This is a genomic window from Mesorhizobium loti (assembly GCF_003148495.1).
Lineage (GTDB): Bacteria > Pseudomonadota > Alphaproteobacteria > Rhizobiales > Rhizobiaceae > Mesorhizobium > Mesorhizobium loti.
Map to the genome: position 1 here is coordinate 227,577 of NZ_QGGH01000001.1, position 51,561 is coordinate 279,137.

The following is a 51,561-nucleotide window of genomic DNA, read 5'->3' on the forward strand; positions in this document are numbered from 1 at the left end:
GCGCGCGCGGTATCGCTCGCCAGTTCGACGGCTCCGTGTTGAGGCGATTGCCGTCCAGAGATTTGAGAACCGAGCCTTCTGGCAGCGAACCGTTCAACTCTTCCCAACGGAGGATGTGCACCAGCCGCCAGCGCGATTGCAGTGGCATGCCGTCATGAATCTTGCGCTCGAGGTATCCATCCTTGTTGAAGCGCTCGGTCCCGATCGGCTTGTATTTGGCGGCCGCCGCGCCGGTCATGCTTCCCTTTTTGAACTGCGTCTCAACTGCTCTGCCACGCGCGGGGTGAGGTTTCCCCTTGTTGAACGGGACCGATCCCTTTTCGAAGCCGCCAGTGCGCCCGGTGTTCCATTTCCTGCGTGAGCAAAGAGCCTTGATGTCTTCAAGTCTGATGTCGGCGCGTCCGAACTGAGCGACAAAAGCGGCGTGCAGCGCGCGACGGCTCATCGCCTGCCGCCACTCGATGAACGAAAGCTCCTCGTCGCTATATCGGATCTGCCGGCCTTTCATTTGCCCTCGATCTCCTTCGGCGCGGAGAGCATCGGGAGATCCTTGCGGAAGCGGTCGCCGTGGTTCGCCACCAGCGTTGCCGCCTGGATACCGAGGCGGGCGTTATCGACGATCATGTCGGCGACTTTGACCATGGCATCGGTGCGTTGGACCTCCGCTTCCAGCTGCTCCTTGGAGAGACCTTCTGCGGACAATCGCTCGATCTGCGCGAAGAGATGGTCGTTGAGGTCGGTGATGCGGTTCTTCATGTTTGAAATCTCCTGTCGGCTGTGGGATTTCGCCATTCCGTCGCACTCTCGACGTCGCGCATCGCTGCGAGATCGAGCGCGCCGGCCATGTCGTCAGCGGTGCGGCGGAGGAGTTCGGCGGCCCAGTCCGAGGTGCTGTCGATGAGCTCCTCGAGCTGGCGGCTGGCGGTGGAGAGTGAGCCCGTCATTTGCCGCCACCCATGCCGGCGGCGTTGAGGCGATAGATTTCGACGGCCGCGGCGAGCTGCTTGCCTAGATCCTTGATCGCCTTAGCGGCGGGATCGCCGGTTAGCACCAGGCCGGCGTTGACTATCACATCATTGAGTGTGAAGGCCTGCTCAATTGTGGACTGGCCCGCTTTGACGGCGACGATCGAGAAGCCGCGTTCTTCGACGCGGACCTCGCGCATGGTATCGGGCTGCGCGTAGACCTGGTTGGCAACGATGGTTGGTGACGTCGGCGCCGCAACCGGGGCGGGCTCGCCGGTCTGCACAAGCTGGACGCCGGCGTCGGACAGGATGCGCATGAGATGGTCGGCGCGGCGGCGAACCTCTTCGGCGGCGGCATCGTCGACGCCGGCTAGATCGGACCACAATGGCCGAATCAATCCGTAGCGCTCACGGCGCATGCACTCGGCCAGGATGTCTCTGATGGCGCGCGTCATGGCCGCCCCCGTGGAACCGACCGCCAGTGCTCGACCACGGTCTCATCCCGGTCCTGGCGGCCTTGCTTCGACCATGGGTGACGGCTGGTCCAGCCGCAGGGGCAGACCGCGAGGGCTTCACCAGTTTTCGGGTCGGTCTGCATCGAGACGACATGCGCCGCGAAGAGCGGCTCGCACCGCTCACAGAACGGGATACCGCGTTCGTCGTTGAAGCGGCGGCCGTCGCATACGACGCAATCGGGGAGGCTCATCGCGGCACCCTCACGCGGTGCCGGAACACCGGCTCGAAGCCCTTCGGTTCGAACTGATAGCCGCGACCCCAGACGGTGCGGACGACATCGAGGCCATCATTCATCTCGAGCAGCTTGTGGCGGAGCTTGCAGACGAAGACGTCGATGATCTTCTGCTCCGGCTCGTCCTCACCGCCGTAAATGTGATCCATCAGGTCGGCTTTGGAAAACACCTTGCCGGGGTCGAGTGCCAGCGTGGTGAGCAGCTTCGCCTCCGCCGGTGCCAGCCGGCTCTTCCTGTCGCCGGCTTCGACAAGGCCGGTGTCGGCGTCATAGATGCAGCCCGGCATCTTGATGAAGAGGTGGTCGTTGTAGGTGCCGCGCCGCACCAGCGCCTTCAGGCGCGCGATGAACTCGTCGCTATGGATCGGCGCGGGCTGGACATCATCGGCGCCGCAGCGGAGGATCGTTGAGGCGGCGAGGGAGGTGCACTCATCGGCGTCGAGCAGGACGAACAGGATGTTTTTCACGTCGGCGCGACGGAAGTCGCGGCAGGCCATTGCGGCGAAGCCGCTGTTCGCCGCCCTGATGACGCCGACCGCCTCGGGGTCACGGAAGAGCGCGCTGCACAAATCCTGCGGGAGTGGCTCGCCAGCGCTCTCGAAGCCGGCGTCCTCGGCCGCGGCGCGCAGCGCGCTCTCGATCTCGCGGGATGGGGCGGAGACGACGACACGCATCAGGCCGCCCTCGCATTGAGCAACGCCCGCGCCTTCGCGCGGCATGCTTCATCCATCTCGAAGCCGAAGGCGTAGACCGTCGTGAAGTTCAATCCGTGCGGCCGAAGCTTCTTGCGGATCCGCTTGATGTGGGACCGAATCGATTCTCCGATGTCGCTGATCGTATCAAGCTGGTCGAAGGTGTAGATCGCGGCCTGGATTTGGCCGTAGGTACCGACGCCGCAGTGGACGAGCAGGGCGAAGATCAGCGACTCCGCTTCGGTGAGATCGAAAGCCAACCGGGCGGTCTGGGCGATATCCAGACCACTGAGCTTGGCGATCGTCGCTTTCAGCTGGCGGTTTTCCTCCTCCAGGATCTCGATGCGATCGCGGAGGCCGTGGTTCCCGAAGACCTCGTGCCTGCTCATGCGAATTCCTCCGGCCGGCGCAGGACAACAACGGTCTTGGCGGCGATACGACGGACGAACCGGCCGGCGATCAGCTGGTTCAGGCAGACGTTGTAGGTGTTGTGATCAAGCCCGAGATCGGCCAGCACCTCGACGCGACGTAGCGCAACGGGCTGGCCTACTGGCCCGAGGCCTGTGAAGTAAGAGAGGAGTTCGATGGCGCGCGCGGCGGTGCTCATCAGAATCCCCGGTCTGGTACGTAGAGGCAGAACGAATGCGGCGACGACATATCGCCGGCCGGCTTGCACTCGTGGTAGAATTCATCCTTGGATCGGTGGATCCGGTGATCGCCGTAAGGGATCAGTTCGCCGGTCGAAAGCTTGTAGCCGGCCGGTGTCTCCTTCACGTCATTGGCCGGCGCCTGTTGGCAATCCATTCCGGAGCAGCATGCCGCATCGTATTGCCAGCCCGTTGGCGCGTCATGTGCGCGGGCACCACCGCACATCACGAAGATGATGAACGCGACCGAGGCAACCAGCACCGCGATCGCCATGGCCAGGCTGAGCGAATGGTTGCCGCGCATCCGGCCGTTGGCTGGGCGCGCGCTCATGCTGGCACCCGATCGACCGGCGCATGCTGCTGGCGGAAGACGTCGAGCCGCTTCGGATCGAGTGGTAGGAAGGAGCGGGCGTCGAAGACCGGCTCAAATGGCCCGGTCGGGCTCGGCAGTTCCGAGTTGTGGATCTCGTCGAAGAGGAGGAATAAGTACGACTGCAGGAACACCCTCGACCGGATTCGGTAGACTTGCCCTTTGCGGGGTAGCGTCACCCCGTCCGGGTTTTGCCCAGGCATGTTGTACTGCCAATTCCCATCGACGCAGGCGACGAGTTGCCCGAGGTGGTAGTCCATCTCAGAACCTTTCCGGTACGGGTGCGGGTTGATATCGGCGGCTGAGTTCTTCGGCCTCGCGCTTGCGGCGCTCTGAGGCCACCCACAAATCGTCAACAGGTTGAGCGATTGCCGGCGCTGCGTAGAGGCAGGTGGCGTACCAGCCGGCCACGGCATCGGACCTGTCGAAGGAGAGGTCTTCGGCGTCGTGCGGTATCCAGCCGAGCGCGAGACACTTTTGAAGGATCTGTGGTTTCGCGATCTCGCCCTTGAGGTTCCCGCGTCCGATGAACTTGGATCGGATTGTCGAGATCGGCATTTCAACCGGCCGATAGATGCGGTGGTGGCCGGCCATCGCGAATAGACAGGCGATCACGCCGTACTTCAGATGGCTGGTAGCGGCGTTCGTCTGGCGCTTGAGATGCGAATCCGGAACGGGCTGCTCGACGGCGAAGACATCGACGGGATGCTGCGCGATGAACTCCTGAAGCCAGCGCTGGGCACCGCAATAGATCATCTGGTGCGACGCCACCTTCGCTTTTTTGGCGAAGAAGTCGCTTCCCGATATCGGGATGCTACCAACAGGGCCGTAGCACCAACCGAAGCGGGAGCCGCCGTCGACGAAGAGGACGCGGGGCGGGCTCATGCGCGGGCCTCGGCCCTTGGGCGCTGAGCCGGCGACACAATGGGGGAGGAAGCCTTCTCCAGCGACCAGCCGCGCGACAGCCGCTGGTGCACTATCTTGTAGGTGAGGCCTTTGCGCTCACAATATTCAGCTAGCGAGACGCGCTCGCCGTCGAGATCAACCTCGACCGTCGTGCGCCGATTCCTGGCCTGCTCTACATCTAAAGCCCAATGGCAGTTACCGGGTTCATAGTTGCCGTCTTTGTCCTTGCGCTCGATCGAGTGCTCCGGTGTCGGCTTCGGCCCCATGTCTTCTACGAAGCATTGGAAGCCAGGCTTGCCGTCGGCGCCATTCAGCCAGCGGTCGCAGACTGTGATGCCGCGCCCTCCATACCGATTGTAGCGCTGAGCATTTGGATTGAAGCAGCGCTGCTGGATACCGCTCCACGTCCCGGCTAGCGGATGTGTCCCGCCGGTGTTCAGCCCGTGAGTGGTGTTGCCGCGACCCTTCCGTTGGTTGCATCCGCATGAAATAGCGATGCCCTTGCGGAGCCCTTCGCCGCTGACCTGGCATTCTGCCCCGCATGCGCAGATACAATTCCAACGAAGATGCTTGTTGACCATGCTCGCCGGGCCAAGCACGCGAAGCTGGCCGAACTGCTGACCTGATAAGTCGATGCGCTTCATCTGATCTGAACCACAAGGTGAGCCGGCCGCAATGGCGGCCACAGGTCTTTACGATTGGAAATTCAGTGCTGCGCCTTGGCTGCAGCGTCCCATTCTTCTTGGCTGACGGAGCCCTTAACGGCGTCGACAACAGCGGTTGTCGTCTCGTCCTGGTCATCGTCGCTCTCTTCGCGGCTGACGGCCGCCGCACCCAGCCCAAAACTGGCAAAGTTGCTTCCCAGCGCCGTGCGAATGTCCGTAGCAAAGTCGCGATCATCCGATTCCAGACCGTCGACCTTGCCGTCGGCGCGCTCGATCATGGCTTCGGCTTTGCGCTTCAGCTTCTGGGCATCGACGATCGCCCGGATGACGCCCTTGTTGACGCCATGCTTTTTGGCGTCGCCGAGGATCTCTTTCTGGTCGGCGTCGGTCGCCTTCTGGATCGCCCGCTTCTTCACCTTGAACTCGGCGTCGAGAACGCGGAGCTTCTCCTCGCGCTCCTGTTCGAGGCGGTCGAACTCCTCGACGAAGGAACCCGCCTCGGATGGGGATGCGCGGTTCGGGCGCTCATGCACTTTCGTCATGCCGGTTTCCTTCTGGCTGGGGTCAGGCGTCCCTGGGGACGCTCAAACGATGGATGGGTGGTGCGGAGGCGAGGCGGGCGTGATACCGGCAGTAGGGTCCGGTCTCGGCGGCATCGTTCCCACAGAACCCGAAGTCCTCGGCCTGGGGGTCGCCGTTCGGCCATTTGCAGGTTTGTTCCGTCAGCTCGGTGAGCGCGAGCTTGCGCGATACCGGCACGATCGACAGATCGATAGCTGAGCGACGCGGCTCACCGGTGAGGAGGTGGGCGGGGAGACCGGGCGACTTCGCGCGCTGTTCCGCGCGAGCCTTGAAATCCGATGCCGGCGGATTGTTGGCGCCGCGCCATGAACTGGTCTGCTGGACGAGCTTGGAGGCGCGGACCGGCTTGGCCTTTGCTACCTTTGGTGCGGGGTCCGCGTCGGCCTTGCGCCGACCGGTCATACCCTTGCGTGGCTGGCCGTTGCCGAGAGAGAGCTTTTTACGATGGACGCGGCCTATTACCGCCGACCGGCTGGCATTCAGGAATTTCTTGGCGATCGCCGAGGCGGTGAGACCTTCCTCGCAATAGCCGACGAGCAGGCGGTCGAGTTCAACCCGTGGGATCGTCGTCCAGTCTGGAAGGATCGTCACCGGGCGACTCCGCCATCGGCTTTGATTCCGGCGCGATCCAGTGCGCCAGCGAGTCGCCCCAATTCGCGACGTTCTTCGCCATCCAGAGCCGCGTCCTCAGCGGCAATAAGCGCTGCCAGACGGTTAGCCGTGGCGGCGAGTTCGAGCCTTGCACGTCGTGCCTCCTCCAGCGCCTCGATCTCGAGCAGCGCCTTCATCTCGTACCATTCGACGCGGCGAGCGTCATCGTTGTAGATCGCCCGGACACGACGAGGTGTCACCTTGCGGGCAAATGTCGTCGGGACGCGCTTGCACAGCTCCGAGTAGATCTTGCCGTACTGCAGCCGAGCCGGGGTCTTCGGGAGCAGCAGCTCGCCGACGGCGCGGATGACATCGCGTGGTGCCCGGTCGTCGGGAGAAAAGGCGATGGCTACTCTAGACATTCCGCCACCGCCCACCGTCGGCCCGCTGTGGGCCTTGGTAAGATTTTCCAAGCTCGCGCTCGAAGTTTCCAAGTCCGCGTTTCGCATGGCTGCTATCTCCATTTCCAGCGACGGAACACGGAGATGCGAGCAATGCCCGGGCGGAGACAAAAAAGCGGTGGCCCATGCCAAACAGGACAGACAGGGCCACCAAGCCGGCGTGGGTTGGGGTGCGCCGGCAATCGCGCGACAGGGCGACACGCGAAATCAAATCAAGGGCGGCTCCGGCGAAAGCGCGGAGCCGCAAGCTTATCGGGGTAGGAAAATGGACCTGGAGACGGTCATCAAAGAGCTGCAGAAGCGGGTCGCCCATCTCGAGACGGAGATCGAGACCGAGCAGCTGCTCAAAGCTCTGCGGCCCGGCCTGCTGGCGCGACTGGCGGAGGTCTTTGGGCTGCGCTGACATCACCGGGTGACCTGCCGCTTAACCAGGCTGTCAAACGGCACGGCGCCTTCGGAAAGCTTGCTGATCTTCGTCGCTGTATCGAGCGACGCTCCAGTCTCGCCGGCTTCCAACATGGAGATGAATGAGGTGTTGACGCATAGCAGCCCGGCAAGCTCCTGCTGTTTCATACCTGCGCGCTTGCGCCATGCGGCTAAGGGCGAATCGGTATCCAGGACTGCGAACCGCCTACCTCGATGGGCAGGCACTACATGCTGCGAGACGAACGACAGGAGTTCTTCGGTTGCGACGAACCATTCTCCGCGCGCTCTGGTCGATTGGAACTTCTGGTGAATGTCCAGTTCATCCGCCTTGGTGCCCGGCCAGTAGCCAAGCAGGTCGCACGGGAAGGGCGTGTCGGCCGCGATCTTGTTCAGGCGTCGTTCCGGATTTTCGGAATAGCCGAGCTTGACGTGACCTGCGCATTCGATGGCGTAGATGTGTCCGGTCATTCGGTGGTGACCTCCACCACGGGGCGCGAGATACCTTCAGGCCATTCCGCGCCGACAGGCCAGTTCGTCGAGAACCACCAGACCGCGGCGTTGTAGCGTTCGGTGGTGAGATCGCCTCCGGCGCGGAGCGCGTCGATCTTCTTGCCATCGTTGAAGACCCGGCTGCTCACAGTTTTATCCTCGACGCCAGTTGCGGCGCGGTAGGCATCGACGATGGAGAGCAGGTGCTTAATTTCGAACATGCAATATGGATCGGTTAAAAAACCGGCATTGTCAATGGTTATCTTACCGAATGCAAAAGCGAGGCTGCTCGGTCAAAATACCGGCATGCTAAAAGACATACTCGCAAGGATAGATCGGAGGTTGCAGGAACTCGGCTTGAACGAGTCCCAGGCTGCGAAGATGGCTGGGCTCGGCGTCGACGGTATCCGCAATACCCGCCGCAGAATCGGGAGTGGCAAGGAGGATGCCGGGGTGTCCAGCACCACACTGGCAAAGCTGGCGCCGGTGCTGCAGACCACAGCGGGTTGGCTTATCGACGGTTCTGGCCCCGAGCAGATGCCGAACGAAAAGCTCAGGATGGTGCTGATCGAGGCATCTGCGTTCCCGACCGAGATCCAGGAGCGCATAGTGGATTTCGCAAACTTCCAGATGAGTAATCAGCAGCGGCGAGAAACCGCTGCGTAGTGCAGTTCGTGGCTGATCTGGACAGCCCACTCTCCACCGTGAAGAGCATGCATTGAAGCAGCAAGAGCTGCGGCATCTCGCTTTACCGCCGCGTGCGGATCGATAGGAGCTGGCTCTGCTGAAATCGGCACGACTGCAGCCGCAACAAACATTCCTGAAAGCACTGCACGTCTGCTCGGCTCGAAAGCCTTCTCTGCCGTTGCCACTTTCTCTCCCTAGCCCCTTTCTTGTTCTTGTTTGTTGCCAGCACCCCACAATGCTTTGTGTAGTGTCCCGTTTTAGGACGAATGTACGAATAGAACCATTTGGCTGCTCTTAACAGGAAATATCCAACTGTAATAATCCGCCTGTGAATAGCGGGGACAAGTAGTACCAGTTTTGCCCTTTTCTGGGTCAATTCTGGAACCATTTCGGCGCAAGGTGCCATCGGCCATAAAGTGGGCATGTCCGATCCCGAGCCGCCCAGCTTCCACATCCGCTTCTTCCCTGGCTTGAAAGAGAAGCTCGAGGGCGTGCGCGGCTCGCGGAGCCTGAACAGGGAGATCAACGAGAGACTGCAGCGATCGTTCGAGGCCGACGTGCTGGCGAAGCTGGCCGAAACGATTCGGCCGATCTTGGGCCAGATGAGCGAGGCAGAACGATCCGATCTCACGGAGGCGATCACCTCGGTCGTGCGAGACCTCGCGAAAACCCCACGCAAGCGCCAACCGCGGAAGTAATTCCAGCTCTACCTTTTCGACCTTCCGAGATTGAAAACAGCCGTATTGACAAGCGCCGAGCGGGCGGTCTACCCGCCCGCGCTCTCACGCGCTCGGTTGGAGATTATATCTAAACCTTAGACGTAGAACTCTACGATTCACCGTTTCCGTGTCCCGCAGCGATTCAGTGTGATTGCTGGTGCAATCACTGTGTCGGCGCTCTACGATTCAAGGTTATCAATTCCGCGCGAGGCTGCGTTCCGAGCGATGACGGATTAAAAGAAATCCGGTCAAATTACCGAAATAGGCTTGACGGTCGGTTATTTTACCGCATAGGTTTCGGCAAAGGGAGACATCCTGATGCCAGCGCCCAAGCACACACCGGCCCCATGGAATTCGTTCAACAGCCTCGGCGAGCTTGGCGTGCGCACCTTCGGCGCCGGCAACACCATCGTCGCTTCAAAGCCTACCGGTTTCGCCAGTGACCCCGATAGCTTCCGCGTCCCTGACGTCGCCGAAGCGAAGGCCAACTTCCGGCTGATCGACGCCGCGCCGGAGATGCTGGCGGCCCTGCATGTAGCGTCCGACGCGCTCGCCGGCACCTTGAAGGCTCGCGGCTATGTGCCCGGTTCGAGCATCGATGGCTGGGCTCCCGAGGTTCAGGTCGAACTGCGTTCGCTGGTGGCCGTCCGCGCAGCCATCTCCAAGGCCTGGGGCTGACCGATGGCAACCGTCTTCCTCGATAGCCCAACGAACAGCACGCTGTTCACCACCTGTTGCGAAGTCGCAATTTGTGACGATCAGCAGGTCTGTCCGCGTTGCCGGCAGGCCGTGGTGCCTGGGACGCGAACGGCCAGATGGGAGGCCGCATACGGCCCTGTCCGGCGCGGGCATGGTGGTTACGGCAACTGGTATCCAAACCACGGGGAGGGGCGCGGCCATTACGAGCGCACCCACGCTGGCAAGGTGGCCGTGAAATGAACACGCCATCCCTCGTCCCCACTCTCGACGACCTCCGCAGTGAACTCTCCCGCGCCGAACGCGACCTCGTCTGCGCCGACATGATCGACGACTTCAAGCGGCGGCAGGCCGAGATGGGAACCGCGCAGCGGCGCGTCGACGACCTCAAGGCCCAGATCGCTCGTTTGGAGGAATCGTTCTGATGACTGACATCAAGGACACCCCGGAGAACATGCTTCGCGCCTGGGCTGACGCCGGTGTGATCTCGTCGGCGAGGTTCGTCGAGGAAATGGAGCGGCGCAACGGCCGCACCACGATGACGGCCCCACCGCTCGACTACGCGCTCGATGACGAGCTCGCGATCTCATTCCTTCACCACGACGATTTCCCGGGCCTTGATCTGTCGGACTTCGATGACGACACGATCGGCCCGTTGCTGCTGCCACCACCGGTGAAGTGGATTGCCCTGATCGCGGCGACGCTGATCATCGTTGCGGTCTGGATGGTGCTGCCATGAGCACGCCACGTCTCACCGCCGAGCAGCTGCAGGCGCTCGCCGTCGACTCGTTCGACGTCATGAACTGGGCCCGACGCATGGGCCTGAAGCGCGAGGCCCAGATCGCCGAACTGGTGAAGACCTTCGAGGTCCAGCTCGGCTACCGCGAGGCGGTGAAGCCTGCGGAGGCCGCAGAATGATCGCCATCCTCGGCCTCGGCGCCGTCACCGCCGCGTTCCTCGCTCTGGCCGTCACGCTCGGTCATTGGCGTCCGGCGCCCGTGCGCTCCGGGTTCGAGGTCCGTTACGAGCACCGGCCCAGGAGGTCAAGATGATGCCCGGCCCGCAAGCCTGCCGCGAATGTGGCTGCACCCAGGACCGCGCCTGCGTCACCGACGGCGTCGCCTGCCATTGGGTCCAGCCCGACCTCTGTTCCGCATGCGCCGATCAGCCGACGGCGGACGAGGTCAAGAAGGCCGCCCTGTTCTTCGACATCCTGCAGGACGCCCGCAACGCCGGCAAAGGCTGGTGGGCAAGCAGCCAGTATCGCCAGATCGAGTTGTCGATCGAGCAGGACAGGAAGATCGTAGTTCTCAGAACCGCGCTGCTGGCCGCCTCCAACGCCCTGCGCTCCTACCAGTACGGCAACGGCGCCACAGATCTGGCAAAGTCTATCGCCGATTCCTGCGACGCAGCTCTCAAGGCGGCGATGGCGCCGTGACCATCCAAATCATCAGACCCGCCGACAGGACAGCCTGGCTTGCCGCCCGGCAGCAGGATGTCACCGCCTCCGTCGCGGCCGCCGTCCTCGGCGCACACCCCTACACAACCCCATACTCGCTCTGGGCGGAAAAGACCGGCCGCCTTCCCCCCGACGACGAAGAAACCGAGGCGATGGAACGCGGCAACCTGATGGAGCCCGTTGTTGTCGTCATGATCCGGAAGCGGTTCCCAGAGTGGGAGGTCACCTATGAGAACGACCGCGCCTATTTCCGCGATCCCGCCCGTCGCATCGGCGCCACCCCCGATGCCTTTGTCGACAGGCCCGATCGCGCCGGGACCGGCAACTGCCAGATCAAGTCCGCCTCGGAAGACGCCTTCAAGGAATTCTGGCTCGACGCCGATACCGGTGAGGTCGTGCCGCCTACCTGGATTGCAATTCAAGCAATTTGCGAAGCCCAGCTGACCGGCTGCGCATGGGCATGCGTCGCCCTCGTCGTGATCACCTGGCGTGGCACCTTCCAGCTGCACATCATCGATATCCCGATCCATCTCCGGCTTTGGAACCGCCTCATTACCAAGGTCGACGAGTTCTGGACGATGGTGGCAAGCGGCGAGGAGCCTTCCCCGGACTGGCAGCGCGATGGTGAAGTCGTGATGGACGTCTACCGCGACAGCATGCCGGAGAAGCGCGATCTCACCGCGAGCACCGAGCTTGACGCGCTGGTCCATCAATTTGACCGCGCCCGAGTTGAAGCCGCCGGCGCGAAGGCCGTTGTCGACCAACTGCGTCCCCACATCATTCACGCCCTCGGCAACGCCGAGATCGGCCTGACCGCCAACTGGGAGGTTTCCGCGCGGACCACATTCCGGTCGGGATCGCAATCGCGCGTGCTGCGCGTCAAACCACGGAGAGATCTCGATGCAAGTTTCTGACGCCCCACCAATCGTTGGCCCCGGCCACAATCTGGCGACAACAGCCGACATCCTTCGCGACCGCTTCAAGCCGGTGCTTGATGAGGTCGAGGATCTCGCGAAGCGCGCCACTGCCGCCAAGAATGCGCTGACCGACGGGACGATCGCCAACGACAACGAGCGTGATGGCCTCATCGCCTTGGGCATCGAGGCGCGGAAGCTTGCGAAGCGGCTCGGCGAAACCAAGCTGGCGACGACGAAGCCGTTGCGCGATGAAGTCACCGAAACAAACCGGTTCTTCGATACCGTCACGATGCGGCCGGAGACCATCCAGAGCGCCTTCGAGACGATCGTCGGCAAGTACAACGACAAGAAGCGCGAGGAGGCGAGGATCGCGGCCGCCGAGGTCGCACGCCTCGCCCAGGAAGAGGCGAAACGCAAGCTCGAGGAGGCCGCCGCATCAAGCCATAGCGTGCTCGGCGACGTCCTCATGCAGGAAGCTGCCGACGCGGAGAACCGCGCCGCCGTCCTCGTCAACGAGGCGATCACGGCAGGCAGCGGTCCGACGCGCACCTCTGCCGGAACGGTATCGGCAACGGCCAAATGGAAGCACCGCATCACCGACGCCTCGAAGATCCCGCTCGAAAAGCTGCGGCCTTACATGTCGCTCGACGACCTCGACAAGTTCCTCCGGGCGTTCGTGGCGAAGAACAAGAACACCGTGGCGTTGCCCGGCGTCGAAATCTTCGAAGACACCAAGACCTCATTCCGCGGCTGACCGCCGGCGGCAAACAGGAGACCGACACGATGAACACCCAATCGAAAGCCGTCGAGACCGTCGACCGCAGCACCGGCGAACTCACCCCGCTGCCACCAGGCATGGGGGGCAACCAGAGCCTCGCCGTCCAACTCGCGATGGCGGAGCTCAACCAGGACGTCATCACGGCGAGGGCGTTCCCGCGCTCCGTCGCCAACGTCATGCGCAACATCACCGAGCTCGTCATGCTCGACGAGCAGACCGCCAAGGAATGCGTCTACGCGGTGCCGCGTGACGGCAAGACGATCCGTGGACCCTCAATCCGCCTCGCCGAGATCATCGCGTCACAATGGGGGAACTGCCACTGCGCCTCCCGCGTCGTCCACGTCGACAAGATCGAGAAGTATGTCGAATCCGAAGGCATCTTCCATGATCTCGAAACCGGGCTGAAGCGGACGGCGAGAACACGCAAGAACATCTCGAAGCGCGATGGCGGTCTATACTCCCAGGACATGATCATGACGGCGGGCAACGCGGCGGCCTCGATCGGCATGCGCGAAGCCATCCTGAAAGGTGTTCCGAAAGCGGTCTGGCGGCAGGCGTTCGAGCATGCCGAAAAAGTCATCCGTGGCGACGTTACCACGCTGCTGGAGCGCCGCGAGGAAGCGATGAAGGCGCTCGCCGGCATCGGTGTCGCCCCGGAGCGTGTCTTCGCCGCGGTCGGCGTCGCCGGCCTCGAAGAGATCGGCCTCGATGAACTCGCCGATCTCTACGCGATGTACCAGGGTGTCAAAAGCAAGGAGACCGACGTCGATGAGGTCTTCCCGGCCGTGAAGAAGAACGGTGACCAACCCGCCGGTCTGAGGGGCAAGCTTGACCAGCTCGCCGGCGATGCCACCGACAAGAAACCCACCGCCGACAAAGCGGCCCTGAAATCGGATGCCGCTCCCCCGGCGGGCTCCGAGCAATCCGGCGGCAAGGCCACCCCCAAGGCCGCCGCCGGAACCCAGCCGTCGTCCGGCACCTCCCAAGCCCAATCCCAGCCGGACGACGGCGATCCCATCGCGAAGGCGACCCGCATGGGTCGCGCCGCCTACCGCCGCAACATGTCGAAGAAGGCGATCCCGGTCGACTTCAAGGCGGAAGGCAGGGAGGCCGAAAGGCAGGCCTGGCTCGACGGCTTCGTCGCCGAGGAAGACGCCGAGGCGCCGGAGTCCGGCTCGGTCGAGGAGGATTAATCCATGTGGTTGCTTCGCAAAACCAAACGGCAGGACGATCTCACCGAGGCCGACCTGAAGCCCGACACGCTGACCGGCTCGCTTCTCGACCGCAGCGCGAACTCGGTCACCAACATGCTAGATCGCTTCAGGGCCGACGAGGTCGCGTTGGAACGCGAGATCGCCGAGCTGACCGAACGGTTGCGGCAGACCCGCGTTGCGCTTACCGCGTTCGAATCTGCCGGCGCCATCATTGAGGGAGGCAAGGATGTCGCCGCATCACCGCCGGCCAAGATCGGGCGGTTGGTGCCGCGCGCTGCCCCAGCCGTTGAGAAGCCCATCGTCCACGTCCATACGGACATCCGGGCATGAGCGTCGAGATCCACGCCGCGGATGTCGCTAAATTCGCGAACGGCCGCAAGGTCGTCACGGTGACGCGACCCGGCACCCGGAAGGTGCCGAGCAAGGTCGGCGATCCCGTCGATCAGCGGTTCAATGTCGGCGACGTCATGCTCGTCGATGCCGCCGGCAAGGCCATAGTAGGGCCGCTCAACTTTGCTGGCGCCACCGATATCGCCCGGGCCGTCATTGAGGGTGATCCCCATGCGGTGACTGACAGCCACTCGCTGCGCGCGCTGGCGACCGCCGTGATCGGGTTTGCGGCGCAAGTTGTGGCGCCGGAGCCCATATCAACCACAGAGAAGACAGTTTGATGGGAAAGTTTCGTAAAGGCGATGTCGTCACCATCGAAGGCACAATCGACAGCGGCTTCGAGCATGAAGGCAAGATCAAGGTTCGCATCGGGTCATTCAGCGATGCCTTCGCGAGCGTGTCTGACATCAAGATGGTCCGTCCGATCATCGAAGTCGGCGACCGTGTGGCCTACCCCGCCGATGGGTACAATGCCGGCGAAGTGGGCGAAGTGCTGGCGATCATCGACGGCTATTGCTGGGTGAAGCTCGCAACCGAATATGGCAGCGGCCGCGTCAGTTGGCCCGTCGCCTGCGTCAATCGCGTCGATCCGCCCGATCCAGCATCCGTCGAACCTCCGGCACCTGCCGTCGCCGACGAAATGGAAATCCCAGCGGCGCCCGAGCCGGTGACTGTGGATGACACCGACCCGCTCCCATTCTGAAACCCCGAGGAACCGACCAATGACCATCGCAGACCGCGTGAAGAAGATCATCGCCAATCATCTCTGTGTCGAAGCCGACAAGGTGATTGATCAGGCAAGCTGGGATGACCTCGGCGCCGATAGCCTCGACACAGTCGAACTGATGCTCGCATGGGAAGAGGAGTTCGATATTCAGATCCGCGATGAGGACGCCGAGAAGTTTCTGACCGTCGGCGACGCCATTACCTACGTCGAGAAGGCGATCGGGTGATGACCGGCGAAGCGCTTCAGATCATCGGCGAGATCGGCCACGTCAGGTTGGAGCCGGGCGATGTTCTGATCGTCACATGCCCGCATGCGATCACCCGCGAGGCGCATGCCCGAATTCAGCAGACCGTTGCGAGCATCTTCGCCGGCCACAAAGTCATCGTGGTCGACAGCGGCGTGAGGATCGAGGTCGCCCGCGAGGCGCCGCCGCAGAAGACGACCGAAGAAACCGACTACGACATGGACAGGTATAGCGCGCGATGACCGCTCCGCTCACCCTCATCCGCGTCGTCGACACGGAGACTACGGGTCTCACCGATCCGAAGGAGCTCGTCGAGATCGGCTGGACCGACGTCCGATTCTTTCCCACCGGCTGGGCGATCGAGAGCGGACCGCATTCCCGCCTCGTCAACCCGGGGATACCGATCACGCCCGGCGCGCGTGCGGCGCACCACATCACCGACGAAGAAGCCGCCAGCGGTATGCCTCCGGATCACGCTCGCGCGCTGATCTCTCCCGGTCCGGACTACATCTGCTGTCACAACCTGTCCTATGACGCGCCGCTATTGAAGACCGGGAAGCCGGGCATCTGCACGTTCAAATGCGCGAAGGAAACCTATCCGAACCTCGAAAGCCACAAGAACGGCGCGATCTGGTACGCGCTCGGGCTTGGCGGCGGCGCCAAGCAGATGGAGCCCGTGCACCGCGCCGGCCCCGACAGTTGGACGACAGCGCACATCCTTCTCGATCTTCTCCGGGTGCTGGCCGTAGAGACGATGGTCGAGATCTCGGCGAACCCGCTCCGGCTGCTGAAGATGTCCTTCGGCAAGCATGCCGGTCTGTCGTTCGGCGAACTGCCGACCGACTACTTGGATTGGGTCCTGCATAAATCGGACATGCGGAATGACCCCGACAAAGCCGACGTCGTCCACACCGCGCGTCTCGAATGGGTGAAGCGGACCTCCGATCCCCAACCGCAGCCGCAAGCCCGGCCGCAGGTCGAAGTCGTCGATCCGGATGCGTGGCGCAAAGACATAGGGAAGGCGTTCTGATGGAAACCGAGACTGAAACCGTCCAACCGATCGATGACAGCTTCGAATGGGCGATCGTCGAAATCTTCGGTCACCGCAAGCACGCTGGCCGGATGCGCGAGGAGGAGCGTTTCGGCGCCAAGATGTGCCGGATCGATGTTCCGACGCTCGTCTCCGACCCGATCGAGGAAGGCAAACCGACGTCATGGTCGGTCACCGGATGGGTTAGCCATTGTTACGGCGGCCCGGCGATCTTCTCGATCACGTTGACGGACGTGGAAACCGTCATGCGCATCAACCGGCCCTACCAGTCGGCCTCGCGTTATATCGCGCCGCCCGACCGATACGATGGTGATGCCGCCGAGGATGTCTCCGTACTGGATGACACAGACGACGGCGAGCCGAGGTGGTGACGATGGCCTACCACCGCGCAACCAAGGCAAGCGAGGTTCTCGCCATGCTCGGCGACCACGAGGTCACAACGGCGCCCAAGCTGGCCGCTCACCTGAAGGTCAGCGAACGGACCATCCATCGCTACATCAAGGATCTCCGCGCTGGTGGCGCACCGATCCGAGGAGAGGCCGGTACGGGCTTCCAGCTTCGCCGCAAGCCGGAAGGCGACACCCATGGCTGACGCACCGATCTGGTCGCCACAGCAAGATGGTGCGCTGAAGGCTGTCGCCGCCTGGTACGGCAGCGGCTTGGCGCGGCGACAGGTCTTCCGCGTCTTCGGCTACGCCGGCACCGGCAAGACGACGCTGGCCCGCCACTTCGCCGATGCCCTGAAAGGCGGCGTCATGTACATGGCCTACACCGGCAAGGCGGCGATGGTGATGCGCAAGAACGGCTGCCGCAACGCCATGACGATCCACGCCTCGATCTACGACGTCGATTTCAATCACCAGACCGGCGTCAAGAAATTCGTGGTCAAGGATGTCGACGAGCTCGCCGATGTCGCCCTTTTCGTAGTCGACGAGTGTTCGATGGTCGACGAGGAGATCGGCAAGGATCTCTTGTCGTTTGGAGTTCCTGTGCTTGTTCTCGGCGATCCGGCGCAGCTTCCGCCAGTAAAGGGCGGCGGCTTCTTCACCAATGCGGATCCCGACATCATGCTGACCGAGATCCATCGGCAGGCCGCCGAGAATCCTATCGTCGCGATGGCGACGACCATCCGAGAGGGCGGTCGGCTCGAATACGGCAGCTATGGCGTCAGCGAGGTGATCCGACGCTCCGCGCTCAACCAGGACCACGTCATGAACGCCGGCCAGGTCCTCGTCGGCTTGAACAAGACGAGGTCGACCTACAACACGAGGATGCGCGAGATCCTCGGCCGCGCCAGCAAGATGCCGGAGCCCGGCGATCAGCTGGTCTGCCTGAAGAACGACCGCAACAAGGGCATCTTCAACGGCGGCCTCTGGCGCGTCGTCGAGTTGCTGAAGCGCCGCAAGGGCCACCTCAACGACCACTGCATCAGGATGCATGTCAGCTCGCTCGATTTCGATTCGACGGAGCCGGTCGAGATCAAGGTGCGCAAGGAATTCTTCGAGGGCGCCGGTAACGAGATTCCCTGGAAAGAACTGAACGGCACTCAGCAGTTCGACTACGGCTACGCGCTGACCGTGCACAAGGCCCAGGGCTCCCAGTGGGAGACCGTCTGCCTCTTCGATGAAAGCGCCAATTTTCAATCCGACCGCGCCCGCTGGCTTTACACCGGCCTGACCCGTGCGGCCGAGAAGATCACGGTGGTGATGTGATGGATGCCCAAGCCTTCCCGCTGACCTGGCCCGACACGATGCCGAGGACGCCAAACAAGGTGGCATCGAAGTTCAAGACCGAACTGTCCGCAGCGCTGAAGAACGTGCGTTCCTCGCTCGGGCTGTTCTCCGGCGACAGCGGAAAGAAGGTCGACAACCTTGTGATTTCATCGAACGTCACGCTTGGCGTCGAACGTCCAGCCGATCCCGGCGTCGCCGTCTGGTTCGTCTGGGATGGTATGCAGGTCTGCATCGCCGTCGACCGCTACGCCAAGGTCGAGGACAACCTGCAGGCGATCCACCACATCGTCGAGGCTCGCCGTACCGAGATGCGTCACGGCGGGCTGCACATCGTGCGCGCCACGTTCCGGGGCTTCACCGCGTTGCCGGCGCCGAAGCGGCGATCGTGGCGCGAGATATTCAAGGTCGACGGCACCTTGCCGACCACAGCGGCAGGCCTCGAAAGCCGATATCGCTCCCTCGCGAAGGAGCGTCACCCCGACAGCCCGGGCGGGTCGCACGACGCGATGACCGAACTCAACCAAGCAAAATCAGAAGCTCTCAAGGAGATAGGTGCGTAATGGCCGGTTCACTAAACAAAGTCCTTCTCATCGGCCACCTTGGCGCCGACCCAGAGATCCGCCGGCTCAACTCCGGTGAGCCCGTCGTCAACATCCGGATCGCCACCTCAGAGTCCTGGCGGGACAAGAATTCCGGCGAACGCAAAGAGAAAACTGAATGGCATAACGTGGTGATATTCAACGACAACATCGCCAAGGTCGCCGAGCAATATCTCAAGAAGGGCATGAAGGTCTACGTCGAGGGCCAGCTGCAAACCCGCAAGTGGCAGGATCAATCCGGGACGGATCGCTACACCACCGAAATCGTCCTGCAGAAGTTTCGCGGTGAGCTCCAGATGCTGGAGACCAAGAACGGCGGCGACGATCCCAGTGACGATCGCGGCGGCCGTCAGGAAAGCCGATCGAGCGGTGGCAATCGTGGGAGCGACTTCGGCGGCGGCGGACAGGGTGCCGGTCGCCGTTCCAACAGCGAATTAGACGACGACATACCTTTCGCTCCGGAATGGCGATGATGGTCGAGTTATTCGACTATCAACGAAAGGCACTTCAGGAGGTCAACGCCTCGCTGGATGAGCACAGGCGCGTCGTGCTCCAGATGCCGACTGGCTCCGGGAAAACCGTAACTGCGGCCGAGTTTGTGCGGCGCGAGGCCCAGAAGCACGTCGTTTGGTTTATTTGCCATCGACGCGAGATCATCCGACAGGCTTCGCGCGCGTTCTCAGAACTCGGTATCCGTCACGGCATCATCGCCCCTGATGCTGAGAAGATGAGGCTTGGCTTTGCGTTTGATCCCACGGCCAGGGTCAAGATCGCTTCAATCCAGACGCTTGCCAACCGCGTCGATGAGTTCGACCCGCCTGCGGTCGTCGTTTGGGACGAATGCCACCATATCGCAGCCGATAGTTGGGCGCGCCTTTTGGCGCGGTTCCCGGAGGCCAAGCACGTAGGGCTGACCGCTACACCCGAACGCTTGGACGGCAAGGGTTTGGTGACTTGGTTCCCGGAAATGGTACTTGGCCCCTCGATCCGGCAGCTGATCGATAAGGGGCGCTTAGCACCTTACCGCATGTTCGCGCCGACGGAACCGGATATGAGATCGGCGCGGATCAAGCTTGGCGACTACCTTCAGGCCGACACTGAACGGATCATGAGCGCGCCCGTGATTATCGGCGATGCTGTCGAGCACTACAAGCGCGCGATCCCGGCAAGCCGCGCACTCGTCTTTGCCACGTCAGTAGCGGCCAGTCTGGCGGTTGTAGAACAATTCGGAGCAGAAGGCATTGCGGCGCAGCATGTCGACGGCACCACGCCCGATGAAGTTCGCGACGAGGCGATCTCGAATCTCGTCGCCGGAAAGATCAAAATCCTATCGAGCTATGGTGTCTTCACCGAAGGCGTCGACGTGCCAGAGGTTGACGCCGTCATCCTGCTGCGCCCTACCAAATCACTCCAACTTTATCTTCAGATGATCGGTCGCGGGCTGCGATACGTGCCAGGCAAGGTTCTAACGATCATGGACCATGCCGGGCTCTACCACGAGCACGGCTTGCCTGACGCTGATTGGCAATGGTCGCTTGAAGGAGGTGCGCGCAACAGGCGCGTGGAGGCGTTCCGCGCCGGAGCTGAGCGGCTACGAAAATGCCCTAACTGCAAGCATGTTCACGTCCCCGCCGCGACATGCGCACAGTGCGGATTCGATTATCCGACCGGGCGATACGCTGAGCAATTTGACGGCATATTGATCGAGGTCGGCGCTATTCCACCGGGTTGCGAAACATTTTCCGCCTTTGCGAGGCATGCAGGCATCTCTCGAACTGGCTTGCGGAGATTGATTGCGAAAGGTCTGCCCGTTGTCGACGGCAGGTATGTCGCAACCGCCGATGGTGAGGGTTGGCTTGCGTCGAATTATAGCGCTCGCAAATACCAAGCCGTTCCGGAGCCGATTATCGGTCATATCAGCCTTGCGGAGTTCGGACGGCGGTTTTCGATTTCCGGCACGGCTGTCAGGGGGTTGGCAAAGAGAGGCTTACCCCTCGACCGGGACGGGATGGTGATCATCGACGATGCCGCTCGTTGGCTGAAAGAGAACTGGAATTCGATCAAACGCGCTCCTGTCGATGCGGATAGAGCCGAAGTGCTCAATAAGACAGATTTTGCCAGACTCGCAGGGATTTCGAAGACTCTCCTCTACCGCAGCATCTCGGCCGGCATGCCGACTACTTCCAACGGCTGGATACGGGTCCAAGACGGCCTCGATTGGCTGAAGGTGGAGAACAGAAAGTACCTTCCTCCCCGTGTGCGGAATCCCGCCGAGTTTGAAACGAGAACAAATTTTGCCAAACGCATTGGCGTGTCCCAGCCCATGCCTGCGTATTGGGCGAAGAGAGGCCTGCCTTGCGCGCCAAACGGATGGGTCCACATCCAGCGCGGCCTCGAATGGGTCCGCGACAACACCGAATTGGTTGTTCCTGTTGAAGCTTGGCCTCCGATACATCAAGAGGCTGCTGAATGAAGCCTCAGATCATCGCCGCCGCTATCACCATGATCGCGCTCGCCGCATGCGCGACGGCGCCCGACATGTCGCGGCGCGAGGCCAGCAACATCACCAATCTCGCCATCGTCATGGGGCCCCACCCATGAGCAAGCGCAAGACCGACTTCCGATCGCTGAAGGCCCGCCGCGACATCGCCATGGCCCGTCCGGAGCTTCGCGGTACCGAAGCGACAGTCGTCATCGTCGATGACTTCGCCATCCAGGAAGCCATCAAGGCGGGTCGCTATAGGAAGCTGCCGCCAAAGAAGCGATGGCGCTACCAATGAGCGCCGCCGCCGTCATCGCCCGCCTCCGCGCCGGCCAGAAACTGCACATGCAGATTGTCGACGGCCGCCGGCAGTGGTGGTTCGACGAGCCGTTCCAGGATGTCCCCGACGCCGTGGTGCAGGCGATCCGAGCGAGCGGTGAGGCCAAGATAGGCGAACTCGGCGACAGCCTTTTCGGGCTGCCGGAGAATTCTCAAACCTGGGAGCGCTCATCGTGACCCCGCAAATCGTGCACCGCTACGCCTGGCCGATCCGTGATGCGATTGAGCACCTCCTCGGCGAAGCCGCCGGCGATTGCGAGGCCTGGCGCATCCGGATCGAGGGCGAGGAGCTCGTCATCGACGTTGTTGCGCCGGCCGCGCGCGAGGTTGTGGCGGCTCCCTCGATCGAGACCCCAGCGGAACCGCAGCCGGAAGAGCCCGCGAAGCCGGAACGCAAAGGCGGCAAACTCGCCCAGACCGCCGGCATCATCTGTGCCGAACGTGGCTTCTGGAAGTTCCTGGCGGAGAAGTATGACGCGAGAATCGAGACTGCCGACGCCGCCGCGGAATGGCTTCGCGCGCAATGTGGTGTCGCCAGCCGCGCCGATCTCGATCATGAGCCCCTGAAGGCGGAAACCTTCCGGGACGTCGAGAAGGCCTATCGTTTCTGGCTTGACGGATACTGAGATGTCTCGCCGCGCGATCCCGCCGCCACCATTGAGGCTCGATGATCTCCCGATGTTCGCCAGCGACATCGAGATCGCGGAGGCCATCGTGGGGCGGGACAACGCGGAAAAATGGATGCGGGAACGGTTGCCGGCCCTTGCCAACAAGCCCGGTTTCCCGGCTATTGATGAATTTCACGGCGGACGGCCGGTCAAACACGTCATCCGGTTCTACGAGAAATGGCTCGGAACGGATGCGTCGAACGCGACGGCACCGCCCGGCAAAGCGGATCCTGGGCAATGGAAGACGAAGAGCAGATCAAAGCACCCGGCCTGAAATGGGCGAAGCGCGCCAAGGGGCGGGTTCCAACCTGGGTAGCCGACGAGGACGACGTCAAGAGAGGCTATGTCCCGAAAACGGTGAACCTTCAGTTCCTCGCCGACCAGCCAGAAATGCTAAGGGCGAAGTGCGATTCCCTTCAAGCCGAGATGGTGCTTTGGCGAACCGGGTATCGAGCCGATCCCTTGAAATTCGATGGCACCGTCAAATCGCTGCTTTCCATCTATGAGACACATCCTCGAAGCCCATACCACAAGCTGAGGCCGGGCTCGCTGGTGCCCTACAATCACTATCTGAGGAGCCTCAAGGGCCACATCGGTACGGTCCGAGTCGACGATATCAGTGGCGTCGACCTCATGGACTGGCATGACGTCTGGTCGGAAAACGGGCGCTATCTCGCCGCCGCCGCAATGGCACGGGCAGTGCTATTCGCGGCGACGAGCTTCGCCATAATGCTGCGGCTGCCCGGCTGCGCGGAACTGAAGGTCGTCCTTATGGAGGCCGGCAAGACGATGCCGCAACCGAAGCCCCGGAAACAAGCCGCCACGGCGGCACAGATCACCGCCGCCCGAGCGGCAGCGCACGTCGCCGGCCGGCCGTCATCGGCGCTTGTCTATGCTCTGTGTTTCGAGACCACGCTACGTCTGTGGGATGTCATCGGACAGTGGTGGCCGATGGATATGGGAGGCATCTCCGAGGTTCTGGATGCCGGTCGCGAGTTGAAATGGTTTGGCCTCCGCTGGGAAGACATCGATGCCGATCTCGTGCTTCGGTATGTCCCGTCGAAAACTGCGGATAGCTCCGGGGCCGAGATCTCCTATTCGCTGAAGAAGGCGCCGATGGTGATGGAGGAGCTGAAGCACTGGCCGGTCGATATCAGAACGGGGCCGATGATCGTCGCTGAGGAGACCTCGCTTCCGTACCGGGCCAAGATCTTTGGGCAGCGGTGGACCGTCGATCGGAAAGCCGCCGGGCTGCCGGCAAAGCTCTGGGCGCGCGATCTGCGGGCCTCCGGCATCACCGAAGGGCGTGCCTCCGACGCCTCTCTGGCGGATGCGCAGAAGGTCGCCGGCCACTCAAACATCGGCACAACCGAGAAATATGACCGTGCCGTGCTGGAGGCCGCTGACCGTTTTGCCGACGCCAGAATGCGGCGCCGTGAACAGCAAAAGGGCAGGGAATGACGAAGCCAAGACGACCGCACCATGTGTACATTTTGCAAGACGCTGAGTTCTGCAAGATAGGGCACGCGGAAGACCCAATGGGGCGCCTGAAGCAAATGATGGTTGGAAGCCCTCGCGATCTGCGCCTCGCGCACGTCTTTCGATTTGAGAATCGGGAGACGGCAATCGCGGTCGAAGGTGAAGCTCACCGGCATCTGTCCAGATATCGCATTCGCGGAGAGTGGTTCCTCCTGTCACCGGCCGCTGCATCTGATGGCGTCAGGGTAGCTAGTGCAGGCGCAGGGCATTTCAGATTTGAAAGCCGTGGGAGACTGGATCTGGCGCATGGAAGTATGGCCGCAGCATCCGGATCGCCCGCCATCGACTATGACCTGCGAATTGCACGCCTCCGATTTGCCGAAGAACATAGCGGTAACGCTGGCGGTAACGGGCGGTAACGGATCGACTTTTGCAAGCCGAATTAAGCTGCAACTTCAAACGCTTAAAAACATCAGTGCTCCGGGCAATTTTAACCCGCCCTTAAATCGCCGCATCTACTCTTCAACCCGAACGCCATAGGCATCGGGGATATCAAGCACAGCGCATGGCGAACCGCAGAGACAGTCGCATCGAACCCAGTTTCGAGGGACCGCCGCAGGCGCGATCCTCAGCGGGGCTTTCGGCGAACGAGGAGGATCGCGTCGTGCCGAGCAATCGCAAAGCCTCCGCCAAACGCAAGCCGGCCAAAGGGAAATCGTCGCGGGTCAAGCGCGACAGGAGCCGGCGCGGCCTGTTCGGGGTCCTCGGCCGGCTGTTCTACTGGTGCTTCGTGCTCGCCATCTGGGGCGGCATCGCGGTGGCCGGCATCGTCGTCTACTACGGCGCCAAGATGCCAGCGGCGACGACCTGGTCGATCCCCGACCGCGCGCCCAACATTAAGATCGTCTCGGCCGATGGCCAATTGCTCGCCAATCGCGGCATGAGCGGAGGCGAGGCGGTCGGGCTGCATGAAATGTCGCCCTATATCCCAGAGGCCGTCATCGCCATCGAGGACCGCCGCTTCTATTCGCATTTCGGCATCGACCCGATCGGCCTGTCGCGCGCCATGGTAACCAATGTGCTTGGCGGACATTTCTCGCAGGGCGGCTCGACGCTGACCCAGCAATTGGCCAAGAACCTGTTCCTGACGCCCGACCGCACACTGGAGCGCAAGGTGCAGGAAGTGCTGCTGGCACTTTGGCTGGAGCACAAGCACACCAAGGACCAGATCCTCGAAATGTATCTGAACCGGGTCTATTTCGGTTCCGGTGCCTATGGCGTCGAAGCGGCCTCGCGGCGTTATTTCGGCAAGAGCGCGCGCGACGTCACCTTGTCGGAAGCCGCATTGCTTGCCGGCCTGTTGAAGGCGCCGTCGCGGCTGTCGCCGGCACGCGATCCGAAGGCTGCCGAGGAACGCTCGCAGTTGGTGCTTGCCGCCATGCGCGACGAGGGCAAGATCAGCGCCAAGGAACTGACCTCGGCGATGAGCGCGCCGGCAACGCGTGCGCCGTCCTACTGGACCGGCTCGGAAAACTACGTTGCCGACACCATCATGGAGGAACTGCCCGACCTGATCGGCGACGTGCGCGGCGATATCGTCATCGACAGCACCGTCGACCTGAATCTGCAGAAGCTCGCCGAACAATCGATCCGCAGGCTGATCGACGACAGCGGCAAGAAGCTCAACGTCACCCAGGGCGCCCTGGTGTCGATCGACGATTCCGGCGCAGTGCGCGCCATGGTCGGCGGCTACGACTATTCGACCAGCCAGTTCGACCGCGCCTCGGAAGCACGCCGCCAGCCGGGCTCGGCGTTCAAGCCGTTCGTCTATATGGCCGCGCTTGAGGCCGGCCGCACACCCGACAGCGTGCGCAACGACGCGCCGATCAAGATCGGCAACTGGACGCCCGACAATTATGGCGGCAAGTATTTCGGCAAGGTGACGCTGGCCACCGCATTGGCCAAATCGCTGAATTCGGTCGCGGCCCAGCTGACCATGGAGGTAGGGCCGAACGCGGTTGTCGAGGCGGCGCACCGCATGGGCATCCAGTCCGACCTGCAGTCCAACACGTCGATCGCGCTCGGCACCTCGGAAGTGACGCCGCTGGAACTGACATCGGCCTATGTCCCCTTCGCCAATGGCGGCTACAAGCCGGATATCCATTTCATCCGCCGCGTGACGACCACGGAAGGCAAGGTGCTCTACGACAGCGGCGGCGGCAGCGCGCCGCGTGTCGTCAAGCCCGAGATCGTCGGCATGATGAACTCGATGATGACGGGTACGGTCGAGATCGGTACCGCCCGGAAAGCGGCTTTCGCCTGGCCATCGGCCGGCAAAACCGGCACCAGCCAGAATTCGCGCGATGCCTGGTTCGTCGGCTACACCGCCAACCTCACCACCGGTGTGTGGTTCGGCAATGATGACGGCAGCCCGATGAAGAAGGTCACCGGCGGCGCGCTGCCGGCGCAGGCCTGGCACGAATTCATGGTCGCAGCCCACGAGGGCGTGCCCGTGCGGCCGCTGCCCGGCACCTGGAAATCGACGCCGGCCGACACCATCGTGCCCGACGAGATACCCTCGGCAAACAACGCGCCGCCGGCGCCGGTTCCATCCGTGTCCGTCGGCCAGCAGGCGCCGCAGGCGCGGCCGGCCGCGCCGGTCGCCCAAGCGCCAGCACCGGTCCGCGCGGCCCGTCCTGCCCAGACCGTCGATGCCGATGGTCTTTCCATGCCAGAGGATGACGGGGCCACCGCGTCGATCAAGCACCCGGTGCCGCCAGGCAACGTCGGCGGCCCGCGCAAGAAGCGGCAAACCTCGATCCTCGATCTCCTTGGCGGCTAAAGCGCGTCGCGCGCTTTAGCTCTTTGTTTATATGCATGTCGTTGCCTCAAAACCGAGGCCACTTTTGAGCGACATGCATTAGCGGCGACTCGCCTCTCGCCACCTCGGCGGCGTTCGGCTACATCTGCCGGCCGGAGACCCTGAAATGGCTGAACTCGACACCAGAAAGACCATCGTGCTGACCGGCGCCAGCCGCGGCATCGGCCACGCCACGGTCAAGCGTTTTTCGCGCGAGGGCTGGCGCGTCATCACCTGCTCGCGCCAGGCCTTTGCCGAGGACTGTCCCTGGCCGGCAGGTCCTGAGGACCACATCAAGGTCGATCTCGCCGATCAGGAGGATGTCGGCATCGCGGTGTCGGAAATCCGCCGCCGGCTGGAAGCGCATGGCGGCCAGCTGCATGCGCTGGTCAACAATGCCGGCATCTCGCCGAAGCTGAAGGACGGCAACAGCCGCATGGACTCGATCGACACGCCGATGCATGTCTGGCGCGACGTGTTCCAGGTCAATTTCTTCGCGCCGATCATGCTGGCGCGCGGGCTGTTCAAGGAACTGGCGGCGGCCAAGGGCTCGATCGTCAACGTCACCTCGATCGCCGGCACCCGTGTGCATCCCTTTGCCGGCACCGCCTATGCGACATCGAAGGCGGCACTCGGCTCGCTGACGCGCGAGATGGCGCATGATTTCGGTCCGCATGGCATTCGCGTCAACGCGATTGCGCCCGGCGAGATCGACACCGCGATCCTGTCGCCGGGCACGGACAAGATCGTCGAGACGATCCCGTTGAGAAGGCTTGGCACCACGGCGGAAGTCGCCGACATCATCTTCTTCCTGTGCTCGCAACAGGCGTCCTATGTGACGGGTTCTGAAATCCACATCAATGGCGGCCAGCACGTGTGAGCGGCCGGCTTCAGGCCGCGGACTGCTCATTCGGCCATGGTGAGAACAGCCTTGCCGCTGAAGCTGCGCTGCCGCAGCGCGTCCAGGGCTTGGGCGATGTCGGTCCACGGCACGGTCAGGGCCACGCGCGTTTCGAGCCGGCCGGCGGCGACCAGAGCGAGCAGCGAGGCGATGTCCTCGCCAATGCCTGGACCAGACGTGTAGTAGGCAAAAGTCTGAAGTCTTGCCCCTTCATGATCCGGAACGAACTGGCGGAATCCGATGGGCGTGAGTTCGCCACTGCTTGAACCGAACATGACGATGGTCCCGCCAGGTGCGACGCGCTCGATCGCGTGTGCGAGGCTTTCGCCGCCCACCGACTCCATGATCAGCGAAAACGGTCCCTCGGCCAGTTCGATCGCTTCGACAACCTGCTCGGCTCCAAGGCCGCGGAGGTCCTCGCCGTGCCGGGAGGCGGCGACCGCGGTCACCGAGGCGCCTTGCTCGCGGGCGATCTGGATCTGGAAACGACCGACCGCACCGCTTGCGCCGGTGATCAGGACCTGCTGGCCGGTCAGGTCGCCGCCATGGCGCAAAGTCCTCAGCGCCGTCGTGCCGGCGACCGGAAGCGTGGCTGCGGAAACGAAGCTGACGTCATCAGGCAGGACCGCGAGACGGTCGGTTGGAACGGCGACCCGTTCAGCCCACCCGGCCTGGTCGACCAGAGCCGCAACCCTTGTGCCCATGGCTGGCCCGGAACCATCGGCTGCTGCCTGTTCGACAAATCCGACGATGTCCTGGCCCGGTATCCAGCCGCTCTGACGGATGGCGAGCAGCCGCAGTTCGCCGCGGTTCAACGAGGTCGCGCGGACCGAGACAAGCGCTTCGTTCGAGGCCGGCTGAGGTTCGTCGAGCTCCGCGAGCTTCAGCCCGGTCGCGCTATCGGAAGAGATGACTAGGGCAAGCATGGTTCACACCTCACTGTTGCGCGTTGGACGCACGGCAGTGGAACCTATCGATTTTTGCCTTTGAATAATTTAGAGATCAAAGAATCTGATCGCTAAAAACAGTCAATCATGAGACAACCCCTCCGCTACCCTTGGTTCAATTTCGATGTGGATGACCTTTCCGCGCCGGCGATTGCCGTGCGCGTCGACGTCCCCGAGACCAGAGCGGAGGTACCCTCCCATTGGCACCGCAAAGGCCAACTCGTCTTCGCACTCGGAGGTGGCGTCACATGTCGCGTCCCCAGCGGCCTGTGGATGGTGCCGCCTCATTGCGGGGTGTGGATTCCAAGCGGCATGGAGCACAGCAATGTCGCAACCGCCAATGCCCGTATTTTCTTCGTCTATATCGAGCCGGGAGCTGCCGATCTGCCGGACAGATGCTGCACGCTCTCGATCTCGCCGCTGCTGCGCGAACTGATCATTGAGCTATCCGATGGTGTGCAGGACGATCAGGCGAGGGATGAGCTTCTGACCAGAACCCTGCTCACCGAGCTGCCGCGCATGCCTGTCCAGCAACTGCATCTGCCGATCTCATCCGAGCCGCGCTTGCGGCGGATCGCCGAAGCGTTGGCGCAAGATCCTGCCGACCGCAGCACATTGGCAGAATGGGCCAATCGCGTTGCGCTCAGTGAGAGCAGTCTCGCCCGTCTCGTGGTGAAGGAGACTGGCTTAAGCTTCGGGCGCTGGCGTCAGCAATTGCACCTGATCGTCGCAATACGAGAGCTGGCCTCCGGCGCCAGCGTGCAGCAGGTTTCGGGCGATCTCGGTTATGAATCTGTCACGGCCTTCATCACGATGTTCAAGAAGGCGCTGGGGAAGCCTCCCGCAAAATACCTCAGCAGTGTCGTGCTCCATGGCGGCTCTGCATTCGTCGCGTGATCAACCCGCCTGCGAGCAGACGATCGACACGGCAACCTGTCGCCAATCACGGTCGGCTCAGGCCGCGGACGGTTCGGCAGCCCACGGCTTGTGGCCAAGCACCTCTTCGACAATGCCGCGGGCGATCTCGCGCTCGCCCATGATCACCGTGTTGGCGCCGAGGCCCTTGAGGTGCTCGACCTCGGCGTCGGAATGGGCGCGGCCGATGACGTTGATGCCGGGGTTGGCTGCACGTGCCCTGAGCACGATCTGGCCGGCCTCGAAGGCATTGGGAATGGCCAGGATCAGCCGCTTCGCCCCTTCGGGATTGGCGGCGGCGAACACTTCGGCGTTGGCCGCGTTGCCGGAGACCGTCTCGATGCCATCGGCCTTCAGCCTCGCCAGTGTCTTGTCGGCATCCTCGACGACGAGGAAGGGCAGGGCGGCTTCTTTCAACGATGCCCCGACGAGACTGCCGACGCGACCATAACCGATCAGGATGGCGTGGTCGGTGAGGGTTGTCCTGGGCGGCGGCCCGTCTTCCGCTTTCGTCGTGGCTGCAACAGAGGCCACCTGGCCCGGTTCCGTCGCCGGGCCAACCGGCTTTGCCTCGACAGGCGGTGCCGTCCTGGCGGCGCGCCGCTCCAGCCATGGCTTCATCCAGTCGATGGCCAGGAACATCAGCGGGTTCAGCACGATCGACAGGATGGCGCCGGCCAGAATGAGGTCGCGACCTTGTTCGGGCAACAGTTTCAGCCCGACGCCGAGCTCGGCCAGGATGAAGGAGAATTCGCCGATCTGGGCAAGACTTGCCGAGATCATCAGTGCGGTGGCCAGGGGATAGCCGAAGGCAACTACGATGACGAACGCCGCCAACGATTTGCCGATGACGATGATGGCCAGCGTCGCCAGGATCGGCCAGCCATTGCTGATCAGGCTGAACGGGTCGAACAGCATGCCGACCGAGACGAAGAACAGCACGGAAAAGGCATCGCGCAGCGGCAACGATTCTTCCGCCGCGCGGTGGCTGAGTTCGGACTCACTCATGATCATGCCGGCGAAGAAGGCACCCAGCGCCAGCGAGACACCGAACAGTTTGGCTGCGCCAAAGGCGACGCCGAGCGCTATGGCGAGCACCGCCAGCCGGAACAATTCGCGCGAGCCGGTGTGGGCGACATAGTGCAGGATCCAGGGAATGACCCGGCGGCCGACCACCAGCATGACGACGACGAAAGCGGCGACCTTGGCCAGCGTGATGCCGACGACGCCCCAGATGCCGTAGCTGGCCGGCAGCGACAGCAGGCTGCTTGCATGGGCGTCCGCCTGCTCCTGGCCGCCGAGCACACCGGCCAGCGCCGGCAGCAGCACCAGCGCCAGCACCATGGCCAGGTCCTCGACGATCAGCCAGCCGACGGCGATGCGGCCGCGCTCGGTCTCGATCATCCGCCGCTCCTGCAGCGCGCGCAGCAGCACCACGGTCGAGGCGACCGACAGCGCCAGGCCGAAAACCAGCCCCGCGCCCATCGACCAGCCGAGCATCCACGACAGCCCGGCGCCGAGCGCGGTGGCAAAGCCGATCTGGACGATGGCGCCGGGCACGGCGATGGCGCGCACCGACAGCAGATCCTTCAACGAGAAGTGCAGGCCGACGCCGAACATCAGCAGGATGACGCCGATTTCGGCCAGTTCGTTGGCAAGGCCGGCATCGGCGACGAAGCCGGGCGTGTTCGGCCCGACCAGCACGCCGGCTACGAGATAACCGACCAGCGGCGGGATACGGAAGCGGTTGGCGAGAGCGCCGAAGACGAAAGCCAGCCCCAGACCGGCGACGATGGTGGCGATAAGGGGCGTGTCATGCGGCATTGTCTATGGAGCGCCTTTCGAAACCAGCGATGTCGGATGGGCGCCGCCCGGAGCCGCCGCCTGGTTGCAATATGGTGGATGGGGTGTCGGCGATGCAACCCGCAAAGCCATGAAATCGACGGTGCGGCCGCAAAAACTTGGTCGGCCGGCGGAGAAGCCGCCGGTCGAATTTGAAGTCGCGCGATGATATTCGGTTTCGATCCGGCGCGTTCGATCGACACCAATCAGGCTGCCTGCAGCAGGGCCTCAATCTCGAATACGGCGTGGTTGGTCAATGTCTTGGGAATCTCGGCGATCACTTTGTCCCCGACTTCCTTGTGCAGCTTCTTGCGCATTGTCCCAAGCAGCATCGGCGGTGCGACAAGCACGATCTCGTTGAACTCGCCGCCATGTGCGAGCTTGTAGAGCCGGGCGGCGATCTCATCGGCGAAACGCTCCTTGCCGATGCGGTGCCAGTCCGTATCTTCGACCGCGCTGCGGTGTACGGAGGGACCATCATTGTATCGGCCCGGGCTGTCACTGCCTTGCTCGCGGGTGGGCGGGTTGTCCTGCTGCATTTCCTGCACCACCTCGAGATTCGGATATTTGTTGTCGCCGGCGTTCCTGAGGAAAAGCGCCTTCTCGCCATCGGCCACCATGACCCAGATGCCGTGCTTCAGATTGATTGTGCTCATGGTGATAGGCTCCTTTTTTGAGTCGCTCGGGCATCTTGTGACATGCCGCGGCCGGGTTCGATCTGACGCGATGGGCTTTTTGGGGAACGCGCCCCGAGCCGGTAATGTTCCAACCAGACCCTCGCGGGTGTTGGCAATTCGGTTGTCCAATGCCTGCGGCTTTAATCTACTAAATTGGTAGAATTTAGAAAAAACTGTTTTGCGGCATTTCTCGCCGAGCGCTAAAAGAGCTGTAAATCAAGGCCTGCGACAGCAGCTTGAATCCGCTCCATCCACCAACGAGGAATATTTTTCTCTTGGCTGAGATGCTTTCAGAAAAGCGATTGCATCCCGACAGGCGATGCGCGAGTGCGTTCCTTCTGGTTTCTCGCGCTCGCGCGTAGAACTGCAAGCCTGTTCAGGATTCCGCTCGCGCCCATGTCGCACACTACTCCCAAGCTCAATGCCTTCCCCGTCTTCATGCGGGTCGAGGGGCAGACCGTGGCCATCGTCGGCGGCGGCGAAGAGGCGCTGGCCAAGGCGCGGCTGATCGGACAGTCGAGCGCGGTCCTGCGGATCATCGCGGAAAATGCCGAGCCGGCCCTGCTGGCCTTCATCGCTCAGACTGGCACGAACCATTTTGCCGCCGCCTACGACGCGTCGCAGCTCGAAGGCGCGGTCATGGTGTTTGCCGCCAGCGGCGACGAGGAACTCGACCGCCGCGTGGTCACGGATGCGCGGCGCTTAAGCATTCCGGCCAATGCCGTCGATCGGCCTGAGCTTTGCGATTTCTTCACCCCGGCGCTGGTCAACCGCGCACCGGTCGCCATCGCCATCGGCACGGAAGGTGCAGGCCCGGTGCTTGCCCAGATGCTGCGCGGCCGCATCGACCGCATGCTGTCGCCGTCGCTCGGGCCGCTGGCAATTCTTGCCGCTTCGTTTCGCGGGGCTGCCGAGAATCTGCTGCCGAGAGGCAATGCCCGCCGTCGCTTCTGGAATGATTTCTTCGCTGGCGCTCCTGCCCGCGCGGCTGAAGCCGGCCAGCTTTCGCAGGCGCATGACGCCGCCGTCGATCTTTTGCTGTCGAATGTGCCGGCTTGCGGCCACGTCGCCCTGGTCGGCGCCGGCCCTGGGGCCGAGGATCTTTTGACCTTGCGTGCCCATCGTTTGCTGATGGAAGCCGATGTCATCGTCCATGATGCGCTGGTGCCGGAGGCGGTCGTTGCCATGGGTCGCCGCGATGCTGAGCGCCTGCCGGTCGGCAAGCGCAAGGGCTGCCACACCAAGAGCCAGGCCGAGATCAATGCGTTGCTGGTCGAGCTTGGCCGTGAAGGCAAGCGTGTCGTGCGGCTGAAGTCTGGCGATCCGCTGGTGTTCGGCCGGGCCGGCGAAGAGATGGCGGCACTGCGCGATGCCGGCATCGCCTATGAGGTGGTCCCGGGCGTCACCGCGGCCTTTGCCGCCGCCGCCGATTTTGAACTGCCGCTGACCTTGCGCGGTGTTTCCTCGTCGATGGTGTTCACCACGGGCCACGACCTCAAGGGCAATTCGCTGCCCGACTGGGCCAAGCTCGCTATTTCGGGCGCCACCGTCGCCGTCTATATGGGCCGCTCGGTGGCGGCCGAGGTAGCCGGCCGGCTGATCGAGGCCGGGCTGTCGCCGGATACGGCGGTGGCCGTGGTCGAGAATGCCAGCCTTGCCAACCGGCGCCGCTTCCACGGTACGCTTGCCGACCTGCCGTCGCTGGAAGCGCGCGCCGATCTTTCCGGTCCGGTCATGACCATCATCGGCGATGCGGTCGCCGGCGCCAACTTTGAACGGTCCGAGCCGCTCGCGGCACACAGGCATGAAGGCGCGTCCAGTTCGGTCGCCGAAGGAGTTCAGCAATGAAGATACTGACCGCCAACCGCCTGACCGACGGCATTGCCGTCTGGTATGCCGATGGCGGCTGGGCCGAGACGGTGGACCATGCCGACCTCGCCCATGACAAGGCAGCCGAGGATAGGCTCGAGGCGATCGGCGCCAAGGCCTACGCCGCCAACGAAGTGGTCGACGTCAATTTGATCGATGCGGACGTCGTCAACGGCGTCGTCGAGCCGGTGCGGTTGCGCGAGAAAATCCGCGCCGCAGGCCCGACCATCCGCAACGATCTCGGCAAGCAGGCTGGCAAGCAGTCAACTTGGGCAGCATAACCAAGACACCAGGCATGGGCGGACGCGCCCTGAAAGACGAAGCATGTACCGTTACGATGAGTTCGACCACGATTTTGTCCAGGCCCGCGTCGCCGAGTTCAGCGACCAGGTCCAGCGCCGCCTTGCCGGCGAGATCACCGAGGACCAGTTCCGGCCGCTGAGGCTGATGAACGGCGTCTACCTTCAGCTGCACGCCTACATGCTGCGCATCGCGGTGCCCTATGGCACGCTGAACGGCAAGCAGTTGCGCATGCTGGGCCACATCGCCCGCAAATACGACAAGGGCTACGGCCATTTCACCACGCGCCAGAACATCCAGTTCAACTGGCCGGCGCTGTCGGACATTCCGGCGATCCTGGCCGATCTGGCAAGCGTCGAGATGCACGCCATCCAGACCAGCGGCAATTGCATCCGCAATGTCACCGCCGACCATTTCGCCGGTGCTGCCGCCGATGAGGTCGCCGATCCGCGCCCCTATGCGGAAATCCTGCGCCAGTGGTCGTCGGTGCATCCGGAATTCTCGTTCCTGCCGCGCAAGTTCAAGATCGCGGTGACGGGTGCCGAGCGCGACCGCGCCGCCATCCAGACCCACGACATCGGCCTGCACCTGAAGAAGAACGCCGCCGGCGAACTCGGCTTCGCCGTCTATATCGGCGGCGGCCAGGGCCGCACGCCGATGGTCGCCCGCAAGATCCGCGACTTCCTGCCGGAAGCCGACCTCTTGTCCTACTGCACGGCGATCCTGCGCGTTTACAACCTCTATGGCCGCCGCGACAACAAGTACAAGGCGCGTATCAAGATCCTCGTCCACGAGACCGGCGTCGAGGAAATCACCCGCCAGGTCGAAGCCGAGTGGCAGGAATTGAAGGACGCGGAGTTGAAGCTGCCGGAAGCCGATATCCGCGCCATCGAGGCCTATTTCGCACCACCGGCGCTGACCGAGCGGCCGGAGGGCGACCAGGCGGTCAAGCTGGCGCGGCTGGATTCCAAGGGGTTCTCGGAGTGGCTCGACCAGAATGTGGTGACGCACCGCCATCCCGACTACGCGGCAGTGACGATCTCGCTCAAGGGCATTGGCGAGGTGCCGGGCGACGCCTCGGACAGCCAGATGGAAGCGGTCGCTGACATCGCCGAGACATATGCCTTTGACGAGCTGCGCGTCAGCCATGAGCAGAACCTGATCCTGCCGCATGTGGCGCGCGCCGACCTCAAGGCGGTCTATGATGCGCTGGTCGGCATCGGCCTGGCGACGGCCAATTCCAACCTGATATCGGACATCATCGCCTGCCCTGGCCTCGATTATTGCGCGTTGGCCACGGCGCGCTCGATTCCGATCGCGCAGGAAATATCGCGCCGCTTCGCCTCGCTGGAGCGGCAGCGCGAGATCGGCGAACTGAAGCTGAAGATCTCCGGCTGCATCAACGCCTGCGGCCATCACCATGTCGGCCATATCGGCATCCTCGGCGTCGAGAAGAAGGGCTCCGAGCTCTATCAGGTGACGCTGGGCGGCTCGGCCGACGAGAACACCTCGGTTGGCGAGATCATCGGCCGCGGCTTCTCATCGGATGAGATCACCGACGCCATCGAGCAGATCGTCGAGACTTATCTCGGCCTTCGGCTCGACCCACAAGAGAAATTCATCGACGCCTACCGCCGAGTCGGTCCTGCGCCGTTCAAGGAGGCGCTCTATGCTGGCGAAGCCAAGGCCGCTTGACCATATTGCCGATGTCGATGACGGCATCGCCGCCAAGGCGGCGGGGCTCGATGCGCTTTACGGTCATCTGAACCCGCTCGAGATCATCGAACGCTCGGCCCGCGAACTGTTCCATGACGAGATCGCCGCAGTGTCGTCGTTCGGTGCGGACTCGGCTGTGCTGCTGCACATGATCGCCAAGATCGACCGCACGCTGCCGGTCATCTTCCTCGACACCGGCAAGCATTTCGAAGAGACACTCGGCTATCGCGACGCGCTTGCCGCCGATTTCGGGCTGACCAACATAAGGGTGATCAAGCCCGAGGAAGCGGCGCTCAAACGGATCGATCCGATGGGCAATCTGCATCAAAGCAACACCGACGCCTGCTGCGACGTGCGCAAGGTCGAGCCGCTGGCGCGTGGCGTCGCCCCCTTCCGTGCCTGGTTCACCGGCCGCAAGCGCTTCCAGGCCTCGACCCGGGCAGCACTTCCGGTGTTCGAAGCGGTCGGCCCGCGCATCCGTATCAATCCGCTGGCGCACTGGACGACATCGGACCAGGCCGACTATATGCGCGCGCATGCGTTGCGCGAAAATCCGCTGGTCGCTTATGGCTATCTGTCGATCGGCTGCTTCCCGTGCACGCAGCCGGTGCAGCCGGGCGAGGACGCGCGCAGCGGCCGCTGGGCCGGTCATGCCAAGACCGAGTGCGGCATTCACCTGTCGGGGCTGGAGAAGTCGCTGACCGACGCATCCCTTTAGGGTATGTTGATATACAGGTGAGGCCGGCTTGCGAACGGCAGCTTCCGGTGCTCACGTACTTCAAGTACGCTCCCTCCGGTTCTCGGAAGCCACCATTTTCGGCGCGGCCTGACCTGAACCTCAACACACAATGAGCTTCTTTGAATTTTTAGGAATTTTTGATGACTGAACCGACGACACCGGAGATCCGCCTCTGGACCCCGACGGGTTTTCGCGAGGACGAGTGGGCTCATGCCGAAAGCGCGGACGCGCTGTCCGGCAACGGCCGCTTCATCCTGCCGCTGCAGGCGTTCCTCGATCTCGATCCGGAGGTGCGCCGCTCCGCCAGGGAACGGCTCGGTGTGGTGCTGCAGCCCGGCGATCAGCTCGAGAAGATCGCCGATCTACTCGACCAGCTCTCGCTAGTAGCGCTGGTCTTCCCGGCCTTCAGCGATGGCCGCTCCTTCTCCAAGGGGGAGTTGCTGCGCAGCCGCCACGATTTCGAAGGTGCGGTGCGCGCCACCGGGCAGGTTCTGGTCGACCAGTTGCCGCATATGCTGCGGCTGGGCTTCGACGAGTTCGAGATTTCGAATCCGGTGCTGTTGAAGCGGCTGGAGGAGGGACGTACCGGCGGATTGGGGCTCTACTACCAGCCAGCCGCCGTGCCGGAACCAAAAGGGCCGAAATATTCCTGGCGGCGCGTTCGCAACAGCTGACGTTGCGGTAATTCCGCGCGTCTTTACATCAGCTGTGATCGGGCCTTCTCTTGGTCGTCCGTACGGAAATATCCGCCGGGTGCGAGGAGGAGGTCATGAATTTTGACTATGTTATTGCCGGTGGCGGGTCCGCCGGCTGCACGCTTGCCGCGCGGCTCTCCGAGGATCCATCGAAAACGGTCTGCCTGATCGAAGCCGGCGGCGAGGGCAAAGATCTGCTCATCCGAGCCCCGGCAGGCGTCATCGCGCTGCTGCCGGGTCGGCCGAAGATCAACAACTGGGCGTTCGAGACGGTGCCGCAGCAAGGGCTTGGCGGGCGCAAGGGCTACCAGCCGCGCGGCAAGGCGCTGGGTGGTTCCAGCGCAATCAATGCCATGCTCTACACACGCGGACACCACGGCGGACTATGACGAATGGGCCGATCTCGGCTGCGACGGCTGGTCATGGGACGAGGTGCTGCCTTATTTCCGGCGTGCGGAAGGCAACCAGCGCGGCGCGGATGGCCTGCACGGCGGCGACGGACCGCTGCGGGTCGCCGAGCAGCAGGAGCCGCGCGCTCTCTCGAGGGCCTTTCTCGAGGCCTGCGGCGAAAACCAGATCCGTCGCAACGACGATTTCAATGGACCGGAGCAGGAAGGGGCGGGGCTCTATCAGGTCACGCAATTCTGGGGCGAACGCCGCAACGGCGAGCGCTGCTCGGCGGCGGCCGCCTATCTTCATCCGGCCATGGACCGCCCAAACCTTACCGTCATCACCGGAGCGCATGCCACGGGCATCGTCCTTGACGGCAAGCGGGCCGCCGGCGTGCGCTACCGCACGGGCAAGGGCGAAGCCATTGCGAAAGCCAGGCGCGAGGTCATCGTCTGCGGTGGTGCCTTCGGCTCGCCGCAGCTCTTGTTGCTGTCCGGGATCGGGCCAGCTGTCGAGCTTGCAGCGCACGGAATTCCGATCGTTCATGAGTTGCCCGGCGTCGGCAAGAACCTGCAGGATCATCTCGACTTCATCATGGGCTGGACATCAAGGGATGCGGACATGATGGGCATCGGCCTGCGCGGTCTGCCTGGCCTGCTGCGGCATCTGTGGCGCTGGCGCAAGGATGGCGGCGGCATGATCGCCACGCCCTACGCGGAGAGCGGTGCCTTCCTCAAGTCCGACCCGGCGATCGATCGGCCCGATCTGCAATTGCATTTCTGCATCGCCATCGTCGATGACCATGGCCGCAAGCTTCATATGGGCTATGGCTTCTCATGCCATGTCTGCGTGCTGCGGCCGCAGTCGCGCGGCGAGGTCGGGCTGTCGACGCCAGACCCGCTGGCGCCACCGCGCATCGATCCGCGATTTCTGTCCGACGAACGCGACGCCGAGCTTTTGCTCAAGGGCGCCAGAATGATGCGCGGCATATTGGAGGCGCCGTCGCTGGCCAAATACCGCCACAAGGAAATCTACACCGCCAGCGTTTCGGGCGATGCCGAGCTGATGGCGCATATCCGAGCCCGAGCCGACACGATCTATCACCCGGTCGGCACCTGCAGGATGGGCATCGATGATATGGCGGTGGTCGATCCGCAATTGCGTGTGCGCGGCATGCAGGCCTTGCGTGTCGTCGATGCCTCGGTGATGCCGACGCTGATCGGCGGCAACACCAACGCGCCGACCATCATGATCGCCGAAAAGGCCGCTGACATGATCAAGGCTGCCTGATCAGAATTCTGGTCGAACCAGTGGTGCTGGTTTTGCCTGCTGTGGAATACCCTGTGACGATGCCGGTGCCAATCGACATCAACTGGTCTTACCAATTGTGCGATTTGTGCTTTCCCTTTCGCCATCCTGCCCTTAGGATAGGTTCATTATTTCGTGATCCGAAATAAATATGGCCACAAGGGAGGAACCGGGAATGGCTGGCAAGAAGATACTGATGCTCGTTGGCGAGTTCAGCGAGGAATATGAGATTTTCGTCTTTGAGCAGGCGATGCATGCGGTCGGCCACACCGTGCATGTCGTCTGTCCGGACAAGAAGGCGGGCGATATATTGAAAACGTCGCTGCACGACTTCGAAGGCCACCAGACCTACACGGAAAAGCTCGGCCACGACTACATCCTCAACAAGACGTTTTCCGAGGTGGACCCAGCTGCATACGATGCCGTCTATGCGGCGGGCGGGCGCGGCCCGGAATACATCCGCATCGACAAGCGGGTGCAGGCGCTGGTGCGGCATTTTCACGAGGCCGGCAAGCCGATCTTCACCATCTGCCATGGCGTGCAGATCCTGATTGCTGTCGATGGCGTGGTGCGGGGCCGGGAAGTCGCAGCACTCCATTATTGCGAGCCGGAGGTCACGCTGGCCGGTGGCATCTATATCGACGTCGCACCGACCGGCGCCCATGTCGACGGCAATCTCGTGTCAGCCAAGGGCTGGCCGGGCCTGTCCAACTTCATCCGCGAATGTCTGAAGGTGCTGGGCACCGAGATCCGCCATGGCGAGATCCTGATGCGCGACGAGCGTCAGGCGGCCTGATCCAGGGAATTTGCAAAGCCGCTGCGTCCATGACGCGGCGGTCTTTCTATTTTCTTGTTTTAACGCAATTCCGGACGGAAAACCGTTTCACACTTTTCCTGGAATTGCTTAGGCGGCCGCCCGTGCCTCGCGGAACGACACCAGCTTGCGGCGGTTCTCGTCCCACAACGCCAGTTTGACGCAGCGCAGGCTTTCGAGCAGCGTGACGCGGCCGATGCTGCGCAGTTCGGGATAATCCCGCAGCACTTCCTGCAACCGGTAGCACGGCACCTTGGCGGAGAGGTGGTGGACGTGATGGACACCGATATTGCCGGTAAACCAGTTCAGTACCGGGGGCAGGTCGTAATAGGACGATCCGTGCAGGGCGGCATGCTGGAATTCCCAGTCGGCATCCTTCGCCCATTCCGTTTCCTCGAACTGATGCTGGACGTAGAACAGCCAGATGCCGGCCGAACCGGCGAGGACGACGATCGGCAGATGGACCACCAGGAACGCGCCGGGGCCGACGAACCAGATGAGGACGGCTGCTGCAACCGCGATGCCAAGATTGGTGGTCATCGACGACACCCAGGGCGTCAGGCCGCCGCGCATCATGCCGACGGGCAGCCTTTGCTCGAAGATGAACAGCCAGATCGGCCCGAGCCCGAACATCACCAGCGGGTGGCGATAGAGACGATAGGCAAGGCGGCCTCGCCATGACATTTGCCGATATTCGGCAACGGTCAGCGTCCTGATGTCGCCCATGCCGCGTTCGTCAAGATTGCCGGCGCTGGCGTGGTGTGTCGCATGAGCGCGCCGCCAGCAGTCGTAGGGCGTCAGCGTCAGGATGCCGAGCGCACGGCCGATCCAGTCGTCCGCGTAGCGATTGGCGAAGAAGGAGCCGTGGCCGCAATCGTGCTGGATCATGAAGATGCGGACCAGAAACCCGGCCGCGGGAAGGATCAGGATCAGTCCCCACCAATGGCCATAAGCATAGGCCGCCGAGGACAGTCCCCAGAGCACGGCGAACGGAATGAGTGTGATGGCGAGTTCCACTGTGCTGCGCCGCCTGTCAGGCTTCTTGTAGCGCGCCAGAATTTTCAGCCAGGCGCGCTTGCTGTTGGCGACCGCCTCAGGGGAAATCATGTTCATCAGGAAGCATAGGCGGGGTACCCCGCCACCGCAAGACAGCAATCACGCAAAATTACTGCGCGTAATTGTCGCGTGGGGGCGGTCGAGCCTGCCATCTCGGGCTCGACCGGCTTGATGATAGATCGCCGCAGTGGCGGGCTTTCAAGCCCGATAATTCAGCAATCGGAAGCCCTAATTGTCGTCTGATCAGCGGCTGCCAGTTCGGGTCAATCTCTATTCGCGATCGAGAACAGGACAGCCGCGCTCGGTGCCGAAAGTCACGCGCACGCGGTCGCCATCCTGTCTGCCGCGGACAACGATCTCCCGGCGGCCGACGGACTCTATCCTTGCCCGGCGGACGCCCATTCGGTCCGCCTTGTCGAGGGCCCGGTCTTCCGTGCAGCCTCGTGATTGACGGCGGTCGCGCCGGTCGTCGCGCCGGGGACCTTCGCAATCGTCATAGGCGGGATCGCAATCTTGCATGAGCTTCAGCCGCGGGCCATGTTTGCCCAATTGCAGCTGCAGATCCTCTGCTTGTGCCGGAAAGGCCACTAAGGTGACGGCGCCGAGGCCGATAAGCGCCGCCAGCAATGAGGTGATCGAAACCTTGCGCATTATGTCCTCCATTTGAACCACAACACATCCATCCTTAGATGGTTCGGTTCTTTCAGGCTATTGCCGATAGAGGTTTGCTGCCAGATTGGTCGGCGCGTCACCGTCGGCGCAAGCCGACGTCACCGCCCTCCGCGCCGTCCAGGCGGTCGAGTAGCTCTCTGAAGCGGTCGGGAAGGTCGGCCTCGGTGCGGAAGGCCGGCAAGGTGCGCAGAAAGCGCGTCACCGTCTCGGCGCCGAACTGGCGTCTGACCTCGGCGGCCAGCCTTTCTACCTTTTCACCCTTGTTGCGGCTCATCATCTCAAAATCCTGTGTCGGTTTCGAAACTCCTCCAGCAAGGGAATGGTTCCCCCATCACGCCTTTGTGGCAAGCAAAGCCGGCGGTTAGGGTAAAATTTGAATTAAATCGAAATGTCTTGCCTGTCGTTTCCAGCCCTGGCTGATCGCCTCCACAATCGCTTACCCCTTGATTTTTGGCCGCCAAACCTCGATATCGAGCACAAAATCCACACCATTCGAGATTGACGGGAAACGGCGATGAGCGACCAGGCAAAAGACGAACGCGCGCCCGATGAAGTCGAGGCAACCGAGGCCACTGCCGAGCGCACGGAAGGCAGCATCGACGGCGACTATGAAGCCCTTGTGCGGCTGCTGAAGGAAAATGAAGAACTGAAGGACCGCGCGCTTCGCGTGGCGGCCGAGATGGAAAACTTGCGTCGCCGCACGGCGCGCGACGTGCACGACGCGCGCACCTACGCGGTCGCGAATTTCGCTCGCGACATGCTGTCGGTGTCGGACAATCTGCGCCGCGCGCTGGACGCGATTCCCGCCGAGGCCAAGGCGTCTGGTGACGCCGGCTTCAAGGCGCTGATCGAAGGCGTCGACTTGACCGAGCGCGCCATGCTGTCGGCGCTGGAACGGCACGGGGTCAAGAAGCTCGCGCCCGAAGGCGAGAAGTTCGATCCCAATTTCCACCAGGCGATGTTCGAAGTGCCCAATCCGGACGTTCCGGCCAATACCGTGGTCCAGGTTATGCAGCCGGGCTATTCGATCGGCGACCGCGTGCTGCGCCCCGCCATGGTTGGCGTCGCCAAGGGCGGTCCGAAACTTGCCACCGCCGAAGCGCCGGTCGAGCCGGGGCCGGTGAACGAACAGGCTGAGAAGGATGCATGATTAGGGCAGTAGGGGAGTAAGGCGGTAGGGCAGTAGGGCAATAGGGAAAAGGGGAGTCGCACCAAGGGTGCGGCTTCGTGCTAAGCATACTGCCTTACTGCCCCATTCCCTTACTCCCCTGGCCTGCCATGAACCCCATCGCGCTTCTCGATTATGCCGGTGTCGCCGTCTTCGCGGCGACCGGGGCGCTTGCGGCTTCGCGCAAGCAACTCGACATTATCGGCTTCCTGTTCCTAGCCAGCGTCACCGGGATAGGCGGCGGCACGCTTCGCGACGTCATCCTCAACCTGCCGGTTTTCTGGGTCGCCAATTCCGGCTATGTGCTGATCTGCGCCGCGGTTGCGGTGCTGGTCTTCTTCAGCGCGCACCGTGTCGAATCGCGCTGGAAATGGCTGCTCTGGCTCGACGCCATCGGGCTCGCCGCCTTTTCGGTGATGGGCGCAGCCAAGGGACTTGCGATTACCGGTTCGCCGGTCGTCTCCGTCGTCACCGGTGTGCTTACCGCCACTTTCGGCGGCATTCTGCGCGACCTCCTTGCCGGCGAGCCATCGGTGCTGCTCAGGCCCGAAATCTACGTCACAGCAGCCCTTGCGGGTGCCGGCCTCTACACACTTGGCGATTTTGCCGGACTGCCGCCGCTCGCCTCGGACCTCGCCGGTTTTGCGGCGGCGTTCTTTGTGCGTGGCGGCGCGCTCAAATTCGGCTGGTCGTTTCCGTCCTACAAGAGCCGACCCGGCCGGCGGCCGGAAGATATCCCGTGAAAAGGAAGCGAATAGGGAATAGCGAATAGCAGTCCGCAGGATTGCGGCGTAACTCCTCGCTATTCGCTAGCGTCAGGCAGCGAAGCGCTGGGCTTCCCCGCCATAATAGTTGACGTAGCGGGCTCCGATTTCCTTGACCGGCATGACGACGAAGACGTCGACCGTCGAGAATTCGCGGTCGATGACGCAGCCGTCACCGATGCGGGCACCGACGCGCAGGTAGCCCTTGACCAAAGGCGGCATCGCAGCGATCGCCGCCTTGGTATTGACGGCCTCGATCGGCATCAGATCCATCGAGCAGTAGCGCCCGGACACGGCGCGCACGTCCCAGGCCGAATTCGTCCGGCAGTGGTGGGCGAGGTAGGTGAGCGCCTCCGCGTGCGCTGCCGGCACGGTGCCGTGAAAGGACGCGCAGCCGGTCATCACGCCGATTTCGTAATGGTTGATATAGGCCCAGATGCCTTGCCACAGCGCCTCGATGGTGCGCTTCGAGCGGTATTCCGGCAAAACGCAGGAGCGGCCGAGCTCGAGAAAACGCTGGCCGGGGTGACGGGCTATGAGCTTGGTCAGCTCAAATTCACCTTCCGAATAGAACCCTCCGGCCGTGGCCGCGATTTCTTGCCGCAGCAGCCGATACGTGCCGACGATGCGGCGATGTTCGGGACCGGAAAGCGTGGTGTCCAAAACCAGCAGATGGTCGCAGAGCGGATCGAACCGGTCAGCGTCACGGCGGTCATGGGCCCGGAACAGGTCCTTCTTGGCGCCAAGTTCGTCGTAGAACACCCGGTAGCGCACTTCCTGCGCGGCCGCGATCTCGGCCTCGTTGCGAGCGAGCCGCACTTCAAGATTGCCTATACGGCCCAGTGCCGCGCCCTTTATGACGGAATCGACGTTACGTCCGGCAAGCAAGGCGCTGCTGGCGTTCGGCCGAGTGTCACATTCCGGCATAACTGTATGCACGAGTGATTCTCCTTCGAGCCATCCCTCTTGGCACGGGGATACGGTGTAGGTGCAACAGGATTGTGACAGTACCGTGATACGCCGTTGTGGGCAATACTTCGTCGGCTGGCGAATACGATCAACCGGCTACGTTTAAGCGATCGCGCGGCGCGAAATGGGCGGTGGAAGCTCAGGCCGCGACGACCTGTCCCTCTACGGCATTGACCAGCGCCTGAGGGTCGAGCGGCTTGGTGACAAAGCCGCTGGCGCCATGGGCCAACACCGTATGGCGGGTTTTTTCCTGGCTGTCGGCAGACAGCACCATGATCGGCACCGGCGACACGGCGGTCTCTTCCTCATGGCGGCGGATGGCGGCAATCGCGTCCAGCCCGTCCATGACCGGCATATGCAGATCCATCAAAACCACGTCGAAGCGGTCCCTGTGACCGGCGCCGGTGACAGCCTCGACGGCGGCCTTGCCATTGCCGACCACCTTGACGCGATGCCCGGCCTTCAACAGCGTGGCGCGGGCCAGCATGGCGTTGATGTCATTGTCCTCGGCGATCAGCACCGACAGGCCCCGCTGGCGGTTGCCGACGGCGCGCATCGTCGGTGCGCCGCGCTTTTCGGGCTGCGGCTGGGCTAGGCTGGCGGCATGGCTGCTCAACAGCACACGCAGAAGCGTTCCGCCACGCACCGGCCTGGCCAGGAAGGTTGCGTAGCCACTGGCGCGGAACTCGCCGAGCATGCCGCGGTCGGTCGGCGCTATCAGCGTGATGGCCTCGCAGTCGGAGAAACCGCTCTGGCGCAGGCGTTTGAGCAGCCTTCCATCGCTTTCTTCCATGGCCGCATCGACCAGAATCACATCGCAGCCGGCGGCGAAGGGTGCGGCCTGTGCGGCGGCGGTTGCGACGTCGACCGCGCCGCCATTGGCGCGGATGGTGCGGGCGATGGCGTCGGCCTCGACGGCGTTTTTCGACAGGATCACCGCGCGCCTGCCCAAGAGCGCGTTCTGGCGGCCCTGCGGCGCTTCGGTGGCTGCTATCGCCGGGATTTCGAAGACGAACTCGGATCCCTGGCCGAGCCGGCTGGATACCGAGATCGTGCCGCCCATGGCGGCCACCAGGCGCCTGGAGATGGCAAGGCCGAGGCCGGCCCCGCCATGCGTGCGCGTCGACGTGCCGTCGGCCTGCTCGAACTCCTCGAAAATGCGATCCAGGTCCTCATCATGCAGGCCCGGACCGGTATCGGCGATGGTGAAGCATACGCGGTCGCTGGTTTCGGTGCGCGCGCGTGCGATGCTCACCAACACGCCGCCGCTGTCGGTGAATTTGATGGCGTTGCCGATAAGGTTGAGCAGCACCTGCCTGACCTTGCCCGGATCGGCGGTGATCAACTGCGGCACGTCGGGTTCGACATGGCAGCCCAGCCCGATACCCTTGGCGAAGGCGCGCGCGGCCAGCAATTCGGTGATGTTGTCGGCGATCTCGCGCACCGACATCGGCTGCGGCTCCGGGTCGAAGCGCCCGGCTTCGATCTTGGAGTAGTCGAGAAGATCCTCGATCAGGGCAAGCAATGCGCTGGCCGAGGTCGAGACGGCGCCGACATAGGTCTGCTGCTCCGGCGACAGGCTGGTGTCGGCCAGCAGCCTGGCCATGCCCATGATGCCGTTCATCGGCGTGCGAATTTCATGGCTGACGGTGGCGAGGAAGCGTGATTTGGCCTGGCTGGCATATTCAGCCCGCTCGCGTGCGGTGATCAGCGAGGATTCGGCGCGTTTGCGGGCGGTGATGTCGCGAGCGATCGCGCGATGCGAAACAGCATCGCTGTCCTTGTCACGTACCGACAGTTCGATCCACGAGAACCAACGCGGGCCGCTCGGCGTACTGATGGCGACATCGGTGGAACTCAGGCACTCATGGTCGGAAAAGGCGGCATCGGGAACGATACCGACTTCGATGCCGAGTTCCGCCAGGGTCTTGCCGGCAAGGTCGCGTTGATCGATTTCGACCAGATCGGCGAAGACCTTGTTGGCATAGACGATATAGCCATCGCGGTCGCGATGGATGACGAGATCACCAAGCGCGTCGATCAGGCCGCGAAAGCGCTCATCGCTCTCCTGCATTTCCCACATGCGGTCGGCCAGCGTCTCGATCTCGGCGCGGCTGCGAGCAGTGGTTTCGTCAAGAAGGGCGGCGGTGCGGTGTTCGCTCCGCCTGGCGCGCAGATGCACGGCAAGGCCGGCAAGGCCGGTTGCCAGCAATGCGATGCTGATGAAGATGGGTGCCCCGGTCAGATGCGCCAGGCCGGCCACCACCACGATGGCGACGAATGTCAGAAAGGGCAGGCCTTCGCGCCTGGAGAATTCCGGCTCGGGCACCAGCGACGGCGCGGCGACAAAGCGCCGCGTCGACGTCGGCGCCGCATCGACGTCGTCGCCAGTGTCCGCCTGTTGGCTGCCGGATTCCGCGATCATGGGAAATCCTTGCCAGACAGAGATTATGGAAAATTGCGGCGGATCGTTCGAATTTTAGCGGATGAACGCTTTTTGCCGAAGCAGCTGCGGATTTGCCACCGGACATGGCGATATCCGTCCGCCTTCTCCGGCAGTCGAGCGGCTCACATGTCCACGACGACGCGCCCGCGGATCTTGCCGTCGACGATGTCGCGCGCGGCATCGATGATGCCGTCAAAACCGATGGTCCTGGACAGGCTGGCGAGCTTCTGCAGATCGAGCTCGGTGCCGATGCGGCGCCATGCCTCGAGCCGGACTGCCTTCGGCGCCATCACCGAATCGATGCCCAGCAATGAGACGCCGCGCAGGATGAAGGGGGCGACGCTCGTCGGCAGGTCCATGCCGCCAGCCAAGCCGCAGGCGGCGACCGCGCCGCCATAGGAGGTCATCGAGAGCACATTGGCCAGCGTGTGGCTACCGACGGCGTCGACGCCGCCAGCCCAGCGCTCCTTGGCCAGCGGCTTGGCCGGCTGGGCAAGCTCGTCGCGCGATATCACTTCGGCGGCGCCAAGGTTGATCAAATAGGGGCTTTCGGCATTGCGGCCGGTGGAGGCAATGACATGGTAGCCGAGGCTGGACAGGATCGAGACCGCGACCGAGCCGACGCCGCCGGCCGCCCCTGTCACCACCACCGGGCCGCGATCGGGCAGGATGCCGTGGCGCTCCAGGGCCATGACGCAGAGCATCGCGGTGTAGCCTGCGGTGCCGACGGCCATCGCGTCATGCGGGCTGATGCCATCGGGGAGCGGCACCAGCCAGTCGCCCTTGACACGGGCGCGGCCGGCGTAGGCCCCGAAATGGGTTTCGCCGACGCCCCAGCCGTTCAGGATGACTTTGTCGCCAGCGCGCCAGTCGGGATGGGAAGACGAGATGACGGTGCCGGCGAAATCGATGCCCGGCACCAGCGGCCAGCGGCGGATCACCGGCGCCTTGCCTGTGATCGCCAGACCATCCTTGTAGTTCACCGTCGTCGCCTCGACCGCGACGGTGACATCGCCTTCCATCAGGTCGGCGTCGGTGAGATCGGTTACGGTTACCGACTGCTTTTTCTCGGTGTCACGCGAAACGAGGATGGCTTTGAAGGTTTCGGACATCTCTTTCTCCGCGATCTTGTTTGGCGACATGAACTGTGCGGCGATGGCCGCGCGGGGTCAATCTTTGGAGGACTTGGCGTTTGAAGGCTTGGGCTCGCGCCGCCAGCCGAACAGTTCATCGAAGACGACCAGTGCCGCACCCACCGAGATGAAGGCGTCGGCAAGGTTGAAGACGGCGAAGGACCAGACCGGCGTGTGGAACAGGATGTAGTCGATGACGTGGCCGTAGACGGCGCGGTCGATCAGATTGCCGAGCGCGCCGCCGACGATCAGCGCAAAGCCGGTGCGGGCAAGGATCTGGGACGGTGCGATCCGTGTCGCCAGGAACAGCACGAAGGCAACGACCGCAAGCGAAATGACGATCAGCCCGGTGTCGCCGAAGGACGAGAACATCGAGAAGGCGATGCCGGTGTTGTAGGTGCGAAACAGCGCCAGGAAGGGTACCAGATCGAGCTTTTCCTGAAAGGCGAGACCAGTCTCGACCAGGTGTTTTATCCACTGGTCAAGCGCGATGGCCGCGACGACGAGCAGTGCGTAGGGAGACCATGATCTCACAGGCAGGCAACCTTCATTGCTGATCCACGATTGGTTCGAGCTTCAGCGCGCCGCGCCGGATCTCGAACAGCATGATGCCGGTGGCAACGGCCAGATTGAGCGAATCGGCGCGGCCAGCTTGCGGAATCCTGAGCAGCCTGTCGCAACTCGCCGCCAGGCTTTCGGGCAGGCCCTGCTGCTCGTTGCCCATCATCAGCAGCACGGGCCCGCGGGAAAAATCGACCGAGCGATAGTCGACGGCGCCTTTCAGGTGGGTGCCGGCGACCAGGCCAGAAAACCCGCCTCGCCAGGCAAGGAAAGCCTCGGTCGTCGCCTTGGCCACCGGTACGGCAAAGATCGAACCCATGGTGGCGCGCACCGTCTCCACCGAAAAAGGATCGGTGGTGTCACCGACCAGGATAACGCCCTTGGCGCCGACGGCATCGATGGTGCGGATGACGGTGCCGAGATTGCCGGGATCGCGCACCCGGTCGAGCGCCACCCAGACGTCGCCATTGTCAGCGCGGACATCCTTCAAGGCCAGGAACTTTTGCGAAAAGACGCCGACCACCATTTGCGGATTGTCGCGGCGGGTGATGGCGACCAGCACCTTTTCCGACACTTCCAGCACCATGCCGCCGGCGGCAACCGTGCGTGCGGCGACCTTCTCCACTGCCGCGTTGCCCCGCCCGGCCTTGGCGAAAACCAATGTCCTGATCTGCCAGCCGAGATCGAGCGCATCGATGACCAGCTTCAGTCCCTCGGCCATGAAGGCGTTCTGCTGGTCGCGGAATTTCTTCTGCGCGAGCGCCTTGATGTCCTTGACCAGCGGATTGGCGAGGCTGGTGACTTCCTTCACCTGCCCAGGTGCGCCTGCGTGCCGCTCGTTCATTCAGGACTCCCGGGCATTCAGGCCACCCAACGCGAAAACAATGAGGTCGAAAGCGCCCGGCCGGCGGACTTTTCGCGGATGATCAGCTCACCCGATTCGATCTTGCCGCCCATGCCGGCAAAGGTGTCGCGCATCAAGGCATGGATGGCGAAGAAGGAGGCGCGGATCGAATAGGCGGTCAGCACCACGGCAAGTGGCTTCGGCGTCAGGATCGCGCGGCAAAGGTCGGTCAGATCAGGCAGGTCCTCGAACAATTGCCAGACCTCGCCCTTGGGGCCGCGGCCATAGGCCGGCGGGTCGAACAGGATGATGTCATAATGGCTGCCGCGGCGCTCCTCGCGCTCGGCGAATTTCACCGCGTCGTCGACGATCCAGCGGATCGGCTTGCTGCCGAGGCCAGCCATTTCCTGGTTTTCACGGGCCCAGCCGATCGCTTTCTTGGAGGCATCGACATGGGTGACCTCGGCGCCGGCGCGGGCCGCCACCAACGAGGCAAGACCGGTATAGCCGAACAGGTTCAGCACCTTGACCGGCCGCTTCGCCGCCGCGATCAGCCCGGCCATATGGTCCCAATGCGAGGCCTGCTCGGGAAAGACGCCAACATGGCGAAACGAGGTGAAACGGCCGAGATAGTCGATGCCGTCATGCTTCATCGGCCAGGTCTCGCCGAGCGGCACCTTGGGGAAACGCCAGCGGCCGATACCTTCCTCGTCGGTGTCGCCGGTGAAGATGGCGTCGGCGCGCTCCCAATCCTTTGCCGGCAAGGCCTTTTGCCAGATCGCCTGGCCCTCGGGCCGCACGATCCGGTAAGGGCCGTATTGTTCGAGCTTCTGCCCGTCGCCGCTGTCGAGCAGCGCATAATCGGCATTGGGCGCCACTTCCAGGATCACAGGAAGCTGCTCGCTGGGCAGGGCGCCTTCGCGGCGGGCCAGGATGCGCGGCACCGATTTCGGTTCGGAACGATCGTCCACCTTCGCCTCATGCCGCTCGCGCGGTTGCGCGTCCGGTCTGGCGGGAACGGGTCCGGTGCGCGGACGTGACGCGTCCGCCGCACCCTTTGCGGATGGATGCGGACGGTTGTCGCGGCGTTTGTCGCGAAAAGACTTCAAGCGGGGGCAACTCCGAGCGGCGTGGCCGCTTTTGACATAGGGCAACCGGCTTCGCAACCAAGTCCGACATGTAGGCCTTCCCGGTTTATGTCGGCGGGCGATGGACCAATGTCAAAGAAACAGGCAAATCTGCTGGATGTCCCGCTCCGAACGCCTGCTCGACCTCATCCAATGCCTGCGCCGGCATCGCCGGCCGGTGAGCGGGCACACGCTTGCCGACGAGATGGGCGTTTCGATCCGCACGCTCTATCGCGACATCGCCACGCTGCAGGGGCAAGGCGCGCCGATCGAGGGCGAGGCGGGGCTGGGTTATGTGCTCAAGCCCGGCTTCATGCTGCCGCCGCTGATGTTCAGCGACGAGGAGATCGAAGCCATCGTGCTCGGCTCGCGCTGGGTCGCCAAGCAGCCGGACCAGCGCCTCTCGGCCGCCGCCGCGAACGCGCTGGCCAAGATCGCCGCCGTGCTGCCGGACGATCTGCGCGAGGATCTCGACGCGAGCACACTGCTGGTCGGGCCTCCCGCCGCGGCCATCGAGGGCATCGATCTTGGTCTCGTGCGGCAGGCCATCCGCAACGAACGCAAGCTCGGCTTTCTCTACCGCGACGCCGGCGGCGCCGCGTCCGAACGTGTGGTCTGGCCGTTCGCGCTGAGCTTCTTCGACAAGGTGCGGGTGGTGGTGGCGTGGTGTGAGCTGCGGCAGGATTTCCGCCATTTTCGCGCCGATCGGATCGCCGAGCTCCAAGCGACAGACACGCGCTATCCGCGTCGTCGCCAGGCGCTGCTCAAGGAATGGCGGGCGACGCTCGACAAGCCGCGTGGGTCGTGATTGCTACTGCCAGAATCTGACAGTATCCTATCCTATGGTCGCCAAGTCGAAACACTGAACCTTGGAGAGCAGACATGACCGCCCCGAATTTCGTCATCCTCTACGTCGACCAGCCGCAGCAGAGCGGTGCCTTCTACAGCGCGCTGCTCGGCCGTGAGCCGGTCGAAAGTTCGCCGACCTTCGTGCTGTTCGTTCTCGACAACGGCTTCAAGCTCGGCCTCTGGTCGCGTCACACGGTCGAGCCGGCGGCTGCGGCGGCAGGTGGCGGCGCCGAAATCGTCTTTGCGCTGGATACGCCCGATGCGGTCGATGCCAC

Annotated in this window: 73 protein-coding genes and 1 pseudogene (2 of these 74 running past the window's edge); 45 read left to right on the forward strand and 29 right to left on the reverse strand. The window is 63.1% G+C overall.

What is annotated here, in order from left to right; genetic code table 11:
* The 15 genes from C8D77_RS01180 to C8D77_RS01245 form a co-directional block, all read right to left on the reverse strand.
* Positions 1-508: the 5' portion of an HNH endonuclease gene (locus C8D77_RS01180; RefSeq protein WP_109658774.1), read on the reverse strand. The gene continues 119 nt to the left of window position 1, outside the view; only the first 508 of its 627 coding nucleotides appear in the window; it begins with the start codon at positions 506-508; the stop codon falls past the left edge of the window.
* Positions 505-756: a hypothetical protein gene (locus C8D77_RS01185; RefSeq protein ID WP_109658775.1), complete on the reverse strand. Its 252-nt coding sequence runs from the start codon at positions 754-756 to the stop codon at positions 505-507. Before C8D77_RS01185 ends, C8D77_RS01180 begins: the two co-directional genes overlap by 4 nt.
* Positions 753-944 (reverse strand): hypothetical protein, encoded by a 192-nt coding sequence (locus C8D77_RS01190; protein WP_109658776.1) that lies wholly within the window; start codon positions 942-944, stop codon positions 753-755. The genes C8D77_RS01185 and C8D77_RS01190 overlap by 4 nt, the downstream gene beginning before the upstream one ends.
* Positions 941-1,420 (reverse strand): hypothetical protein, encoded by a 480-nt coding sequence (locus tag C8D77_RS01195; protein ID WP_109658777.1) that lies wholly within the window; start codon positions 1,418-1,420, stop codon positions 941-943. Before C8D77_RS01195 ends, C8D77_RS01190 begins: the two co-directional genes overlap by 4 nt.
* Positions 1,417-1,671: a hypothetical protein gene (locus C8D77_RS37240; RefSeq protein ID WP_146211751.1), complete on the reverse strand. Its 255-nt coding sequence runs from the start codon at positions 1,669-1,671 to the stop codon at positions 1,417-1,419. Before C8D77_RS37240 ends, C8D77_RS01195 begins: the two co-directional genes overlap by 4 nt.
* Entirely contained in the window at positions 1,668-2,432 is a 765-nt protein-coding gene (locus C8D77_RS01200; protein ID WP_109658778.1) for a winged helix family transcriptional regulator, read from the reverse strand. The genes C8D77_RS37240 and C8D77_RS01200 overlap by 4 nt, the downstream gene beginning before the upstream one ends.
* Positions 2,387-2,794, reverse strand: coding sequence for a helix-turn-helix domain-containing protein (locus C8D77_RS01205; protein WP_109658779.1), 408 nt, complete (start codon positions 2,792-2,794; stop codon positions 2,387-2,389). Before C8D77_RS01205 ends, C8D77_RS01200 begins: the two co-directional genes overlap by 46 nt.
* Entirely contained in the window at positions 2,791-3,012 is a 222-nt protein-coding gene (locus tag C8D77_RS01210) for a hypothetical protein (RefSeq protein WP_109658780.1), read from the reverse strand. The genes C8D77_RS01205 and C8D77_RS01210 overlap by 4 nt, the downstream gene beginning before the upstream one ends.
* Positions 3,012-3,383 (reverse strand): hypothetical protein, encoded by a 372-nt coding sequence (locus C8D77_RS01215; RefSeq protein ID WP_245951597.1) that lies wholly within the window; start codon positions 3,381-3,383, stop codon positions 3,012-3,014. Before C8D77_RS01215 ends, C8D77_RS01210 begins: the two co-directional genes overlap by 1 nt.
* Positions 3,380-3,682 (reverse strand): hypothetical protein, encoded by a 303-nt coding sequence (locus tag C8D77_RS01220; RefSeq protein ID WP_109658781.1) that lies wholly within the window; start codon positions 3,680-3,682, stop codon positions 3,380-3,382. The genes C8D77_RS01215 and C8D77_RS01220 overlap by 4 nt, the downstream gene beginning before the upstream one ends.
* Position 3,683: 1 nt before the next feature.
* Positions 3,684-4,307: a hypothetical protein gene (locus C8D77_RS01225; RefSeq protein ID WP_109658782.1), complete on the reverse strand. Its 624-nt coding sequence runs from the start codon at positions 4,305-4,307 to the stop codon at positions 3,684-3,686.
* Entirely contained in the window at positions 4,304-4,972 is a 669-nt protein-coding gene (locus C8D77_RS01230) for a hypothetical protein (RefSeq protein WP_109658783.1), read from the reverse strand. The genes C8D77_RS01225 and C8D77_RS01230 overlap by 4 nt, the downstream gene beginning before the upstream one ends.
* A gap of 62 nt (positions 4,973-5,034) precedes the next feature.
* Positions 5,035-5,535, reverse strand: coding sequence for a hypothetical protein (locus C8D77_RS01235; protein ID WP_146211752.1), 501 nt, complete (start codon positions 5,533-5,535; stop codon positions 5,035-5,037).
* A 22-nt stretch (positions 5,536-5,557) separates the two neighbouring features.
* Positions 5,558-6,166 carry a GcrA family cell cycle regulator gene (locus C8D77_RS01240; RefSeq protein ID WP_170136643.1) on the reverse strand — a complete coding sequence of 203 codons (609 nt, stop codon included), beginning with the start codon at positions 6,164-6,166 and terminating at the stop codon, positions 5,558-5,560.
* A complete protein-coding gene (locus C8D77_RS01245) occupies positions 6,163-6,588 on the reverse strand; it encodes a hypothetical protein (protein ID WP_146211753.1) in 426 nt (141 codons plus the stop codon). The genes C8D77_RS01240 and C8D77_RS01245 overlap by 4 nt, the downstream gene beginning before the upstream one ends.
* Between C8D77_RS01245 and C8D77_RS37245 the strand changes: the two genes are divergently transcribed.
* The gene (locus C8D77_RS37245) at positions 6,572-7,030 is read left to right on the forward strand and encodes a hypothetical protein (RefSeq protein WP_146211754.1); all 459 of its coding nucleotides are present in this window, start codon (positions 6,572-6,574) and stop codon (positions 7,028-7,030) included. The genes C8D77_RS01245 and C8D77_RS37245 overlap by 17 nt on opposite strands.
* 2 nt (positions 7,031-7,032) lie before the next feature.
* Here C8D77_RS37245 and C8D77_RS01255 read toward each other — a convergent pair whose 3' ends face one another.
* Positions 7,033-7,521: a GIY-YIG nuclease family protein gene (locus C8D77_RS01255; protein ID WP_109658788.1), complete on the reverse strand. Its 489-nt coding sequence runs from the start codon at positions 7,519-7,521 to the stop codon at positions 7,033-7,035.
* The gene (locus C8D77_RS01260) at positions 7,518-7,763 is read right to left on the reverse strand and encodes a hypothetical protein (protein WP_109658789.1); all 246 of its coding nucleotides are present in this window, start codon (positions 7,761-7,763) and stop codon (positions 7,518-7,520) included. Before C8D77_RS01260 ends, C8D77_RS01255 begins: the two co-directional genes overlap by 4 nt.
* A 136-nt stretch (positions 7,764-7,899) precedes the next feature.
* On the opposite strand from C8D77_RS01260, the gene C8D77_RS01265 reads away from it, so the two are divergent.
* From C8D77_RS01265 to C8D77_RS01410, 32 genes are all read left to right on the forward strand, one after another.
* Positions 7,900-8,208, forward strand: a complete 309-nt coding sequence (locus tag C8D77_RS01265) for a hypothetical protein (RefSeq protein ID WP_146211755.1) — start codon at positions 7,900-7,902, stop codon at positions 8,206-8,208.
* A gap of 443 nt (positions 8,209-8,651) precedes the next feature.
* A complete protein-coding gene (locus C8D77_RS01270; protein WP_109658791.1) occupies positions 8,652-8,927 on the forward strand; it encodes a hypothetical protein in 276 nt (91 codons plus the stop codon).
* A 339-nt stretch (positions 8,928-9,266) separates the two neighbouring features.
* A complete protein-coding gene (locus tag C8D77_RS01275) occupies positions 9,267-9,626 on the forward strand; it encodes a hypothetical protein (RefSeq protein ID WP_109658792.1) in 360 nt (119 codons plus the stop codon).
* A 257-nt stretch (positions 9,627-9,883) separates the two neighbouring features.
* On the forward strand, positions 9,884-10,069 hold the full coding sequence (locus tag C8D77_RS01280; protein WP_109658793.1) for a hypothetical protein: 186 nt from the start codon (positions 9,884-9,886) through the stop codon (positions 10,067-10,069).
* Positions 10,069-10,383: a hypothetical protein gene (locus C8D77_RS01285; RefSeq protein WP_109658794.1), complete on the forward strand. Its 315-nt coding sequence runs from the start codon at positions 10,069-10,071 to the stop codon at positions 10,381-10,383. The genes C8D77_RS01280 and C8D77_RS01285 overlap by 1 nt, the downstream gene beginning before the upstream one ends.
* Positions 10,380-10,562: a hypothetical protein gene (locus tag C8D77_RS01290; RefSeq protein ID WP_109658795.1), complete on the forward strand. Its 183-nt coding sequence runs from the start codon at positions 10,380-10,382 to the stop codon at positions 10,560-10,562. The genes C8D77_RS01285 and C8D77_RS01290 overlap by 4 nt, the downstream gene beginning before the upstream one ends.
* Complete coding sequence (locus C8D77_RS37440; RefSeq protein WP_170136644.1) at positions 10,559-10,696, forward strand: hypothetical protein; 138 nt, start codon at positions 10,559-10,561, stop codon at positions 10,694-10,696. Before C8D77_RS01290 ends, C8D77_RS37440 begins: the two co-directional genes overlap by 4 nt.
* Positions 10,693-11,082, forward strand: coding sequence for a hypothetical protein (locus tag C8D77_RS37445; protein ID WP_170136645.1), 390 nt, complete (start codon positions 10,693-10,695; stop codon positions 11,080-11,082). Before C8D77_RS37440 ends, C8D77_RS37445 begins: the two co-directional genes overlap by 4 nt.
* A complete protein-coding gene (locus C8D77_RS01295; protein ID WP_170136646.1) occupies positions 11,079-12,017 on the forward strand; it encodes a YqaJ viral recombinase family nuclease in 939 nt (312 codons plus the stop codon). Before C8D77_RS37445 ends, C8D77_RS01295 begins: the two co-directional genes overlap by 4 nt.
* The gene (locus C8D77_RS01300) at positions 12,004-12,774 is read left to right on the forward strand and encodes a hypothetical protein (protein WP_109658797.1); all 771 of its coding nucleotides are present in this window, start codon (positions 12,004-12,006) and stop codon (positions 12,772-12,774) included. Before C8D77_RS01295 ends, C8D77_RS01300 begins: the two co-directional genes overlap by 14 nt.
* A 29-nt stretch (positions 12,775-12,803) precedes the next feature.
* A complete protein-coding gene (locus tag C8D77_RS01305) occupies positions 12,804-13,991 on the forward strand; it encodes a prolipoprotein diacylglyceryl transferase (RefSeq protein WP_109658798.1) in 1,188 nt (395 codons plus the stop codon).
* A 3-nt stretch (positions 13,992-13,994) separates the two neighbouring features.
* Positions 13,995-14,342, forward strand: a complete 348-nt coding sequence (locus C8D77_RS01310; RefSeq protein WP_109658799.1) for a hypothetical protein — start codon at positions 13,995-13,997, stop codon at positions 14,340-14,342.
* Complete coding sequence (locus tag C8D77_RS01315) at positions 14,339-14,683, forward strand: hypothetical protein (RefSeq protein ID WP_109658800.1); 345 nt, start codon at positions 14,339-14,341, stop codon at positions 14,681-14,683. The genes C8D77_RS01310 and C8D77_RS01315 overlap by 4 nt, the downstream gene beginning before the upstream one ends.
* Positions 14,683-15,105, forward strand: a complete 423-nt coding sequence (locus tag C8D77_RS01320) for a hypothetical protein (RefSeq protein ID WP_109658801.1) — start codon at positions 14,683-14,685, stop codon at positions 15,103-15,105. The genes C8D77_RS01315 and C8D77_RS01320 overlap by 1 nt, the downstream gene beginning before the upstream one ends.
* 19 nt (positions 15,106-15,124) lie before the next feature.
* Positions 15,125-15,355, forward strand: coding sequence for an acyl carrier protein (locus tag C8D77_RS01325; protein WP_109658802.1), 231 nt, complete (start codon positions 15,125-15,127; stop codon positions 15,353-15,355).
* Positions 15,355-15,615: a hypothetical protein gene (locus tag C8D77_RS01330; protein ID WP_109658803.1), complete on the forward strand. Its 261-nt coding sequence runs from the start codon at positions 15,355-15,357 to the stop codon at positions 15,613-15,615. The genes C8D77_RS01325 and C8D77_RS01330 overlap by 1 nt, the downstream gene beginning before the upstream one ends.
* Positions 15,612-16,403, forward strand: a complete 792-nt coding sequence (locus C8D77_RS01335) for a 3'-5' exonuclease (protein ID WP_109658804.1) — start codon at positions 15,612-15,614, stop codon at positions 16,401-16,403. Before C8D77_RS01330 ends, C8D77_RS01335 begins: the two co-directional genes overlap by 4 nt.
* Positions 16,403-16,795 (forward strand): hypothetical protein, encoded by a 393-nt coding sequence (locus C8D77_RS01340; RefSeq protein WP_109658805.1) that lies wholly within the window; start codon positions 16,403-16,405, stop codon positions 16,793-16,795. The genes C8D77_RS01335 and C8D77_RS01340 overlap by 1 nt, the downstream gene beginning before the upstream one ends.
* Positions 16,796-16,797: 2 nt before the next feature.
* The gene (locus C8D77_RS01345; RefSeq protein ID WP_215732035.1) at positions 16,798-17,016 is read left to right on the forward strand and encodes an HTH domain-containing protein; all 219 of its coding nucleotides are present in this window, start codon (positions 16,798-16,800) and stop codon (positions 17,014-17,016) included.
* Positions 17,009-18,136 carry an ATP-dependent DNA helicase gene (locus C8D77_RS01350; RefSeq protein ID WP_109658806.1) on the forward strand — a complete coding sequence of 376 codons (1,128 nt, stop codon included), beginning with the start codon at positions 17,009-17,011 and terminating at the stop codon, positions 18,134-18,136. Before C8D77_RS01345 ends, C8D77_RS01350 begins: the two co-directional genes overlap by 8 nt.
* A complete protein-coding gene (locus C8D77_RS01355; RefSeq protein WP_109658807.1) occupies positions 18,136-18,717 on the forward strand; it encodes a J domain-containing protein in 582 nt (193 codons plus the stop codon). Before C8D77_RS01350 ends, C8D77_RS01355 begins: the two co-directional genes overlap by 1 nt.
* Positions 18,717-19,229, forward strand: coding sequence for a single-stranded DNA-binding protein (gene ssb / locus C8D77_RS01360; RefSeq protein ID WP_109658808.1), 513 nt, complete (start codon positions 18,717-18,719; stop codon positions 19,227-19,229). Before C8D77_RS01355 ends, ssb begins: the two co-directional genes overlap by 1 nt.
* A complete protein-coding gene (locus tag C8D77_RS01365) occupies positions 19,226-21,229 on the forward strand; it encodes a DEAD/DEAH box helicase (RefSeq protein ID WP_170136647.1) in 2,004 nt (667 codons plus the stop codon). The genes ssb and C8D77_RS01365 overlap by 4 nt, the downstream gene beginning before the upstream one ends.
* A complete protein-coding gene (locus C8D77_RS38785) occupies positions 21,226-21,357 on the forward strand; it encodes a hypothetical protein (RefSeq protein WP_281277002.1) in 132 nt (43 codons plus the stop codon). Before C8D77_RS01365 ends, C8D77_RS38785 begins: the two co-directional genes overlap by 4 nt.
* The gene (locus C8D77_RS01370; RefSeq protein ID WP_109658810.1) at positions 21,354-21,536 is read left to right on the forward strand and encodes a hypothetical protein; all 183 of its coding nucleotides are present in this window, start codon (positions 21,354-21,356) and stop codon (positions 21,534-21,536) included. Before C8D77_RS38785 ends, C8D77_RS01370 begins: the two co-directional genes overlap by 4 nt.
* Positions 21,533-21,754 carry a hypothetical protein gene (locus C8D77_RS01375; RefSeq protein WP_109658811.1) on the forward strand — a complete coding sequence of 74 codons (222 nt, stop codon included), beginning with the start codon at positions 21,533-21,535 and terminating at the stop codon, positions 21,752-21,754. The genes C8D77_RS01370 and C8D77_RS01375 overlap by 4 nt, the downstream gene beginning before the upstream one ends.
* Complete coding sequence (locus C8D77_RS01380; protein ID WP_109658812.1) at positions 21,751-22,203, forward strand: hypothetical protein; 453 nt, start codon at positions 21,751-21,753, stop codon at positions 22,201-22,203. The genes C8D77_RS01375 and C8D77_RS01380 overlap by 4 nt, the downstream gene beginning before the upstream one ends.
* A gap of 1 nt (position 22,204) precedes the next feature.
* Positions 22,205-22,519: a hypothetical protein gene (locus tag C8D77_RS01385; protein ID WP_146211756.1), complete on the forward strand. Its 315-nt coding sequence runs from the start codon at positions 22,205-22,207 to the stop codon at positions 22,517-22,519.
* The gene (locus tag C8D77_RS01390; protein ID WP_109658814.1) at positions 22,483-23,706 is read left to right on the forward strand and encodes a site-specific integrase; all 1,224 of its coding nucleotides are present in this window, start codon (positions 22,483-22,485) and stop codon (positions 23,704-23,706) included. Before C8D77_RS01385 ends, C8D77_RS01390 begins: the two co-directional genes overlap by 37 nt.
* On the forward strand, positions 23,703-24,143 hold the full coding sequence (locus tag C8D77_RS39035; protein WP_109658815.1) for a GIY-YIG nuclease family protein: 441 nt from the start codon (positions 23,703-23,705) through the stop codon (positions 24,141-24,143). Before C8D77_RS01390 ends, C8D77_RS39035 begins: the two co-directional genes overlap by 4 nt.
* A gap of 146 nt (positions 24,144-24,289) precedes the next feature.
* Complete coding sequence (locus C8D77_RS01400; RefSeq protein ID WP_109658816.1) at positions 24,290-26,566, forward strand: transglycosylase domain-containing protein; 2,277 nt, start codon at positions 24,290-24,292, stop codon at positions 26,564-26,566.
* 145 nt (positions 26,567-26,711) lie between these two features.
* The gene (locus tag C8D77_RS01410; protein WP_109658817.1) at positions 26,712-27,464 is read left to right on the forward strand and encodes an SDR family NAD(P)-dependent oxidoreductase; all 753 of its coding nucleotides are present in this window, start codon (positions 26,712-26,714) and stop codon (positions 27,462-27,464) included.
* Between the two features lie 26 nt (positions 27,465-27,490).
* On the opposite strand, the gene C8D77_RS01415 is transcribed toward C8D77_RS01410, so the two are convergent.
* The gene (locus C8D77_RS01415) at positions 27,491-28,411 is read right to left on the reverse strand and encodes a zinc-binding dehydrogenase (protein WP_109658818.1); all 921 of its coding nucleotides are present in this window, start codon (positions 28,409-28,411) and stop codon (positions 27,491-27,493) included.
* Positions 28,412-28,519: 108 nt separating this feature from the next.
* Between C8D77_RS01415 and C8D77_RS01420 the strand changes: the two genes are divergently transcribed.
* Positions 28,520-29,329 carry an AraC family transcriptional regulator gene (locus C8D77_RS01420; protein ID WP_109658819.1) on the forward strand — a complete coding sequence of 270 codons (810 nt, stop codon included), beginning with the start codon at positions 28,520-28,522 and terminating at the stop codon, positions 29,327-29,329.
* Positions 29,330-29,386: 57 nt separating this feature from the next.
* Here C8D77_RS01420 and ybaL read toward each other — a convergent pair whose 3' ends face one another.
* Positions 29,387-31,171 carry a YbaL family putative K(+) efflux transporter gene (ybaL, locus tag C8D77_RS01425; protein WP_109658820.1) on the reverse strand — a complete coding sequence of 595 codons (1,785 nt, stop codon included), beginning with the start codon at positions 31,169-31,171 and terminating at the stop codon, positions 29,387-29,389.
* 224 nt (positions 31,172-31,395) lie between these two features.
* Positions 31,396-31,845 carry a baeRF12 domain-containing protein gene (locus tag C8D77_RS01430; RefSeq protein WP_109658821.1) on the reverse strand — a complete coding sequence of 150 codons (450 nt, stop codon included), beginning with the start codon at positions 31,843-31,845 and terminating at the stop codon, positions 31,396-31,398.
* A 417-nt stretch (positions 31,846-32,262) separates the two neighbouring features.
* On the opposite strand from C8D77_RS01430, the gene cysG reads away from it, so the two are divergent.
* The 7 genes and pseudogenes from cysG (at position 32,263) to C8D77_RS01465 (ending at position 39,679) form a co-directional block, all read left to right on the forward strand.
* Positions 32,263-33,714, forward strand: a complete 1,452-nt coding sequence (cysG, locus tag C8D77_RS01435; protein WP_109658822.1) for a siroheme synthase CysG — start codon at positions 32,263-32,265, stop codon at positions 33,712-33,714.
* Complete coding sequence (locus tag C8D77_RS01440; RefSeq protein ID WP_109658823.1) at positions 33,711-34,016, forward strand: DUF2849 domain-containing protein; 306 nt, start codon at positions 33,711-33,713, stop codon at positions 34,014-34,016. Before cysG ends, C8D77_RS01440 begins: the two co-directional genes overlap by 4 nt.
* 43 nt (positions 34,017-34,059) lie before the next feature.
* On the forward strand, positions 34,060-35,730 hold the full coding sequence (locus C8D77_RS01445; protein ID WP_109658824.1) for a nitrite/sulfite reductase: 1,671 nt from the start codon (positions 34,060-34,062) through the stop codon (positions 35,728-35,730).
* Positions 35,705-36,469 carry a phosphoadenylyl-sulfate reductase gene (locus C8D77_RS01450; RefSeq protein WP_109658825.1) on the forward strand — a complete coding sequence of 255 codons (765 nt, stop codon included), beginning with the start codon at positions 35,705-35,707 and terminating at the stop codon, positions 36,467-36,469. Before C8D77_RS01445 ends, C8D77_RS01450 begins: the two co-directional genes overlap by 26 nt.
* Positions 36,470-36,630: 161 nt before the next feature.
* Positions 36,631-37,164, forward strand: coding sequence for a DUF934 domain-containing protein (locus C8D77_RS01455; RefSeq protein ID WP_109658826.1), 534 nt, complete (start codon positions 36,631-36,633; stop codon positions 37,162-37,164).
* 95 nt (positions 37,165-37,259) lie between these two features.
* Positions 37,260-38,865, forward strand: a pseudogene (locus tag C8D77_RS01460) (GMC family oxidoreductase).
* A gap of 193 nt (positions 38,866-39,058) precedes the next feature.
* Entirely contained in the window at positions 39,059-39,679 is a 621-nt protein-coding gene (locus C8D77_RS01465) for a DJ-1/PfpI family protein (RefSeq protein WP_109658827.1), read from the forward strand.
* A 108-nt stretch (positions 39,680-39,787) separates the two neighbouring features.
* Here C8D77_RS01465 and C8D77_RS01470 read toward each other — a convergent pair whose 3' ends face one another.
* The 3 genes from C8D77_RS01470 to C8D77_RS01480 form a co-directional block, all read right to left on the reverse strand.
* Positions 39,788-40,810: a fatty acid desaturase gene (locus C8D77_RS01470; protein ID WP_109658828.1), complete on the reverse strand. Its 1,023-nt coding sequence runs from the start codon at positions 40,808-40,810 to the stop codon at positions 39,788-39,790.
* 213 nt (positions 40,811-41,023) lie between these two features.
* A complete protein-coding gene (locus tag C8D77_RS01475; protein ID WP_170136648.1) occupies positions 41,024-41,404 on the reverse strand; it encodes a hypothetical protein in 381 nt (126 codons plus the stop codon).
* 97 nt (positions 41,405-41,501) lie between these two features.
* Complete coding sequence (locus C8D77_RS01480; RefSeq protein ID WP_109658830.1) at positions 41,502-41,702, reverse strand: hypothetical protein; 201 nt, start codon at positions 41,700-41,702, stop codon at positions 41,502-41,504.
* A gap of 237 nt (positions 41,703-41,939) precedes the next feature.
* Here C8D77_RS01480 and grpE point away from each other — a divergent pair, with 237 nt between their 5' ends.
* Both grpE and C8D77_RS01490 read left to right on the forward strand, forming a co-directional pair.
* Positions 41,940-42,575: a nucleotide exchange factor GrpE gene (gene grpE / locus C8D77_RS01485; protein ID WP_109658831.1), complete on the forward strand. Its 636-nt coding sequence runs from the start codon at positions 41,940-41,942 to the stop codon at positions 42,573-42,575.
* Positions 42,576-42,703: 128 nt separating this feature from the next.
* Positions 42,704-43,336 (forward strand): trimeric intracellular cation channel family protein, encoded by a 633-nt coding sequence (locus C8D77_RS01490; RefSeq protein ID WP_109658832.1) that lies wholly within the window; start codon positions 42,704-42,706, stop codon positions 43,334-43,336.
* 72 nt (positions 43,337-43,408) lie between these two features.
* On the opposite strand, the gene olsB is transcribed toward C8D77_RS01490, so the two are convergent.
* The 6 genes from olsB to C8D77_RS01520 all read right to left on the reverse strand — a co-directional run bounded on the left by olsB (position 43,409) and on the right by C8D77_RS01520 (position 50,419).
* Entirely contained in the window at positions 43,409-44,284 is an 876-nt protein-coding gene (gene olsB / locus C8D77_RS01495) for a l-ornithine N(alpha)-acyltransferase (RefSeq protein WP_164548915.1), read from the reverse strand.
* Between the two features lie 181 nt (positions 44,285-44,465).
* Positions 44,466-46,751, reverse strand: coding sequence for a PAS domain-containing hybrid sensor histidine kinase/response regulator (locus C8D77_RS01500; protein ID WP_109658834.1), 2,286 nt, complete (start codon positions 46,749-46,751; stop codon positions 44,466-44,468).
* Between the two features lie 143 nt (positions 46,752-46,894).
* Positions 46,895-47,884, reverse strand: coding sequence for an acrylyl-CoA reductase (NADPH) (acuI, locus tag C8D77_RS01505; RefSeq protein WP_109661143.1), 990 nt, complete (start codon positions 47,882-47,884; stop codon positions 46,895-46,897).
* A gap of 57 nt (positions 47,885-47,941) precedes the next feature.
* Complete coding sequence (gene lspA / locus C8D77_RS01510) at positions 47,942-48,439, reverse strand: signal peptidase II (protein WP_109658835.1); 498 nt, start codon at positions 48,437-48,439, stop codon at positions 47,942-47,944.
* A gap of 13 nt (positions 48,440-48,452) precedes the next feature.
* Complete coding sequence (locus C8D77_RS01515) at positions 48,453-49,310, reverse strand: TrmH family RNA methyltransferase (protein ID WP_109658836.1); 858 nt, start codon at positions 49,308-49,310, stop codon at positions 48,453-48,455.
* A gap of 17 nt (positions 49,311-49,327) precedes the next feature.
* Positions 49,328-50,419, reverse strand: a complete 1,092-nt coding sequence (locus C8D77_RS01520; protein ID WP_109658837.1) for an RsmD family RNA methyltransferase — start codon at positions 50,417-50,419, stop codon at positions 49,328-49,330.
* Positions 50,420-50,555: 136 nt separating this feature from the next.
* On the opposite strand from C8D77_RS01520, the gene C8D77_RS01525 reads away from it, so the two are divergent.
* Complete coding sequence (locus C8D77_RS01525) at positions 50,556-51,245, forward strand: helix-turn-helix transcriptional regulator (RefSeq protein WP_109658838.1); 690 nt, start codon at positions 50,556-50,558, stop codon at positions 51,243-51,245.
* 74 nt (positions 51,246-51,319) lie between these two features.
* Positions 51,320-51,561 carry the 5' portion of a VOC family protein gene (locus tag C8D77_RS01530; RefSeq protein ID WP_109658839.1) on the forward strand. It continues 154 nt past the right edge of the window, so only the first 242 of its 396 coding nucleotides appear in the window; it begins with the start codon at positions 51,320-51,322; its stop codon lies off the right edge, out of view.

Coding starts and splice junctions, on each gene's coding strand:
- C8D77_RS01185 (WP_109658775.1), bottom strand. CDS start 756: ATGAAGAACCGCATCACCGACCTCAACGACCATCTCTTCGCGCAGATC.
- C8D77_RS01190 (WP_109658776.1), bottom strand. CDS start 944: ATGACGGGCTCACTCTCCACCGCCAGCCGCCAGCTCGAGGAGCTCATC.
- C8D77_RS01195 (WP_109658777.1), bottom strand. CDS start 1,420: ATGACGCGCGCCATCAGAGACATCCTGGCCGAGTGCATGCGCCGTGAG.
- C8D77_RS37240 (WP_146211751.1), bottom strand. CDS start 1,671: ATGAGCCTCCCCGATTGCGTCGTATGCGACGGCCGCCGCTTCAACGAC.
- C8D77_RS01200 (WP_109658778.1), bottom strand. CDS start 2,432: ATGCCGCGCGAAGGCGCGGGCGTTGCTCAATGCGAGGGCGGCCTGATG.
- C8D77_RS01205 (WP_109658779.1), bottom strand. CDS start 2,794: ATGAGCAGGCACGAGGTCTTCGGGAACCACGGCCTCCGCGATCGCATC.
- C8D77_RS01210 (WP_109658780.1), bottom strand. CDS start 3,012: ATGAGCACCGCCGCGCGCGCCATCGAACTCCTCTCTTACTTCACAGGC.
- C8D77_RS01215 (WP_245951597.1), bottom strand. CDS start 3,383: ATGAGCGCGCGCCCAGCCAACGGCCGGATGCGCGGCAACCATTCGCTC.
- C8D77_RS01220 (WP_109658781.1), bottom strand. CDS start 3,682: ATGGACTACCACCTCGGGCAACTCGTCGCCTGCGTCGATGGGAATTGG.
- C8D77_RS01225 (WP_109658782.1), bottom strand. CDS start 4,307: ATGAGCCCGCCCCGCGTCCTCTTCGTCGACGGCGGCTCCCGCTTCGGT.
- C8D77_RS01230 (WP_109658783.1), bottom strand. CDS start 4,972: ATGAAGCGCATCGACTTATCAGGTCAGCAGTTCGGCCAGCTTCGCGTG.
- C8D77_RS01235 (WP_146211752.1), bottom strand. CDS start 5,535: ATGACGAAAGTGCATGAGCGCCCGAACCGCGCATCCCCATCCGAGGCG.
- C8D77_RS37245 (WP_146211754.1), top strand. CDS start 6,572: ATGGCTACTCTAGACATTCCGCCACCGCCCACCGTCGGCCCGCTGTGG.
- C8D77_RS01245 (WP_146211753.1), bottom strand. CDS start 6,588: ATGTCTAGAGTAGCCATCGCCTTTTCTCCCGACGACCGGGCACCACGC.
- C8D77_RS01255 (WP_109658788.1), bottom strand. CDS start 7,521: ATGACCGGACACATCTACGCCATCGAATGCGCAGGTCACGTCAAGCTC.
- C8D77_RS01260 (WP_109658789.1), bottom strand. CDS start 7,763: ATGTTCGAAATTAAGCACCTGCTCTCCATCGTCGATGCCTACCGCGCC.
- C8D77_RS01270 (WP_109658791.1), top strand. CDS start 8,652: ATGTCCGATCCCGAGCCGCCCAGCTTCCACATCCGCTTCTTCCCTGGC.
- C8D77_RS01275 (WP_109658792.1), top strand. CDS start 9,267: ATGCCAGCGCCCAAGCACACACCGGCCCCATGGAATTCGTTCAACAGC.
- C8D77_RS01280 (WP_109658793.1), top strand. CDS start 9,884: ATGAACACGCCATCCCTCGTCCCCACTCTCGACGACCTCCGCAGTGAA.
- C8D77_RS01285 (WP_109658794.1), top strand. CDS start 10,069: ATGACTGACATCAAGGACACCCCGGAGAACATGCTTCGCGCCTGGGCT.
- C8D77_RS01290 (WP_109658795.1), top strand. CDS start 10,380: ATGAGCACGCCACGTCTCACCGCCGAGCAGCTGCAGGCGCTCGCCGTC.
- C8D77_RS37440 (WP_170136644.1), top strand. CDS start 10,559: ATGATCGCCATCCTCGGCCTCGGCGCCGTCACCGCCGCGTTCCTCGCT.
- C8D77_RS37445 (WP_170136645.1), top strand. CDS start 10,693: ATGATGCCCGGCCCGCAAGCCTGCCGCGAATGTGGCTGCACCCAGGAC.
- C8D77_RS01300 (WP_109658797.1), top strand. CDS start 12,004: ATGCAAGTTTCTGACGCCCCACCAATCGTTGGCCCCGGCCACAATCTG.
- C8D77_RS01305 (WP_109658798.1), top strand. CDS start 12,804: ATGAACACCCAATCGAAAGCCGTCGAGACCGTCGACCGCAGCACCGGC.
- C8D77_RS01310 (WP_109658799.1), top strand. CDS start 13,995: ATGTGGTTGCTTCGCAAAACCAAACGGCAGGACGATCTCACCGAGGCC.
- C8D77_RS01315 (WP_109658800.1), top strand. CDS start 14,339: ATGAGCGTCGAGATCCACGCCGCGGATGTCGCTAAATTCGCGAACGGC.
- C8D77_RS01320 (WP_109658801.1), top strand. CDS start 14,683: ATGGGAAAGTTTCGTAAAGGCGATGTCGTCACCATCGAAGGCACAATC.
- C8D77_RS01325 (WP_109658802.1), top strand. CDS start 15,125: ATGACCATCGCAGACCGCGTGAAGAAGATCATCGCCAATCATCTCTGT.
- C8D77_RS01330 (WP_109658803.1), top strand. CDS start 15,355: ATGACCGGCGAAGCGCTTCAGATCATCGGCGAGATCGGCCACGTCAGG.
- C8D77_RS01335 (WP_109658804.1), top strand. CDS start 15,612: ATGACCGCTCCGCTCACCCTCATCCGCGTCGTCGACACGGAGACTACG.
- C8D77_RS01340 (WP_109658805.1), top strand. CDS start 16,403: ATGGAAACCGAGACTGAAACCGTCCAACCGATCGATGACAGCTTCGAA.
- C8D77_RS01345 (WP_215732035.1), top strand. CDS start 16,798: ATGGCCTACCACCGCGCAACCAAGGCAAGCGAGGTTCTCGCCATGCTC.
- C8D77_RS01350 (WP_109658806.1), top strand. CDS start 17,009: ATGGCTGACGCACCGATCTGGTCGCCACAGCAAGATGGTGCGCTGAAG.
- C8D77_RS01355 (WP_109658807.1), top strand. CDS start 18,136: ATGGATGCCCAAGCCTTCCCGCTGACCTGGCCCGACACGATGCCGAGG.
- ssb (WP_109658808.1), top strand. CDS start 18,717: ATGGCCGGTTCACTAAACAAAGTCCTTCTCATCGGCCACCTTGGCGCC.
- C8D77_RS01365 (WP_170136647.1), top strand. CDS start 19,226: ATGATGGTCGAGTTATTCGACTATCAACGAAAGGCACTTCAGGAGGTC.
- C8D77_RS38785 (WP_281277002.1), top strand. CDS start 21,226: ATGAAGCCTCAGATCATCGCCGCCGCTATCACCATGATCGCGCTCGCC.
- C8D77_RS01370 (WP_109658810.1), top strand. CDS start 21,354: ATGAGCAAGCGCAAGACCGACTTCCGATCGCTGAAGGCCCGCCGCGAC.
- C8D77_RS01375 (WP_109658811.1), top strand. CDS start 21,533: ATGAGCGCCGCCGCCGTCATCGCCCGCCTCCGCGCCGGCCAGAAACTG.
- C8D77_RS01385 (WP_146211756.1), top strand. CDS start 22,205: ATGTCTCGCCGCGCGATCCCGCCGCCACCATTGAGGCTCGATGATCTC.
- C8D77_RS01390 (WP_109658814.1), top strand. CDS start 22,483: ATGGAAGACGAAGAGCAGATCAAAGCACCCGGCCTGAAATGGGCGAAG.
- C8D77_RS39035 (WP_109658815.1), top strand. CDS start 23,703: ATGACGAAGCCAAGACGACCGCACCATGTGTACATTTTGCAAGACGCT.
- C8D77_RS01400 (WP_109658816.1), top strand. CDS start 24,290: ATGGCGAACCGCAGAGACAGTCGCATCGAACCCAGTTTCGAGGGACCG.
- C8D77_RS01410 (WP_109658817.1), top strand. CDS start 26,712: ATGGCTGAACTCGACACCAGAAAGACCATCGTGCTGACCGGCGCCAGC.
- C8D77_RS01415 (WP_109658818.1), bottom strand. CDS start 28,411: ATGCTTGCCCTAGTCATCTCTTCCGATAGCGCGACCGGGCTGAAGCTC.
- C8D77_RS01420 (WP_109658819.1), top strand. CDS start 28,520: ATGAGACAACCCCTCCGCTACCCTTGGTTCAATTTCGATGTGGATGAC.
- ybaL (WP_109658820.1), bottom strand. CDS start 31,171: ATGCCGCATGACACGCCCCTTATCGCCACCATCGTCGCCGGTCTGGGG.
- C8D77_RS01430 (WP_109658821.1), bottom strand. CDS start 31,845: ATGAGCACAATCAATCTGAAGCACGGCATCTGGGTCATGGTGGCCGAT.
- cysG (WP_109658822.1), top strand. CDS start 32,263: ATGTCGCACACTACTCCCAAGCTCAATGCCTTCCCCGTCTTCATGCGG.
- C8D77_RS01440 (WP_109658823.1), top strand. CDS start 33,711: ATGAAGATACTGACCGCCAACCGCCTGACCGACGGCATTGCCGTCTGG.
- C8D77_RS01445 (WP_109658824.1), top strand. CDS start 34,060: ATGTACCGTTACGATGAGTTCGACCACGATTTTGTCCAGGCCCGCGTC.
- C8D77_RS01450 (WP_109658825.1), top strand. CDS start 35,705: ATGCTGGCGAAGCCAAGGCCGCTTGACCATATTGCCGATGTCGATGAC.
- C8D77_RS01455 (WP_109658826.1), top strand. CDS start 36,631: ATGACTGAACCGACGACACCGGAGATCCGCCTCTGGACCCCGACGGGT.
- C8D77_RS01465 (WP_109658827.1), top strand. CDS start 39,059: ATGGCTGGCAAGAAGATACTGATGCTCGTTGGCGAGTTCAGCGAGGAA.
- C8D77_RS01470 (WP_109658828.1), bottom strand. CDS start 40,810: ATGAACATGATTTCCCCTGAGGCGGTCGCCAACAGCAAGCGCGCCTGG.
- C8D77_RS01475 (WP_170136648.1), bottom strand. CDS start 41,404: ATGCGCAAGGTTTCGATCACCTCATTGCTGGCGGCGCTTATCGGCCTC.
- C8D77_RS01480 (WP_109658830.1), bottom strand. CDS start 41,702: ATGATGAGCCGCAACAAGGGTGAAAAGGTAGAAAGGCTGGCCGCCGAG.
- grpE (WP_109658831.1), top strand. CDS start 41,940: ATGAGCGACCAGGCAAAAGACGAACGCGCGCCCGATGAAGTCGAGGCA.
- C8D77_RS01490 (WP_109658832.1), top strand. CDS start 42,704: ATGAACCCCATCGCGCTTCTCGATTATGCCGGTGTCGCCGTCTTCGCG.
- olsB (WP_164548915.1), bottom strand. CDS start 44,284: ATGCCGGAATGTGACACTCGGCCGAACGCCAGCAGCGCCTTGCTTGCC.
- C8D77_RS01500 (WP_109658834.1), bottom strand. CDS start 46,751: ATGATCGCGGAATCCGGCAGCCAACAGGCGGACACTGGCGACGACGTC.
- acuI (WP_109661143.1), bottom strand. CDS start 47,884: ATGTCCGAAACCTTCAAAGCCATCCTCGTTTCGCGTGACACCGAGAAA.
- C8D77_RS01515 (WP_109658836.1), bottom strand. CDS start 49,310: ATGAACGAGCGGCACGCAGGCGCACCTGGGCAGGTGAAGGAAGTCACC.
- C8D77_RS01525 (WP_109658838.1), top strand. CDS start 50,556: ATGTCCCGCTCCGAACGCCTGCTCGACCTCATCCAATGCCTGCGCCGG.